Origin of the sequence: Sulfurimonas sp. (genome assembly GCF_026988655.1) — a bacterium.
Taxonomy (GTDB): Bacteria; Campylobacterota; Campylobacteria; order Campylobacterales; family Sulfurimonadaceae; genus Sulfurimonas.
The window spans coordinates 1-57,671 of the sequence record NZ_JALSKT010000083.1 but is presented as its reverse complement, the minus strand read 5'-3'; the positions used below and the strand labels follow the sequence as shown (position 1 = coordinate 57,671).

The 57,671-nt window shown below is 34.3% G+C and carries 63 protein-coding genes and 6 tRNA genes (1 of these 69 running past the window's edge); 18 read left to right on the top strand and 51 right to left on the bottom strand.

Annotated features, from left to right (window positions below):
- From MV052_RS09530 to MV052_RS09520, 3 genes are all read left to right on the top strand, one after another.
- Positions 1 to 126 carry the end of a response regulator gene (locus MV052_RS09530; protein WP_297443751.1) on the top strand. 990 nt of this gene lie to the left of the window's left edge, so only the last 126 of its 1,116 coding nucleotides appear in the window; its start codon lies off the left edge, out of view; the stop codon is at positions 124 to 126.
- An 83-nt stretch (positions 127 to 209) separates the two neighbouring features.
- Positions 210 to 950: a uroporphyrinogen-III C-methyltransferase gene (cobA, locus tag MV052_RS09525; protein WP_297443748.1), complete on the top strand. Its 741-nt coding sequence runs from the start codon at positions 210 to 212 to the stop codon at positions 948 to 950.
- A 3-nt stretch (positions 951 to 953) separates the two neighbouring features.
- A complete protein-coding gene (locus MV052_RS09520; RefSeq protein ID WP_297443745.1) occupies positions 954 to 1,862 on the top strand; it encodes a glycosyl transferase in 909 nt (302 codons plus the stop codon).
- Here MV052_RS09520 and MV052_RS09515 read toward each other — a convergent pair whose 3' ends face one another.
- The 6 genes from MV052_RS09515 to MV052_RS09490 form a co-directional block, all read right to left on the bottom strand.
- Positions 1,863 to 2,432 carry a bifunctional precorrin-2 dehydrogenase/sirohydrochlorin ferrochelatase gene (locus tag MV052_RS09515; protein ID WP_297443742.1) on the bottom strand — a complete coding sequence of 190 codons (570 nt, stop codon included), beginning with the start codon at positions 2,430 to 2,432 and terminating at the stop codon, positions 1,863 to 1,865.
- Positions 2,433 to 2,493: 61 nt separating this feature from the next.
- Complete coding sequence (locus MV052_RS09510) at positions 2,494 to 2,793, bottom strand: metal-sulfur cluster assembly factor (RefSeq protein WP_297443811.1); 300 nt, start codon at positions 2,791 to 2,793, stop codon at positions 2,494 to 2,496.
- 14 nt (positions 2,794 to 2,807) lie between these two features.
- On the bottom strand, positions 2,808 to 4,043 hold the full coding sequence (locus MV052_RS09505) for a hypothetical protein (RefSeq protein WP_297443739.1): 1,236 nt from the start codon (positions 4,041 to 4,043) through the stop codon (positions 2,808 to 2,810).
- A 9-nt stretch (positions 4,044 to 4,052) separates the two neighbouring features.
- Positions 4,053 to 4,400 carry a hypothetical protein gene (locus MV052_RS09500; RefSeq protein ID WP_297443736.1) on the bottom strand — a complete coding sequence of 116 codons (348 nt, stop codon included), beginning with the start codon at positions 4,398 to 4,400 and terminating at the stop codon, positions 4,053 to 4,055.
- Positions 4,401 to 4,482: 82 nt separating this feature from the next.
- On the bottom strand, positions 4,483 to 5,127 hold the full coding sequence (locus tag MV052_RS09495) for a Crp/Fnr family transcriptional regulator (RefSeq protein ID WP_297443734.1): 645 nt from the start codon (positions 5,125 to 5,127) through the stop codon (positions 4,483 to 4,485).
- The gene (locus MV052_RS09490; RefSeq protein ID WP_297443809.1) at positions 5,127 to 6,371 is read right to left on the bottom strand and encodes a glutamate-5-semialdehyde dehydrogenase; all 1,245 of its coding nucleotides are present in this window, start codon (positions 6,369 to 6,371) and stop codon (positions 5,127 to 5,129) included. The genes MV052_RS09495 and MV052_RS09490 overlap by 1 nt, the downstream gene beginning before the upstream one ends.
- Positions 6,372 to 6,483: 112 nt before the next feature.
- Between MV052_RS09490 and MV052_RS09485 the strand changes: the two genes are divergently transcribed.
- Positions 6,484 to 7,242, top strand: coding sequence for a pyrroline-5-carboxylate reductase (locus tag MV052_RS09485; protein ID WP_297443731.1), 759 nt, complete (start codon positions 6,484 to 6,486; stop codon positions 7,240 to 7,242).
- A gap of 22 nt (positions 7,243 to 7,264) precedes the next feature.
- Here the strand turns inward: MV052_RS09485 and MV052_RS09480 are convergent, their stop codons facing one another.
- Positions 7,265 to 7,672, bottom strand: a complete 408-nt coding sequence (locus tag MV052_RS09480; protein WP_297443729.1) for a hypothetical protein — start codon at positions 7,670 to 7,672, stop codon at positions 7,265 to 7,267.
- Positions 7,673 to 7,814: 142 nt separating this feature from the next.
- Here MV052_RS09480 and MV052_RS09475 point away from each other — a divergent pair, with 142 nt between their 5' ends.
- Positions 7,815 to 8,402 carry a toxin-antitoxin system YwqK family antitoxin gene (locus tag MV052_RS09475; protein WP_297443726.1) on the top strand — a complete coding sequence of 196 codons (588 nt, stop codon included), beginning with the start codon at positions 7,815 to 7,817 and terminating at the stop codon, positions 8,400 to 8,402.
- Positions 8,403 to 8,425: 23 nt separating this feature from the next.
- Here MV052_RS09475 and thrC read toward each other — a convergent pair whose 3' ends face one another.
- The 7 genes from thrC to MV052_RS09440 form a co-directional block, all read right to left on the bottom strand.
- Positions 8,426 to 9,898, bottom strand: coding sequence for a threonine synthase (thrC, locus tag MV052_RS09470; RefSeq protein WP_297443724.1), 1,473 nt, complete (start codon positions 9,896 to 9,898; stop codon positions 8,426 to 8,428).
- 91 nt (positions 9,899 to 9,989) lie between these two features.
- Positions 9,990 to 11,219 (bottom strand): peptidoglycan DD-metalloendopeptidase family protein, encoded by a 1,230-nt coding sequence (locus MV052_RS09465; RefSeq protein WP_297443721.1) that lies wholly within the window; start codon positions 11,217 to 11,219, stop codon positions 9,990 to 9,992.
- Complete coding sequence (locus tag MV052_RS09460) at positions 11,216 to 12,028, bottom strand: cell division protein FtsX (RefSeq protein WP_297443718.1); 813 nt, start codon at positions 12,026 to 12,028, stop codon at positions 11,216 to 11,218. The genes MV052_RS09465 and MV052_RS09460 overlap by 4 nt, the downstream gene beginning before the upstream one ends.
- A complete protein-coding gene (locus MV052_RS09455; RefSeq protein WP_297443715.1) occupies positions 12,015 to 12,686 on the bottom strand; it encodes an ABC transporter ATP-binding protein in 672 nt (223 codons plus the stop codon). Before MV052_RS09455 ends, MV052_RS09460 begins: the two co-directional genes overlap by 14 nt.
- Positions 12,679 to 13,854, bottom strand: a complete 1,176-nt coding sequence (gene trmB, locus MV052_RS09450) for a tRNA (guanosine(46)-N7)-methyltransferase TrmB (RefSeq protein ID WP_297443712.1) — start codon at positions 13,852 to 13,854, stop codon at positions 12,679 to 12,681. The genes MV052_RS09455 and trmB overlap by 8 nt, the downstream gene beginning before the upstream one ends.
- Positions 13,854 to 15,242, bottom strand: coding sequence for a hypothetical protein (locus MV052_RS09445; RefSeq protein ID WP_297443709.1), 1,389 nt, complete (start codon positions 15,240 to 15,242; stop codon positions 13,854 to 13,856). The genes trmB and MV052_RS09445 overlap by 1 nt, the downstream gene beginning before the upstream one ends.
- Complete coding sequence (locus MV052_RS09440; protein ID WP_297443706.1) at positions 15,190 to 16,164, bottom strand: RluA family pseudouridine synthase; 975 nt, start codon at positions 16,162 to 16,164, stop codon at positions 15,190 to 15,192. The genes MV052_RS09445 and MV052_RS09440 overlap by 53 nt, the downstream gene beginning before the upstream one ends.
- Before the next feature lie 54 nt (positions 16,165 to 16,218).
- Here MV052_RS09440 and MV052_RS09435 point away from each other — a divergent pair, with 54 nt between their 5' ends.
- Genes MV052_RS09435 through MV052_RS09410 form a run of 6 tightly spaced genes read left to right on the top strand, consistent with a single transcriptional unit; the run spans position 16,219 to position 23,827 of the window.
- On the top strand, positions 16,219 to 17,331 hold the full coding sequence (locus MV052_RS09435; protein ID WP_297443703.1) for an FtsW/RodA/SpoVE family cell cycle protein: 1,113 nt from the start codon (positions 16,219 to 16,221) through the stop codon (positions 17,329 to 17,331).
- A gap of 17 nt (positions 17,332 to 17,348) precedes the next feature.
- A complete protein-coding gene (locus MV052_RS09430) occupies positions 17,349 to 18,017 on the top strand; it encodes a response regulator transcription factor (RefSeq protein ID WP_297443700.1) in 669 nt (222 codons plus the stop codon).
- A 60-nt stretch (positions 18,018 to 18,077) separates the two neighbouring features.
- Positions 18,078 to 20,282 (top strand): hypothetical protein, encoded by a 2,205-nt coding sequence (locus tag MV052_RS09425; protein ID WP_297443697.1) that lies wholly within the window; start codon positions 18,078 to 18,080, stop codon positions 20,280 to 20,282.
- A 37-nt stretch (positions 20,283 to 20,319) separates the two neighbouring features.
- A complete protein-coding gene (locus MV052_RS09420; protein WP_297443694.1) occupies positions 20,320 to 21,384 on the top strand; it encodes a hypothetical protein in 1,065 nt (354 codons plus the stop codon).
- 11 nt (positions 21,385 to 21,395) lie between these two features.
- Entirely contained in the window at positions 21,396 to 21,797 is a 402-nt protein-coding gene (locus MV052_RS09415) for a hypothetical protein (protein WP_297443691.1), read from the top strand.
- 2 nt (positions 21,798 to 21,799) lie between these two features.
- Entirely contained in the window at positions 21,800 to 23,827 is a 2,028-nt protein-coding gene (locus MV052_RS09410) for an ATP-binding protein (protein WP_297443688.1), read from the top strand.
- 361 nt (positions 23,828 to 24,188) lie between these two features.
- Here MV052_RS09410 and MV052_RS09405 read toward each other — a convergent pair whose 3' ends face one another.
- From MV052_RS09405 to MV052_RS09365, 9 genes are all read right to left on the bottom strand, one after another.
- Positions 24,189 to 25,997, bottom strand: a complete 1,809-nt coding sequence (locus MV052_RS09405) for a pentapeptide repeat-containing protein (RefSeq protein ID WP_297443685.1) — start codon at positions 25,995 to 25,997, stop codon at positions 24,189 to 24,191.
- Positions 25,994 to 26,332, bottom strand: coding sequence for a hypothetical protein (locus MV052_RS09400; protein ID WP_297443682.1), 339 nt, complete (start codon positions 26,330 to 26,332; stop codon positions 25,994 to 25,996). Before MV052_RS09400 ends, MV052_RS09405 begins: the two co-directional genes overlap by 4 nt.
- Positions 26,333 to 26,455: 123 nt before the next feature.
- Positions 26,456 to 26,532: transfer RNA gene (locus MV052_RS09395), tRNA-Asp, on the bottom strand.
- Between the two features lie 34 nt (positions 26,533 to 26,566).
- Positions 26,567 to 26,642, bottom strand: a tRNA-Glu gene (locus MV052_RS09390).
- A gap of 36 nt (positions 26,643 to 26,678) precedes the next feature.
- A tRNA-Val gene (locus MV052_RS09385) sits at positions 26,679 to 26,754 on the bottom strand.
- A gap of 5 nt (positions 26,755 to 26,759) precedes the next feature.
- Positions 26,760 to 26,836, bottom strand: a tRNA-Asp gene (locus tag MV052_RS09380).
- A gap of 17 nt (positions 26,837 to 26,853) precedes the next feature.
- Positions 26,854 to 26,929, bottom strand: a tRNA-Val gene (locus MV052_RS09375).
- A 17-nt stretch (positions 26,930 to 26,946) separates the two neighbouring features.
- Positions 26,947 to 27,022: transfer RNA gene (locus MV052_RS09370), tRNA-Lys, on the bottom strand.
- 74 nt (positions 27,023 to 27,096) lie between these two features.
- A complete protein-coding gene (locus tag MV052_RS09365) occupies positions 27,097 to 28,185 on the bottom strand; it encodes a CinA family protein (protein ID WP_297443679.1) in 1,089 nt (362 codons plus the stop codon).
- Positions 28,186 to 28,299: 114 nt separating this feature from the next.
- Here MV052_RS09365 and ileS point away from each other — a divergent pair, with 114 nt between their 5' ends.
- From ileS to MV052_RS09330, 7 genes are all read left to right on the top strand, one after another.
- The gene (gene ileS / locus MV052_RS09360) at positions 28,300 to 31,068 is read left to right on the top strand and encodes an isoleucine--tRNA ligase (RefSeq protein ID WP_297443676.1); all 2,769 of its coding nucleotides are present in this window, start codon (positions 28,300 to 28,302) and stop codon (positions 31,066 to 31,068) included.
- A gap of 227 nt (positions 31,069 to 31,295) precedes the next feature.
- Positions 31,296 to 32,159 (top strand): TolC family protein, encoded by an 864-nt coding sequence (locus tag MV052_RS09355; RefSeq protein ID WP_297443673.1) that lies wholly within the window; start codon positions 31,296 to 31,298, stop codon positions 32,157 to 32,159.
- A gap of 137 nt (positions 32,160 to 32,296) precedes the next feature.
- Complete coding sequence (gene gatA, locus MV052_RS09350) at positions 32,297 to 33,640, top strand: Asp-tRNA(Asn)/Glu-tRNA(Gln) amidotransferase subunit GatA (protein WP_297443670.1); 1,344 nt, start codon at positions 32,297 to 32,299, stop codon at positions 33,638 to 33,640.
- 327 nt (positions 33,641 to 33,967) lie between these two features.
- Positions 33,968 to 34,378 carry a hypothetical protein gene (locus MV052_RS09345; protein ID WP_297443667.1) on the top strand — a complete coding sequence of 137 codons (411 nt, stop codon included), beginning with the start codon at positions 33,968 to 33,970 and terminating at the stop codon, positions 34,376 to 34,378.
- An 89-nt stretch (positions 34,379 to 34,467) separates the two neighbouring features.
- On the top strand, positions 34,468 to 34,809 hold the full coding sequence (locus MV052_RS09340; RefSeq protein ID WP_297443664.1) for a hypothetical protein: 342 nt from the start codon (positions 34,468 to 34,470) through the stop codon (positions 34,807 to 34,809).
- A 41-nt stretch (positions 34,810 to 34,850) separates the two neighbouring features.
- Positions 34,851 to 36,296: an IMP dehydrogenase gene (gene guaB, locus MV052_RS09335; protein ID WP_297443661.1), complete on the top strand. Its 1,446-nt coding sequence runs from the start codon at positions 34,851 to 34,853 to the stop codon at positions 36,294 to 36,296.
- Between the two features lie 7 nt (positions 36,297 to 36,303).
- Complete coding sequence (locus tag MV052_RS09330; RefSeq protein WP_297443658.1) at positions 36,304 to 36,804, top strand: RDD family protein; 501 nt, start codon at positions 36,304 to 36,306, stop codon at positions 36,802 to 36,804.
- Here the strand turns inward: MV052_RS09330 and MV052_RS09325 are convergent.
- The 28 genes from MV052_RS09325 to MV052_RS09190 form a co-directional block, all read right to left on the bottom strand.
- Positions 36,788 to 37,510 (bottom strand): ATP-binding protein, encoded by a 723-nt coding sequence (locus tag MV052_RS09325; protein ID WP_297443807.1) that lies wholly within the window; start codon positions 37,508 to 37,510, stop codon positions 36,788 to 36,790. The two genes, MV052_RS09330 and MV052_RS09325, sit on opposite strands and share 17 nt — an antisense overlap.
- A gap of 16 nt (positions 37,511 to 37,526) precedes the next feature.
- Complete coding sequence (locus MV052_RS09320; RefSeq protein ID WP_297443655.1) at positions 37,527 to 38,219, bottom strand: 5'-methylthioadenosine/adenosylhomocysteine nucleosidase; 693 nt, start codon at positions 38,217 to 38,219, stop codon at positions 37,527 to 37,529.
- Between the two features lie 9 nt (positions 38,220 to 38,228).
- Positions 38,229 to 38,945 (bottom strand): nitrilase-related carbon-nitrogen hydrolase, encoded by a 717-nt coding sequence (locus MV052_RS09315; protein WP_297443652.1) that lies wholly within the window; start codon positions 38,943 to 38,945, stop codon positions 38,229 to 38,231.
- A gap of 1 nt (position 38,946) precedes the next feature.
- Positions 38,947 to 39,885 (bottom strand): ACP S-malonyltransferase, encoded by a 939-nt coding sequence (gene fabD, locus MV052_RS09310; protein WP_297443648.1) that lies wholly within the window; start codon positions 39,883 to 39,885, stop codon positions 38,947 to 38,949.
- On the bottom strand, positions 39,885 to 40,694 hold the full coding sequence (locus tag MV052_RS09305) for a Fis family transcriptional regulator (RefSeq protein ID WP_297443645.1): 810 nt from the start codon (positions 40,692 to 40,694) through the stop codon (positions 39,885 to 39,887). The genes fabD and MV052_RS09305 overlap by 1 nt, the downstream gene beginning before the upstream one ends.
- The gene (locus MV052_RS09300) at positions 40,642 to 41,166 is read right to left on the bottom strand and encodes a peptidylprolyl isomerase (RefSeq protein ID WP_297443642.1); all 525 of its coding nucleotides are present in this window, start codon (positions 41,164 to 41,166) and stop codon (positions 40,642 to 40,644) included. The genes MV052_RS09305 and MV052_RS09300 overlap by 53 nt, the downstream gene beginning before the upstream one ends.
- Before the next feature lie 67 nt (positions 41,167 to 41,233).
- Positions 41,234 to 42,154: a tetratricopeptide repeat protein gene (locus MV052_RS09295; protein ID WP_297443639.1), complete on the bottom strand. Its 921-nt coding sequence runs from the start codon at positions 42,152 to 42,154 to the stop codon at positions 41,234 to 41,236.
- A gap of 12 nt (positions 42,155 to 42,166) precedes the next feature.
- Entirely contained in the window at positions 42,167 to 42,721 is a 555-nt protein-coding gene (pal, locus tag MV052_RS09290) for a peptidoglycan-associated lipoprotein Pal (RefSeq protein ID WP_297443637.1), read from the bottom strand.
- Positions 42,722 to 42,795: 74 nt separating this feature from the next.
- On the bottom strand, positions 42,796 to 44,046 hold the full coding sequence (tolB, locus tag MV052_RS09285) for a Tol-Pal system protein TolB (RefSeq protein WP_297443633.1): 1,251 nt from the start codon (positions 44,044 to 44,046) through the stop codon (positions 42,796 to 42,798).
- Positions 44,047 to 44,049: 3 nt separating this feature from the next.
- On the bottom strand, positions 44,050 to 44,667 hold the full coding sequence (locus MV052_RS09280) for a TonB C-terminal domain-containing protein (RefSeq protein WP_297443630.1): 618 nt from the start codon (positions 44,665 to 44,667) through the stop codon (positions 44,050 to 44,052).
- 94 nt (positions 44,668 to 44,761) lie between these two features.
- A complete protein-coding gene (locus MV052_RS09275; RefSeq protein WP_297443627.1) occupies positions 44,762 to 45,154 on the bottom strand; it encodes a biopolymer transporter ExbD in 393 nt (130 codons plus the stop codon).
- 4 nt (positions 45,155 to 45,158) lie between these two features.
- Positions 45,159 to 45,725: a MotA/TolQ/ExbB proton channel family protein gene (locus MV052_RS09270; RefSeq protein WP_297443624.1), complete on the bottom strand. Its 567-nt coding sequence runs from the start codon at positions 45,723 to 45,725 to the stop codon at positions 45,159 to 45,161.
- Between the two features lie 3 nt (positions 45,726 to 45,728).
- The gene (gene atpC, locus MV052_RS09265) at positions 45,729 to 46,121 is read right to left on the bottom strand and encodes an ATP synthase F1 subunit epsilon (protein ID WP_297443621.1); all 393 of its coding nucleotides are present in this window, start codon (positions 46,119 to 46,121) and stop codon (positions 45,729 to 45,731) included.
- A gap of 28 nt (positions 46,122 to 46,149) precedes the next feature.
- Positions 46,150 to 47,544: a F0F1 ATP synthase subunit beta gene (gene atpD, locus MV052_RS09260; protein WP_297443618.1), complete on the bottom strand. Its 1,395-nt coding sequence runs from the start codon at positions 47,542 to 47,544 to the stop codon at positions 46,150 to 46,152.
- Positions 47,545 to 47,555: 11 nt separating this feature from the next.
- Positions 47,556 to 48,446 carry an ATP synthase F1 subunit gamma gene (gene atpG / locus MV052_RS09255; protein ID WP_297443615.1) on the bottom strand — a complete coding sequence of 297 codons (891 nt, stop codon included), beginning with the start codon at positions 48,444 to 48,446 and terminating at the stop codon, positions 47,556 to 47,558.
- Between the two features lie 9 nt (positions 48,447 to 48,455).
- A complete protein-coding gene (gene atpA, locus MV052_RS09250) occupies positions 48,456 to 49,973 on the bottom strand; it encodes a F0F1 ATP synthase subunit alpha (RefSeq protein WP_297443612.1) in 1,518 nt (505 codons plus the stop codon).
- A gap of 23 nt (positions 49,974 to 49,996) precedes the next feature.
- Positions 49,997 to 50,530, bottom strand: a complete 534-nt coding sequence (locus MV052_RS09245; RefSeq protein WP_297443609.1) for a F0F1 ATP synthase subunit delta — start codon at positions 50,528 to 50,530, stop codon at positions 49,997 to 49,999.
- A gap of 1 nt (position 50,531) precedes the next feature.
- Positions 50,532 to 51,044, bottom strand: a complete 513-nt coding sequence (locus MV052_RS09240) for a F0F1 ATP synthase subunit B (protein WP_297443606.1) — start codon at positions 51,042 to 51,044, stop codon at positions 50,532 to 50,534.
- A 9-nt stretch (positions 51,045 to 51,053) separates the two neighbouring features.
- Positions 51,054 to 51,476, bottom strand: coding sequence for a FoF1 ATP synthase subunit B' (locus MV052_RS09235; protein WP_297443603.1), 423 nt, complete (start codon positions 51,474 to 51,476; stop codon positions 51,054 to 51,056).
- Positions 51,477 to 51,563: 87 nt separating this feature from the next.
- A complete protein-coding gene (locus MV052_RS09230) occupies positions 51,564 to 52,412 on the bottom strand; it encodes a ParB/RepB/Spo0J family partition protein (protein ID WP_297443599.1) in 849 nt (282 codons plus the stop codon).
- Positions 52,412 to 53,194 (bottom strand): AAA family ATPase, encoded by a 783-nt coding sequence (locus tag MV052_RS09225; RefSeq protein ID WP_297443596.1) that lies wholly within the window; start codon positions 53,192 to 53,194, stop codon positions 52,412 to 52,414. Before MV052_RS09225 ends, MV052_RS09230 begins: the two co-directional genes overlap by 1 nt.
- Positions 53,191 to 53,826: a biotin--[acetyl-CoA-carboxylase] ligase gene (locus tag MV052_RS09220; RefSeq protein WP_297443593.1), complete on the bottom strand. Its 636-nt coding sequence runs from the start codon at positions 53,824 to 53,826 to the stop codon at positions 53,191 to 53,193. Before MV052_RS09220 ends, MV052_RS09225 begins: the two co-directional genes overlap by 4 nt.
- Positions 53,807 to 54,718 (bottom strand): methionyl-tRNA formyltransferase, encoded by a 912-nt coding sequence (gene fmt, locus MV052_RS09215; protein WP_297443590.1) that lies wholly within the window; start codon positions 54,716 to 54,718, stop codon positions 53,807 to 53,809. Before fmt ends, MV052_RS09220 begins: the two co-directional genes overlap by 20 nt.
- Positions 54,715 to 55,485 (bottom strand): glutamate 5-kinase, encoded by a 771-nt coding sequence (gene proB, locus MV052_RS09210; RefSeq protein WP_297443587.1) that lies wholly within the window; start codon positions 55,483 to 55,485, stop codon positions 54,715 to 54,717. Before proB ends, fmt begins: the two co-directional genes overlap by 4 nt.
- Positions 55,486 to 55,488: 3 nt before the next feature.
- Positions 55,489 to 56,589, bottom strand: a complete 1,101-nt coding sequence (obgE, locus tag MV052_RS09205; RefSeq protein WP_297443584.1) for a GTPase ObgE — start codon at positions 56,587 to 56,589, stop codon at positions 55,489 to 55,491.
- Positions 56,590 to 56,807: 218 nt separating this feature from the next.
- Positions 56,808 to 57,065 (bottom strand): 50S ribosomal protein L27, encoded by a 258-nt coding sequence (gene rpmA / locus MV052_RS09200; RefSeq protein WP_297443581.1) that lies wholly within the window; start codon positions 57,063 to 57,065, stop codon positions 56,808 to 56,810.
- Positions 57,066 to 57,090: 25 nt separating this feature from the next.
- Positions 57,091 to 57,399 carry a 50S ribosomal protein L21 gene (gene rplU, locus MV052_RS09195; protein WP_297443579.1) on the bottom strand — a complete coding sequence of 103 codons (309 nt, stop codon included), beginning with the start codon at positions 57,397 to 57,399 and terminating at the stop codon, positions 57,091 to 57,093.
- 158 nt (positions 57,400 to 57,557) lie between these two features.
- Positions 57,558 to 57,671: Rid family hydrolase (locus tag MV052_RS09190; RefSeq protein ID WP_297443805.1), on the bottom strand; the 114-nt coding region annotated here is incomplete at its 5' end.

Genomic DNA, 57,671 nt, shown 5'->3' with positions numbered 1-57,671 from the left:
GCACAAGAAGCAAAACAATATATCAAAAACAATGCCTTTGAGAATCTAGAAAATTCATTGGCTAATTATAAAGAAACACTCAGAAAAACTGTTGAAAAGATTAAAGAATATTTAGCTAAACATTAGTAATTCTTTAATTTTTCAATTCTAAACTTTTTTAAATCATATAAATAGTATATTACTCAAGCAAAATCAAAAGAGAGAATAGCATGCAAACTACAAAAGTATACTTAACAGGCGCAGGTCCTGGTGATATTGAGCTTTTGACACTTAAAGCCCATAAAGTGATCACACAAGCAGATGTCATCATCTACGATAGACTTGCCAATCCAGAAATACTTGAAATAGCAAAAGATGGCTGTGAGTTTGTTTATGTTGGTAAAGAAGATGGTCGGCATACACTCCCTCAAGATGAGATAAATGAAGTTATCTATCAAAATGCCCTCAAGCATAGTATAGTCGTCCGTTTAAAAGGAGGAGATCCATTTGTTTTTGGTCGTGGTGGTGAAGAGGGTGCATATCTTCATAAAAGAAATATAGAGTACGATATTATCCCAGGGATAAGCTCTGCTATCAGTGTTCCTGCTTATGCAGGTATCCCTGTTACACATCGTGGTGTAGCGGTGAGTTTTAGAGTAGTTACAGGACATGAATCACCAAACAAAGAGACTTCTCAAATCCCTTGGGAAAACTTTAAAACAGATGAGACGATTGTCTTTTTAATGGGGCTACACAACCTCAAAAAAATATCTTCTAAACTTAGAGAAATAGGTAAACCAAATGATTATCCTTGTGCTGTTATATCAAGAGGTACAACAAAAGAGCAACGCGTTGTCACAGGAACACTCTTGGATATCGTTGAAAAAGCTAAAGGACTTCCCACCCCTGCACTTATTATTGTGGGTAAAGTTGTTACACTTAGAGAGCAACTACAATGGTTTGAGAGGTAAACTATGGATTTTTTTAACTATATACGTGCAGTGGGTACCGGACCAAAAGGGAACAGAGATTTAAGCTTTGATGAAGCAGAAGATATGATGCAACAGATTTTGAACCAGAGTGTTTCAAGTGAACAAATCGCTGCTTTTTTGCTAGGATGGAGACTAAAACCTGAAACAATTGATGAATTTCGTGGCTCATTGGCAGCTTTTGATAAAAACACCACCAAAAGTAAAGTTGAAAACTCCATAGAACTTGGTTATCCGTTTGATGGTAAAGTAAAAAATCCTTATATTTTTTCACTCGCAGCACAAGCACTTCAAAAACAAAACCTCAATCTCATTCTAGTTGGTGATGATAAACAACCTGCAAAAAATGGTATACCTATTAAAGAGATTATAAATGAAACGAACCTTGAACATAATATCCATTATTTCGATAGAGAAAAATTTTTTCACAAGCTCCACAAACTTACTGACATTAGAAATAAACTTGGTTTACGTACTGCGTTTAACACTATAGAAAAGCTTTCTGGTGTTGCACAAAGTGATTATGCCATTACAGGTGTATTTCACAAGCCCTATGTAAAAAAATATGCAGCTGTTTTTTCTAAAAGATATAAAAATTTTGCACTTATTCAGGGAAACGAGGGAACACCAGAGCTATTTAGTAAAGGAAATTTATGGATTGTTGCTAATGATGATATTAGCGAATTTACAATAGATCCGAAATATTTTGGTATCCATTATAAGAAATCATGGGATAAGATCACTCTCGAAGATTCACTTCAAGAACTAAAAAACCCTTCAGATGAGTACATAAAACTTGCTCGCCTCAACGCAGCCATCTATCTCTTTGTCGCAAAAAAAACACAAAGTATAGAAGATGGATATGATTTACTTGGATGTACGACTGATTTATAATTAAAATTTACTCCACTCTTGGATGTAGTTTTTTGCTTTTTCATCTAAGGTTTTCATTCTCTCTTTTCCTTTTGGCAAAGTCAAACGCAGTACCTTCATCTCCTGCAAAAATCTTCCAATATTTTTGGGTATTAACTCTTGCAAATAAGTCCGTAAGTATTTTGCCATTGCAGGTGATGCACCTGATGTTGAAACAGCGATGGTTAAATCACCCTCTTTCATATATGAAGGAAAAATAAAATCACAATAATTTACCGAATCCACAGCATTGCATAAACATTTATACTCTTTTGACTCTTCAAATATTTCAGCTTGTAAGGAGATGTCATCTACTGCTATGATAACAATAGCCACCTCAGCAATATCACCTTTTTTATAAGTTCTTTGCTCATAAGTCAGCCCTTTTTCTTTTATCTTTGCAGTCATCATTTGAGAAAACTCCACTGCGACAATGTGAATATCTGTAGTAAAGTCTAAAAGCTTCTCTAGTTTTTCATACGCAATGTTTCCACCACCGACAATCAAAATTTTTTTGCCCTCAAGCTTTAAAAAAGCTGGAAAATAACTCATACTTTAGCCTTTTCGCTATATTTTCACAATAATAACATAGTTTAAGAAGAATTAAGACCTACTAAGCACCAAGTGCTTTTTTAACATTATCATCTGCCATTGAGATATTCCATGCTGGTTCCCAAACGACTTCAATGTCAACATCTTTAACATTAGGTAGTTTTTCAACTGCTTCTTTAACCCATTGAAGGATCATTTGATGTAGTGGACAGGCTTTTGTTGAGAGCGTCATCGTTACTTTTACATTTCCCTCATCATCGCTTGAGGCATCATATATAAGCCCCATCTCTACAAGGTTAAAACCAACTTCAGGATCAATTACAGTTGAGATAGCTTGAAATATTTCATCTTTTGTGTACATCATTTTTCTATCCTTTATTTAAAATTTATCATATAGAGCATACTTCTTACAAAAGCAAGCGCACCGATAAATAAAAATGATGCACCTCCATGTAAAAGCATATCGCTCTTTGTTACTATAGCAATAGTCACCAAGACTACACCAACACTTGAAAAAACAAACTGTGCCTGTGAACTTTTTTGAGGTATCATATCTGCGAGCATCGGAATCTTTTGTTTTCCAACAAGAGGAGAAAATCGCTCAAACCATACCAAAAATGGGATTATTTTATAGATATGCCCTGTTATCAAAAAGCCAAAAAAGCCAAAGAAAAATACCCAAGCAGACGCTAACATAAATCGCTCTTCATTGAGTATAAAATAAAGCACGGCAAAGACTAAGCCTACGAGCATTGCAGAGTAGGAAAACATCAAAGAAATAGCATAAATATCGTTCTCTTTTCTTGGTCGCGTTTTATAAATAATGTAAATAATATAAAAATAAAAAAGCAAAGAAGAAAATGATAAAAAGTAACCTAGATATGCTAAAGCATTCGCATTAAAGAGGGATGATAGCACGACACTTACGACACCCACACTCATTAGACTTATCGAAATTCTCAATGGTACTAATGAAAAACTATGTGAGAGTGTAAACATAGGTACAAGGACGATGGAGAGTCCCATGATAGTAACACCAATGTAACCACCCACAACTAAATAGATATGCGCACGAAGCATTTGTGAGATATCTAATGAAATTGTCCCTGCATACGCAAGTGCCATTAGCAAGCCAAATATAATCCCAAAAAATAAAAAAGTATTTGATATTAAAACACTACTCATCACAAGTGTAAGCTTCTCTACTTTTTTTATAGTTAAAAATATCTCACCAACAAATATCATCATACTGATAAGGACAATCATCCCTCCATAGGGCAATAAGGCAGCCGAATATAAAAATCCAAATACCATCAAAAGTGTACCTATGAGAAGCAAGGGCCAAATAGCATAAAAAAGCTCTACACCAAAATGCCCTACTTCAAGAACAACTGGAACAAGCTGAGCCATCGCGCCAAAGATGGTCATCATAACAAATCCTAATAAAAAGAGATGCATAAAACTAATGACAGCTGGGGAACTAAAGAGTAAATCATCAACATCAAATAAGAAAACAGCTAAACTAGAGAGGATATAGAAAAACCCCCCAATAATAAAAAAGGGAGCTATAAGTTTAAAGGGAGGGGCAAAATCTTGCGAGATGCTGTTCATCTTGTTTGCTTATCCTGCACAAGATGTTTGCGTCAAATCTGTTTCTGCTGTTGCATTTGGATTGTAAGAAAAAACAACTTTGACAAGTCCATCAGACAACTCTTCTATAACGTACTGTACATCATTTTCAAGTTTTGCAAAAAGTCCACCTGGTGCTTTATGATTTATCATTACTACTGTACCATTTGTGCCTTTAATTGCAGCAATTCCTGCCATTGCATTAACCATTGGATGTGGGGGACCCTCTTTTGAAGTGTCAAAGTAATAGGTACTTTGTCCATCTTTTTCTAATTTATAAAAATCTACAGTAGCACCTTCAATTTCTACTTTTTGTGCTTCGTTTGGAATATGTGACATAATTCAATCCTTCTTTTAATAATTTGTGCAATTGTAAAACACAAAGGGTAAAAAAAAGTTGACTTATATCAATACGGTAAGATTATTCGTAAAGAATTGTCAGTGCTTCTTTATCTATAATCATAAAAGTGTTTTTTGATTTTTTTACAAACCCAAGTTTTACAAACTTTTTAAGGATGCGAGAGAGCGTTTCAGGTGTCATATGCAAGTACTGTGCAAGCTGATTGTTTTTCATCTTCAAAGCATCATCGTTTTCACAAATATACTTCGCAACTCTTGCGGTTGAATCAAGTATGACATTGAGATTGATTACATTATCTAAATATTTTATTTTTTGTGTCAAAGAACGAAAAAGGGCTAAGGCTATATCTTCATTTTTTAAAAAATGCTGCTTAAACTTTTCAAAATCAATCTCTAGTACACTGCCCTCTGTTTCAAACGCAGCAGACGCTGGGTAGCAGATACCCTCAAAAACAGCCATTTCAGCTACAAAGTTTGAAGGGATGAAACGGTGTAAAACTATCTCATTGTTTTTAGGATCAATTTTATATATTTTTATAGTTCCTTGAAGCACCATAGTAAGATGCCTTGGCATCTCTTTTTCATAAAAAACCACTTCACCTTGAGAAAAGTTTCTTTTTCTAGATATAGAAAGTAAAAGTTTTAACTCTTTCTCATCTAAGTTTTCAAAGAAACTAACCTTTTTAAGTTCTTCTATACAGAGCATTATCTTATTTGCCCTTGACCATAGATTTTGTACTTATACGTTGTTAGGCCTTCTATTCCCATCGGTCCACGTGCATGAAGTTTGTTGGTGCTGATACCTACTTCCGCACCAAAACCAAATGCACCACCATCAGTAAAACGTGTCGAAGCATTAACATAAACTGCAGCTGCATCAATGTTGTTCAAAAATGCTTCTGCTGTTGTTATGTTTTCAGTGATGATAGACTCAGAATGTCCCGAACCAAAGCGTACGATATGCTCTATAGCACCTTGTACGCCCTCCACTACTTTAAGATTTAAAATATTTGCCAGATATTCAGTATCATAATCTTCATCTGTTGCATTTGCAACCTCTATAATCTCTTGTGTATTGACACAACCTTTTAACTCTGTATGTGTTTTATCAAAAGCCTCTTTTAAAATTGGTAATGTCTCTTTTGCTATTGCCTTATCGACAAGTAAAGTCTCCATAGCATTACAAACACCCGGTCTTTGCACTTTTGCATTGATAGCAATCTTTACTGCGTTTGAAATGTTCGCATCTTTGTCGATGTAAGTGTGACACTGCCCCTTATCGTGCTTGACAACACTCACAGTTGCATTTTCACTCACATACTTGATAAGCCCTGCTCCACCACGTGGAATAATCAGATCAACATACTTATCCATCTTGATAAGTTTGGCAACACCCTCACGTGAACTGTCTGGAATAAGCGAGATCAATGAACTTGGCAGGTCATTATTCTCCAACACAGCTTTTAGTGCGAGTGCAATAGCTTTGTTTGAGTGTTCAGCTTCTTTTCCACCTTTAAGCACACAAACATTTGAGCTTTTAAAGCAAAGCGCTGCGGTATCACTCGTCACATTTGGACGGGATTCATAAATAATCCCAATCACTCCGATAGGAATACTTACTTTTTCAATCTTTAAACCATCATCAGTTACCCAGCCATCAAGTACCCGACCTACAGGTTCTTTGAGTGCCGCTATCTCTTCTATAGCCACAGCCATAGACTCTATACGCTCTTCATCTAAAAAAAGTCTATCCATCAAAGCCGAAGAGAGTTTGTTCTTTTCCCCTTCCATCATATCTATTGCGTTGGCTTCTATAAGATTCATAGTATTTGCCCGCAAAGAATTTGCCATCTCTTTAAGGATTCTATTTTTTTCATGTCCACTCAAAGTATTTAATACTCTGCTTGAAGATTTTGCTTCTTGTAAAAATTGTTCCATTTTGTTGCTCATTTTAACGTTAAATTTTAAGAATGTCATAGTAACACACTTTAGATTATTTTGACTTTATCCTTCACTCATATTTGCCATATGCTATACTTCTAGAAAAATATTTAGGACTTTTATGAAAACTATCACATTTATTGGAAATGGAAATATGGCTTTAAGCATTGCCAAGGGACTTAAAAACAATTATAAAATCGAAGTAGTAGGAAGAGATTTAGGCAAGCTTACTGCGTTTGAAAATGCACTAGGTGTGGAGATACAAAAGCATCTTCTTGATAACTTTGACATAAACGACAAGACTATCATGCTGTGTGTCAAACCAGCAAATGTAGAGGAGATTTCACACAAACTTCAAGGTACTGCAAAGATAATCTACTCAGTATTAGCAGGAACAAGCATAGAAAAATTACAATCAAATCTCAACACAAACGCAGTAGTTCGCACCATGCCAAATCTTGCTGCAAGTGTAGGGAAATCTATGACTACTTTAACAGGTGATACTGCGTTTAAAGATGAAGCCTTAGAACTTTTAGGTGCTATTGGGGCAACTCGTTGGCTTGGAAGTGAAAAAGAGATAGATATTGCCACAGCACTTGCCGGAAGTGGTCCAGCATATCTTGCACTTGTAGCAGAAGCCCTCGCTGATGGTGCAGTAAAACAAGGACTCAAACGTGATGATGCTATGGCTATTATGAGAGGTTTATTTGATGGTTTTGGGACACTTATTCAAGATATCCATCCTGCTTTGCTCAAAGATGGAGTGATGAGTCCTGGTGGCACGACAGCAGCAGGATATGGAGCACTTGAAGATGGAAATGTAAGAAGTGCGTGTATAAACGCAGTAGAGAGCGCCTATAAAAAAGCAGTTGAACTGTAAAAGTTCACGCTACTGCGTTTAGTTAATAATCATCATCCTCGGGATCATAATTAAGAAAGAGTACGAGTATCCATACCAAGAGACAAACCGCAACTATCTCATAGCCTATTATCCATACAATAGGAAAAGCATTTAAGTTTAGAAGCATAAAATTTTCATAACTTCCACGGGCAACCACCAAGAAAAGAAAGATAGCTCCCGTTATATAAGGAACTAGTACAAAATAAATAGCATACGCCAAACCTTCCCACTCTTCAGGAACGTATATGTAATCTTTAAAATCAACTTTTTGAGAGCCAAAACTTGTGCTTCTCTTTTTTTTCAATTTTTTGTTACGCTTAGCTTCTGCCTTTCTTTCATTTGTTACCAACTGGTTATAATAAAGCATATCCCGTTTTTTTCTTAGTTCTTCTTCCATTGAATCATTCATAATTATCCCTATGACTATATTTTACATTAGTAATAATTAGCTATGCCTTAATATGTTAGATATTATTATATGAATAGTAAAACTTTATTCTAAAACAAGTATGCTATAATTATTTTTAATATTAAAACAAAAAGGTTTGGCTATGAAAACACTTCATATATTATTGAGTTCTAGTTTATTATTTTCTTCTGTTTCACTTTATGCGCAAGAAAAGAGTGCACTTTTATGTAAAAATCCTGGCAAACATATTGTCAAAGACTCTACACAAGAATCAACCTACATAGACTGTAAAAGAGAAGGAATGACAACTTGGTACACTGATGATGGTCATATCAAATCAAAAGTAAACTTTAAAGATGGCAAAGAAAATGGCATCTACACTTCTTACTATGACAATGGCAAAAAAAAGCTTGTTGTAAAGTATCTCAATGGACAAAAAGATGGAATCCAAAAAATGTACTATGATAATGGACAACTAGGTTCACAAGTCAATTATATCAACGGAAAAAGAGAAGGTGTAATGACGGACTGGGATGAAGATGGTTACAAATCATCTGACGTTTATTACAAAAACAACTACAAAGTCGGTCTTAAAAAGTACTATGATCACAGTGGAAAAGTTGTTAAAACTGAAACCTACAAGATGGATAGAAATCCTGTAATTCAAAAAATATTAAAAGATAAAGCTAAAGAGATTAAAGTAGATTTGAAGAAATATGGTTTAGAGTAGACTCAAAGTTGTAGATACGAAAGTTATAAAAACTTCAGTATCTCTTCTTCAATATTTTCTTTTTCGATAACAGTTTTTTGTGCTATCTCTTTTGTAAACAATTCCTTTATCATAGCTGGAATTTCAAGATGTGCCACTTGAGAGATGGACTCTAAAGCTTTAATGTCTTTAGTATCTACTTCCCCTGTTAAGGCATTTGCAATGACTGGTGAAAATTTTGTCCACTCTGCAGTTGAATATGCAATAGTTTTTATCTCAGGCTTAGAACAAGTCTCATAAGACTTCATACAAGTTGCAGTATGTGGATCCATAAGATAGTTGTAGTTCTCAAATGTCTCTTTTATATACTTTTTGCCCTCTGCGCCTATACAAAAATCTGCATCAAAATATTCTCGAAGTTTTTTAAGTTCTACTGCGTTTAGCTCATACATATGCTCCGTCTCAAGACTCTCCATAAGTTCTTTCGTTCTTGCTTCTCCAAAAAGATCATATAAAACTCTCTCAACATTGGAAGATTTTAAAATATCCATAGCAGGAGAAGTTGTCCCAATGACTTTTGAATCTCTTAGGTCATATTTTCCATCACGAATAAGGCGAGTAAGGACATTGTTCTCATTTGATGAGATGATGATTTTTTCAACCGGCAGACCCATCTTCCAAGCATAGTAACCACCAAGAGCATTTCCAAAGTTTCCACTTGGCACGTTTAAGTAAACTTTTTCTCCCATAGAGATTGCATCTTGACGCACAAGCTCCAAATAAGAGTGAATATGATAAATGATTTGAAAAATGATACGCCCAAAATTCACAGAGTTTGCAGCTGAGAGTTTTGTATCTTTTTCATGCAATGCTTTTTTAAAACTCTCAGAAGCCAGAAGTCTTTTCAGTGCATTTTGTGCATCATCAAAAACGCCATTGATTCCAATCACTTTCAGGTTAGCAGCATCTTCTGTAACCATTTGTAAACGTTGTACATCACTTGTTCCACCATCAGGATACAGACAAGCCACTTTAATGTTTTTACGGTTTTTAAATGTTTCTAAAGCAGCAGGACCAGTATCTCCACTTGTAGCAGCTAGGATAAGATAATTTTGATTTAATCTTTGTGCAATGGAAGATAAAACAACACCAAAAGGTTGCAATGCCATATCTTTAAATGCGCGGGTTGGTCCGTGATAAAGTTCACTGATATAAAGATTTTCTTTTACTTTAACAACAGGAACAGGATTTGACGCATCATCAAACTTATCATATAACTGTAAGGCTTCATCAATAACAGCACTATCTATATCTATCTCAAAACGAGAAAGCATATCTTTTGCTAGTTCTTTGTATGAAGAGTTCAGATGTTTGTTTAAAAATTCTTCCCCTAAATCAGGAAGACTCTCCGGTACATAAAGACCGCCAAAAGAGGCTATTGGACTTAAAATCGCTTCTGAAAAAGTTACCTTTTCAGATTTAGCACTATCAACACCACGAGTTTGAATAAAGTTCATATTATTTCTCTATAATTTTATTTTTGAAATTATATCTAAAAATAGACTTCATGCATAACCTAAATATATATATTTAGATTATGCATGAAGTCTAATATTTAAATAAACGTATCGGGTTGATATGATACGATTTTTGTGTTACTTCAAACACAAGTTCATTTTGTATACGCCCTATCACCGCTCCCCGTTTAACCTTCTTCCCTCTTTTGATATTTGGGGCAATCTGAGAAAGATTTGCGTAAATAGTATGAAGTCCATTTTTATGTTCTATGATGACTATGTTATCAAGGACTGCGGTATTATCTGCATAGATTACTTTCCCATTGAGTACATTTTTCACTTTAGCATTTGGTTTTTTCGCTTTAAGTGAGATAGATTCGTTAAAGATTTTAATGTTATATATCGGGTCTGTATATGTTCCATATTTTTTTGTAATCGTATAACGATCAAGTGGGGCTATCGTTTTTCTACCTCTATACCGAATGGTTTTCATACTTTGATAGCTACTGCCATGTTTTTTCACCTTAGGAAGATTTTCATTAAGATTAACATTTTTTTCGGCAAAAGCACGTTTTCGTTCTCTCTCTAATTTTGCTTTTCTTCTTTCATCTTTTTTTACAAGGTTAAGTTTTTCAAGAGTACTTTTAAGTGCCCTTTGTCTTTGTAACAATTTTTTCAACTCTTTTTTATACGATGCCTTTGCTCGTTCAAGTTTTTTCAGTGCTAGTTTATTTGCTTTTGTTGTAGCGAGCAGTTTTTTTCTCTTTTTATCAATAAAGGAGATACTTTTTTCTAAAGAACTTGCATGTGAATTTAAGAGCCCAATAGTTTTTTCATACTCAAAAAATTTATTTCCTAGTTCTTTTGCTTTTTCCTTGGAAACTTTTAGTTTTGATTTTAGAACTTCTATCTGTATTAGAGACTCTTCATTTTCAGGGTACTCTTCTTCCAAGATAACAGAGAGTGAAACACTTTGAGCTATGACAAACACAAGCTCTTCTTCAAGCTTGTTTTTTTGTTCTTGTAGTTTGCTTTGTGCTTTTTTTAACTCTTGGAGTTGTTTTGTATTTTCACCATAAGTCAACTCTTTAGAGGCTAGGTCATTTTTTAATTTTTCCAGATACTTCATCTGTTTTTGAAGTTTTGCTTTTTGTTTTAAAATAGCTCTAGCTGTATTTGACATTTTTTTACTTATATTGGCATAGTTTTTACTATATGAGCTTAACTTTGTATGCGTCTTTTTTATCTTTGTATCGATCTCTGCACGTGCAAAAAGCACAGAAGAAAGAAGTACAAAAGCGAGAAAAATCTTATGCATCATACCTCTTCTTTATGTCCCAAAACTATAAAACCTGCAAGAAAAACTGAGACAATGATAGAAACACCAAGCATCATCAAAAAGTCATACCCTTTGTCAAAAACAATAATTTGAATTCCAATAGTATGCAGTTGTTGGCTTACCCACTCAGTAGAAGATATGTAAGCAAAAATCACAAAACTAATGAATGCTGCAATAAGTGCATCAACAATAGCAAGACGAAACAGTACGGCTGAACGCAACCACGTAGGCGCACCAAAAAGACTCATAATGCTCATGCGTTCATTATGTTTAAACTGCCATATGCGAAGCTCTTTAAAGATAAGTAAAACAGTCACAACAAGAATAGTAAAAGCAAGGACAAAAATAACAGTTTTAAAAAGTAACAAAAGCTTATAAATCGTGTCATGTGTAGCTGAAAACGTCTCCACCTTTGTGATAGAAGCAATACTCATCAATTTTTTTGTAATACCTTCAACCTCATCAGGCGTTGGATACTTTTTCAAACGCAGCTTATAAAACTTCGGCAGAGTAACTTTAAGTAAATCCATATTTTTTTTGCTTATTTTAGTATCTAGTTTTTTTATGACACTATCAGGCGATATTTCTTCCATAGTCGCTATAGTCGGTACTTTTTTTAATAAGGCTTGTTGTTCAAGCTTTTTTTGGCTCACAATCACAAGTGAATAATTTGTTGCAAGTTTATCTTTATATGCATCTATAGAACGCTCAACTATAGTAAAAATCTGAAGTGAAAATAAGATACTAACAAGCGCAACAATAAGAGAGAGATGATTTTTAAAGGACTTCATGAATATCTCCAAACTCTATGTGATAGTGCTTATACTCTACCTTCATTGTCTCAGGAATATGATGAGTCACCACGATTACCGTAGTGTTAAGCTGTTCATTTGCACCTTCAAGTAGGTTCCAAATAAGTTGTGAGGAGTAGTCATCTAAGTTTCCTGTTGGCTCATCTGCTAAAATTAAGATAGGATTATGTGCTAAAGCTCTTGCCATTGCAACGCGTTGCTGTTCTCCACCACTTAATTCTAAAGGATATTTTCCTGCTTGATGTTTAAGACGAACATGTTTTAAGAGTGAGTCTACCTGCGTTTGTGTTACACTTTTTTCATAGCTATTGATGATAAGCGGTAGCATGATATTTTTCTCAACTGTCCACTCTTTGACAAGCTTATAATCTTGAAACACTATGCCGAGATGTTTACGCAAAAAGTTAAGCTTTTTGTTTGAAACACCTTTGAGTTCAACTCCACCAACGACTAAACTCCCCTCTATGGGCTTTAATGCACCATAGAGTGACTTCAAAAGCGTTGACTTTCCACTTCCACTTGCACCAGTAATAAAGACAAAACTACCTGAGTCAATAGAAAAATTTGCCTTATTAATGATAGTATCTTCATCAGAATAAGCAAGCGATAAGTTTTGTGCAATTATTACTTTATCCATTTAAAACCTTATTGAGTTCTTTATGAGCATTGAGATTACTTCTTGATTTGAGTGGCAATTCTGGATAATAGGAAACCTCATCACCTTTTACCAAGATATAGAGGTGTTCTGGTCTGTCAAAACTTCCCATAGATAAACGCAGCATTATTCCATCAACTATTTTATAAGCTCTCTCAAAATGGATAAAACCATTCTCAAATCTAACAGTTTGCTTATGCAATTTCAGCAGTTCATCTTGAGCTAAGATCTTTCCTGCAAAAGAGAAGTCACCTTCGATATTTAAAGCTTCAGACTCCTCTTCATTTATCATTGTCACATCATAAATGTTCTTTTGCATCTTTTTCCATCTATCTTCATACTTTGAACTTACAGCAATCTCTTTGTTTTTATTTATATGCAATATCGTTTTATTAAACGCGATAAAAGTATCATAAGAGTAAGCATAATAGTTTTCACTATCCGTTCTCAGCTCTAGCGTTCCACCAACTTTTAAAACACGACGTGCCTCTTGGATAAAGGAGGTAGATATCACTCTACGGTGTGGCTTTTTATCCCAAGGAACAGGAAAATGCACATAAATAGCGCCTACAAGATTAGAAGGAATAAGTTCCATAAAAAGACGTGCATCATAATCTAATATTAAAAGGTTGTCTAGTTTTTGAATAACACTTTGTTTTAGCACTTGTTCTATAGAAGGACGATGAATCTCAATCCCGATAAACAAAACATCAGGATTACTCGCTGCTTGATGTAAAAGGTGTCTGCCTGAGCCAAAACCTACTTCGATGCGAACCTCTTTATCAGAAGGAAAGTCACTAGCAAAATGCTCTATCTTCTTGAGAGCTGTCTCTTCTTGAAGATGGATGTTTTTTTGCGCTTGAGGCGGAACATTTGAAGCTATGACATCTAAGTTAGCTGCGTTTGCATAAGCAAGTAAGGCACGATGCACATTGTGAATAGAGGCTGGACGTGTCAACTTATCTGTTTTTAGCAGGCTTCTGTTCTCTTCTTCTTTTACAAGTAAAAAGAAATCTTCTCCATCCACAGTTGTTGAGATGAGTCTCTCATCCTCATGGTTTACATTCTGAGCGATGAAGTTAAAAGAGACTCCATCTTTACTACTTGGGGTTTGTATCTGTGTAAATTCTTTTATATGTAAATGTGGCATTAAATCTCGTTTAAATCTAAATCATCAGTAGGAGAGATAATCTCCTGCACTATTTGTTCTTTTTTTACAGGCTTAGGCTCTGTAGCTACTTTTTTTTCTACTGCGTTTACTTTTGGAGCTTCTATGATTTTATCAGACTCAGGCGTCTCAATCTTAATCTCACTACTTGCTTTGGAAATAATATTGTTTTTATCAACACCGTAAACTATGTAAGTATACGTACTCTCTGGCTGAATGTTTTTATCTATAAATACATTTGCTTTAATGTTTTTAAATCTTTTCACATCTTCTTTAAACCAACCATCTTTGTGCTTTCTTACAACAATAAAAGATTTGATTCTTGGATCTGTGTTTTTCCAAGTCAACTTGATTACATTACCGAGTAACTTTGCTTCTGCTATAGCAGGTGCTTCAGGTTTACTAAGTGTCATTCCCATAATTGTATGTTTATCATGTTTGCTCTCAAGTCCATCTTTATCTACTACGCTCACACGATAAAAGTAGGACTGACCATCTTTATCTATTTTGTCTAAAAAAGTATTGTTGTACAGTTTGGCTATGAGTTCATAACGACCATGCATTGCATCTGCTCTATAAAGATAGTATCTTTTAAAATCTTTATTTTTTGAAGCTTCCCAATCAATTTTGATCTTTTTAGGAAGATCTTTTGTAGCGGTGATATGAGAAACACCTTTAGGCAAAGCTTTTGTGACTGATTTTACAATCTCTGAAGGAGTAGAGACTATACCATCAAAGGTTTCAACTCTAATACGATAAAAATAGACATGATTATCTTCTAACTCTGTATCAATATATTCTGCGTTGAGTCTTCCCTCGAGTCTATCTATCTCTTCCCATTTTTGATCTTCTAAAGTTTTTCTCTCGATGATATAAGATTCAACTCGCTCACTCTGATGCGGTCGCCAAATTATTTTCGCCATTCTTGGAAGTCCAACGATAGAATGAATCCATGCAACTGAGCGTAAAACAGGAAGTGTGCTGACTTTATATATCTGACTGAGCTTGCCCTCTGCATTTTTACTTACTGTACGAAAGGCATACTCATATCTTGAGTTTGGTTCATTTGTGATATCTACATAATGTGTTTTATATCTATTTTCTATACTTGTTAAAAACTGTAAACCTTTTACCTCTGTATCTTTTGGATCTCTTTTATAAAGGTATATCGCACTCACTCTTGGGTCTTGAATACTTTTCCACTCAAACGCAACAGTCTTCATATCTGTAATAATTCCATTTTTTGTCAAAGTAACAACTGGAAGTGTAGAGTCTATGACTGCCTTTTTCTCAGGCGTTGGTGTCGTAGTACAACCACTAAGAATTAGCAGTGAAACTGTGCATAATGTACTCAGTGTTAATAACTTCATTTAAAATCTCCGTATCAAATTTTTTATATATTATCTCTTGCATTGTTTCATCAAATTCAGCTTTAAAATAGAGCTTCTCTTTTGTACTGGGATGAATAAAGTAAATTAAGTAAGCATGAAGCAAAATACGTTCCGCCTTCTCTTGTTTTGGGCTTATTCCATAGATATGATCTCCCAAAATATGACGGTTCATACTCTCTAAATGCACTCTAATCTGGTGTGTTCTCCCAGTAAATAGTTTACAAGCAATCAACTGCGAATCTTCATCATGGCTTAGTGCCAAATGTTTAAACATAGTCTTAGCCGTTTTACCATTGGCAATGCCTGAAGCCATCTTCAAACGATTGTGTGGACTTCTAGCTATTTTTGACTCAATAATTGTAACATCTTCTTTTAAAGGAGGAGTAACAACAGCGATATAATACCTTCCCATACTTTTATCTTGCAGCTGTTTGGAGAGAAATTCATGTGCTTCATTGTTTTTTGCAACAACCATTGTGCCGCTCGTTCCTTTATCTAAACGATGCACTATTCCATGACGCTCCTCACCACTAATGGTAGAGAGTCTGATGCCTTTATGTTTGAGCCAGTCAACTAATGTCGCTTCTTTGACACTAGGTGCGGGATGTACTGTCACACCGCTTGGTTTGTTGATAACTAAAACATCATCATCTTCATAAAGAACTTCAACGTCAAAATCAACATCAAGTGCTTTTTGTTTTTTTGCTTCAGGAAATTCAACTTTTACAGTTTGCCCTGCTTTTAACTTTACACCCGGACGGGCAACTTTTTTTCCATCAACAAAAACAGAGTCATTTTTAATAAGTGCTGCTATTTGCGAGCGTGTTTGTCCTATCTGTGTTGTTAAAAATGTGTCTAATCTTTCTGGATTTTCACACAGATACTCTTTTGTATTTATCATTTTTTACGCCCTTTATGTTACAATCATATATAATTTTAATTTGGAGTTACAAACTTGTGGAGATTTGATAAGAGTATTTTATCACAATTTGACTTTCTTTCTATCATTCTTCTCATACCGCTTGTCAGTATGTCACATTGGTTGATTGGTGAAGCGGTTCCAGCACTTGCACAAAAGCAGCTTGCTTATGTCGGCATCGCATTTATCACATTTCTTATCGTCTTTCTTTTGCCTATTCGTCGCATGAGTTGGCTTATTCCTTTTATTTATTGGGGAAATATTGCTCTTTTGCTTGGGGTGGAATTTTTTGGACATTCGCGTTTAGGCGCACAAAGATGGATAGATATTCCTTTTATCAATGCAACCATACAACCCTCAGAGTTTGTAAAACCTGCTCTCATTTTGATGCTAGCTTATCTTATACATAAAAATCCTCCTCCTGTTCACGGCTACAGACTTAAAGAGTTTTTAAAGCTGAGTGCCTATATTTTACTCCCCTTTATTCTCATTGCTAAAGAGCCAGACTTAGGAACAGCACTTGTTCTCTTGCTCATCGGTTATGGCGTTTTGTTCTATGTAGGTGTTTACTGGAAGATTGTAGCGACCATTGCTACAGTAATATTAATCTTTTCGCCCATCGCCTACAAGTTTTTACTCCATGATTATCAAAGAACAAGAATCACGGACTTTTTAAGTGAAAAACCATCGTATCACGTACAGCAGTCTATCATTGCCATTGGCTCAGGTGGCTGGACAGGAAAAAACAAAGAAGATGCCACACAAACGCAGATGAAATTTTTGCCTATTGCTACGAGTGACTTCATCTTTGCTTTTGTGGTTGAGCGGACAGGATTTTTAGGAGCTTTAGCCCTTATCGCTTTGTATGCTATGCTCATTTTACATCTTATGAGTTTAAGTATTTTTAACAAAGATTACTTCATCAAAGTTGTTACCATATCCATATCTTTTATGATATTTATTTATATGGGTGTAAATATCTCAATGACCATAGGCTATGCTCCTGTCGTTGGAGTTCCACTCCCAATGTTTAGTTATGGAGGAAGTAGTTTTTTAAACTTTATCGTTCTTTTTGCTATCATGGAAAATCTTATCACCTTCAGGTATAAAGATATGTATGATAGAAGTGGTAAAAAAAGTTTTGTTTAATAAGGAAAGGTACTTAGATGCATATTTTAATAGTAGAAGATGACACTCAAACCGCAAAACAGCTACAAAAACTTTTAAAAAGTGAAAAATATAGTTGTGACATAGCTTCAGGCTACCGTAATGCAAAAGAATTTATAGACAAAAATAGTTATGCGCTTATCTTACTTGACTGGAACTTAGGAGATGGAGATGGTCTTGAGCTTCTCAAAGAGATTCGTGCGACGCAGATAGATGTTCCTGTTCTGATGCTTTCTGCAAACTCTGAAATAGACGACCGTGTAAAAGTTTTGGACTCTGGAGCGGATGACTATCTGACTAAACCCTACTCAAATATCGAACTACTTGCACGTATGCGAGTTCTTCTTCGTAAAGGAGCAAAGGAGAAGTCTTCTCAGATACGTATTGGTAAAGTTTTTCTCGACCTTACAACGCACGAGCTTTTTGTAGATGAAAAGCCTATCAAGCTCACCACAGCCGAATTTGACCTACTTGAACTTTTTATGCAAAACCAAAATATCGTACTCAGTAGATACCAACTCAGCGAACATATCAACAAGGACAATTATGCCATTAAACAAAGTAATGTCGTTGATGTTCACATCAAAAATTTACGTAAAAAGATTGCTATTAAGGACTTTATCATCAATGTTCGAGGCATTGGTTACAAAATTAATAAATCTTCATAAAATCTTCATTTAACTATTTTATACTGCTCCTTGAATATAAAAACACCAAGAGGAGATCTTATGAAATACTTCGCATTTTTCATACTCACACTACTCATATCTCTAAGTGGATGTGGAACAAATGACTCATCTAAAAGTTCTACTTCCCTACAGAGTACAGGTCTGTTTCTTGATAGTCCTGTAAAAGGCATTGACTATCAGTCAACTTCATATAGCGGCGTTACCGATGATAATGGCTACTTTGATTATAAAGTTGGTGAAGAAACAACTTTCAAAGTTGGAAACATTATCTTAGGCAGTGCAAAAATCCAAACAGCTAATAGTGTCATAACACCACTAGAGTTGGTTGATAACAGCACTATAGATGACCCAAGAGTTGTTAATATTTTACGAGTTATTCAAACTTTAGATGCAGATAAAAATGTTTCTAACGGAATAGATATAGTCGAAAAACCATCCAATGATACTGTAAATCTTTCAGAAGAAAACAGTGACTTAAGTGATACGCAAATTGCCGAACTGACATCAAAAAGTACAACAGATGTTGTCTCAAAAGATGATGCCAAAACTCATTTTCAGGACTCATTAGACAATAAAGACCAGTACGAACAAGATTTGAAAAATGATGACGATGAGCATGATGATGACTATGATGACACGACTACTGATGGTGGTACAACCGGAGGTGGAACAACACCAACAAACAATGGAACATACACTCTTTTAGCATGGAATGATTTAGGAATGCACTGTATGGATGGAAGTGAGTTTTCTGTTTTTACTATCTTGCCACCCTACAACAACCTCAATGCACAACTTATAAACAAAGTAGGCACATCAAATAAACACATAACAAGTGGTGTTATAATCACATATGAATCATATAATTATAATGGTCATATCAACACAACAAGTAGTACAAAAACAAACTTTTGGACTTATGTAACATCTCTTTTTCCAGGTGCTACAAATGTTGTAGATGTAGGTCTTACAGGAAACAAAACACCTTCATTGGCACCTCAGCCTATGACTTTTAACGCGACTGAGAACTGGTTTGAAGCGACTGGTATTCCTATCATCAACCGAGATGATGACAATGTCACAAACTACTACCCTATGGTTAAAGTTGTAGCAAAAGATACAGCAGGAACAACCTTAGCAACAGCAAATATTGTTTTACCTGTAAGTGATGAAATGGATTGTGCAAAATGTCACGCAAGTGTTGGTGGTTCGAGTGATGCAAAACCTATCTCAGGATGGGTAAACGATGCAAACACAATTAAAGATTTTAAATTAAATATCTTGAAATTACATGATCAAAATCATGTCATCAGTACAGCTGACCTTGATACACTTAAAGCAAAAGGTTATGATTATAATTCTAGTCTTTATGATACGGTTGTTGTCAATAAAACTCCAGTACTTTGTGCAGCATGTCATAGCTCAAATGCTTTAGGAACTTCAAGTGTAGGAAATGCACAACCTTTAACTACGGCACTTCATTCAAAACATGCCGGTGTAATCGACCCAAGTAACGGACTACGTTTAAATGACTCAAACAACAGAAACGCTTGTTATAGTTGTCATCCTGGTTCAAGTACACAGTGTTTAAGAGGGGCTATGGGTGATGCAAAAGATGCAAATGGTAATCTTACAATGCAATGTCAAAGTTGTCACGGTACACTCAATGATGTTGGAAATTCAAGTAGAACAGGATGGAAAGACGAACCAAACTGTCAAGCCTGTCATCAAGATGGACAAAGATACACTTCAGCCTTACAAAACGGTGTACTTCGAAACGCAGTAGATAGAAGATTTGCAACAAACCTAGATACGCCTGAAGTTGGTGTAAGTATGTACAGATATTCAACAGGACATGGAGACTTACAATGTTCAGCTTGTCATGGTTCAACACATGCAATCTTTCCAACAAGTCATGCCGTTGATAATCTTCAAAGTATTAACGTCCAAGGACATAGCGGAACAATCGCAGAATGTACATCTTGTCACACAACAATGCCAAATACAAATACAGGCGGACCGCATGGAATGCATACTGTGGGACAAAACTGGGTATCAATGCATCAAGATGTAGCAGAGAACAACTCAGCACAATGTAAAGCATGTCACGGTGCAGATTATCGCGGTTCGGCACTCTCTGAAACATTTAGTGATAGAACACTTCAAGTAGAGCATGGAAGTAAATCATTTGCCAAAGGACATCAGGTAAGTTGTTACGATTGTCATAACGGACCAAATCCATAGGGTATAATATAAATAAAGTTTACTCAGAAGGCTCTCTTTGAAAAAAGTTATCATTTTATTTGGCGTGCTCATCTCTCTGTTGCGCGCCGATAACTCTTACGAACTAGGTGATGGTGTACAAGTGGCATCATTACCCTTTTATCTTGGCGGTTACATTTCCACTGAGTATAGACATACAAAGGTGCAAGATCGCTACAAGATAGGAGATATTGCTCTTTTGGGATATGGTAGTTCAAATAATTTTTCCTATTTAACAGAAATAGAATACAAAAATCTTTACACAGAAAAACAAGAAAATGACACCTCTCTCGTCAACAACGACACTAACCTTTACATTGAACGCCTCTATGTTGATTATACTTTTAATGAAAACTATATGGCAAGAGTTGGAAAATATATCTCACCCATAGGCTTTTGGAACCTTTTACCCATCAATGTTTTAAGAGATACAACCTCAGACCCAATAAGCACAAACATCATCTTCCCAGAGTCCACAACAGGGCTTTATGCCTCTTATACAAAGTTTTCACAAACTGAGTTCAAAGTAGATGTAATGCTACAAAACAATGAAGATATAGACGGCAAATACAACAACTATCGCACAAATCGTCACTATGGTCTTGGCATCAGCTATGCAAAATCGCAGTACACTTTTAAACTCAATGTAGGCTACTTTAATAAACTTCACTCTTATATAGATGATGATGGCACAGAAAATGAATATGAAGAAGAGAGTGATTATGATGATGAGTACATAGAAAAGTCTAACACTGTACAGGATTTGTACTACATCCTTTTAAGTGCAAAATATGAAAACGAAAAGTATCAATTTTTAAGTGAAATTGGACATCAAGAATCAACAAATGGCTTAACAACACCTTATGCAGCTTATGTTCAAGGACTCTACAGAATGACCCCACAACATATGGCTATACTGCGTTTAGAAAGTTATGAAGACAAAGTAAAAAATAAACAAGACAACTTTGCCATCTTTGGATATACCTACCGACCACTTTACCCTATCGCTTTTAAAGCCGAATATCAATTTCATAAACGCCCCATAGACAATAAACTCCAGCTCTCTTTTTCGGTACTTTTTTAATGAAAGCCCTTGTGAAAATAGTCCTAATACTACAAATATTGTCTCTTTTTGCACAGGCTGATGAGTATATCGTAGTAACACATTCAAAGATTAAAAACCTAACAAAAAACCAACTCAAAGCACTCTATCTTAAAAAACTCTCATTTATTGATAACATTAAAATTATTCCTCTCAACCTTGAAGCCAACAATAAGATACGAAAAAGTTTTAACAAACATATACTGCAAATGACTCCATCACATCTCAAACGCTACTGGATGACACAACATTATCTTGGACACAGACCACCACACAGCATGACTTCGCAGGAGAGCATCAAGCTTTTTGTCAAAAAAGTTGATGGTGCCATTGGCTATATAAACGCAGTAAATCTTGATGATACCATCCATGTCATCTACCGTTGGAAGGACTAGAGATGCTAAACTTTTTTAAAAAATCTTTACGCAGAAAACTTTTTTTTACTTTTTTATTTATTGGATTTTTTCCTTTTTTTATCTTACTTATCTACACAATGTATCTCACAGAGTCAAAACTTGTAAAGCAGACCATAGATGAGCAGTTCGCTCAGATGCAAGTTACAACGAAGCTTATAGATAGACAAATCAACACACTGCAAAACGATCTAAAATTTCTCAGCTCACTCGATGTTATGGATGATATTTTAGCAGATGATATAGATAAAAAAATATCTCATTTATTGGAGCAAAAAGCAAAAGATATTAACAAGAAAAATATACTTTTTTTCATTGACAACAACTCTCGTATCTTAGCCTCTTCGCAGACAAATAATCTGCTACAAAACTTTTATCTCAAAGAATATAATCAAAAAAGTGCTTACTATATTCAAGATAAATTTCTTATTTTTTACTCTAAAGTTTTTGCTTCTTTTGATAAAACAAAGGCATTGGGCTACCTTGTGCTAAAGTATAACTTACAAAACCTTGATATCTTTTTATCGCAACAAAAAAGTATACACTCTTACATTCTAAACGCAGCTAATGGCACAACAATAGGAAAACCACTAACTTTAAATCTATCTTTCAATGAAAAGACAAATCACATCATAAATGATGACTATGTCATTGTCTATAACAGACTCAAATTTTTTCCCAATCATTGGTATCTTATCTACGGAGTTGACAAAAGTACCGCACTTGCTACTCTCTATGAATTTACAAGATTTATGAGTGTTGCTGCTGTAGTCATCTTTTTGTTTGTCCTTTTTCTCTCTTTGAAATATGCCAAAGGGATTATAAAACCCATCGAAGAGTTAACCCAAGTCACCCATGAGATCACAAAAACACAGGATTATTCAAGAAAACTTCTATGCAATTCCAATGATGAAATTCAACTCCTTAGCAATGCTTTTAACACAATGCTACAGACAACTTCCTCTGCCTTGAAAAACCTTGAAGAAGAAAATAAGCGTAGACTAAAACAGTATATACAACTCATTAACGTCTTCAATACCATCATTCAAACGCAGGATGAAAAAGAGTGCATAAGGCGTTCTATCAACGAGATAAAGCTCTTAACAGATAGGCATACTTTATCTTTTGAAAAACAAAAACCTGAAAAATCAGAAGAACAATACATAGACCTTTATGTAACAGACTTTCAAAATGCCCAAAAAACATACTACGGCTCTATCTCTTTAGGTTTTAGCCATTATTATGATGCAAATGAGCAAAAACTCTATAATGCCATAGCAAAGATGGTAACACTCCAGCTTGAGCGAATCCGTCTTATCAACAACACCCTCTCAGTGTCAAAAGCAAAGTCCGCTTTCATCTCAAATATGTCGCATGAACTTAGAACACCTCTGAATTCAATCTTGAGTGCGACGCAGTTTATGATGCGATATGAAGCCTTAAGCGATGAGCAGCAAGACACCATTGCCAACATTGAGTCATCTGCACACTATCTTCTTGAAATGATAAACGGCATCTTAGATATAGCGAAGATAGAAGCAGGAAAAATGGATGTCAAACTTGAAGAAGTAAACCTTGTTGATCTTGTAAAAAACAGTACAAACCTTATCTTACCGCTCTTACAAGACAAAGGCTTAGCGTTCGAGCTAAACGCAGCTCCAAACGCAGTAAATCAGATAAAAACTGATCCTAAAATAGTGCAGCAAATCCTTATCAACCTCCTCTCAAACGCAGTAAAGTTTACTCAAAAAGGTTCTATAATCGTGGATATTTACACAGAAGATAAAAAAACTTGCATCAGCATCCGAGATACTGGAATAGGCATAGAAGAAAAGCACCTCAACTCCCTCTTTAACGACTTTGTCCAAGTTGAAAATATTATGCAAAAAAAGCATAAAGGAACAGGTCTTGGACTCTCCCTCAGTAAAAAAATGGCTCACCTTTTGGGTGGAGATATAAAGATACAAAGTGAAGGTCTTGGTAAAGGTGTTTTAGTTGAATTGTCTTTTTAAAATGAATCAAAAAAAATTTCTATTTTAATTTCAAAATATTACAATTGAAATAGAAAATATAGGGATGAAAAATTAGCAAAAGTAGTGCAAAGTTAAAAGCAAAATTAATTCTTAAAGTTTAGAGGGCAAAAGACAATAATGAGGTTACAAGTGCCTATACAGTTCTATAAGCAAGTTTCAAACAATGGAAAAAATAGTTTTAAGAAAATATGAGCCTTATATTTAATAAAAGTAAAATTATCCATTCTTTGAAAGCTCACTATTTGGATGATTTCCTTGGGTATTTGTTATTTTACCCGATTGACACAGATTTTTGAATAGTCCCCTACAAAACTTACATGAATCTTCTTGTTGAGTTAATTTATTGTCTTCTGATTCTATTTCTAATTGATAATACAAAAGCTCCTAAAAAAAACCAAGATAATATCCCTTCAAAAAGTTGCAACTTACTTGCTTTTTCTGTCCTATTTTTAAACCATTGCTTGCTTTCTGGAGTTACAAAAGAGACGACTCCTGCTAAAGAATAATAAATGCCAATATTAGATTTATTTTTATTTTTTAGTGTTAAAGTGTAAAAAGTAGTATTAGAATCTCCTTTTATATATGGAACTTTCAAATTGTTTTGAAGATTTAATTTGTATTTTACGTGAATGTTATTACTATTAATTACATAAGGAAGGTTCATATTATTATCCATAATGGTCTCATTATAGTCTTTGAGTAAAAATAAGGGAGTATTTGATGTCGCAATATAATCTATATTTGGTACTGTGGAAAAAGCTACTGAAAATACAGTAATGACTAACCAAATCAAAGGTCTAATAAATTTCTCACCAAAGCCATTAACAAAATAATGAAAACTTAATAAGCTTGTTTCTATAAGATTTTTCTTCCCAGAAATAAGTTCCATATATCGTTGAGAAAAGAAAAAGTCCCCTGCTTTTTGTACTTCTTTAGAATTTTCAAAATTTTTCCGTAGGTTTTGATAAACTTCAGATAGTGATTGCAAGGAAAGTTGAATATTTTCTTTTAGATCACGAAAATTTTTATTTGATTCATTTAGTAGCGACATTTGCTCATATAATAAGAATTCATCTTGAGTACATATATGGTCACCTGTGGATAAAGTGTTTAATGAGGCGTTAGTTTTAATATTTTTTCTTAATGCTTTATTCAAATAATGGAAAAATATATGAGTAAAAGCACCTATATAATACAAAAGAAACCATAAAAGAGGTACTAACAAAATAGCAAAGAATAAAGACCATAAAGTAAACTGAGAGGGGTATATAAAATAAGGTGATATTATTAATAAAGGTGCAATATAGACCAAATACTTTTCTTTTCCTTGTATGTCATTTAAATACTTTCTTTCGTAGTTTGAAGGAAACTTACAATTTCTGAATTCCGTTTCATCAACTTTTGAATTTAAAAAACGAGTATTTGTTAAGTTACAGTTTTGAAAAACAAGTTGGTCTAACATGCCATTAGTAAAGTTAGCTTGTTGAAAGTTACATCCTACAAAAAAAACTTTTCCATCCCCTTCCACATGGTTTTTAAATATTTTTATATTATGGATATAAGAATCTTTATTGTCAAATATTAGTCCTGTGCTAGAACTTATATAGCCACCTGCTTCAAATACAACAGCTTCTTTTAGCTTCTTTGGTTTAAAAATCATATTATCTATTTGAATATTTTTAAACCTTGCTCCTCTTTCAAATATACAATCTTCTAAAAATAAGTTTTCACAACATAAATTATCAAAATCAGGATAACCAATAAAGTAAGCCTTGTTAAATAGTACATCTTTATATTTTCTATTTTTAGTGGGAAAAACAAAGTTATGTAAGACAACTCCCGAAAAGTCAACCTGTATATTATGAGATATACAAAATGTGACATAATCTTCTATTAATAACTGTAAATTATTTATATCAAATAAACTTAATTTATTTTGTAATTCTCTAGGCGTATGAAAAAGACAATAGGTATCATTATTATTGATGTTATGGATAAAGTTTGGCACATTTTTTTGTAAATTTAAAAAAGCATTAAACTGACAGTCTTTGAAAGAGCAATCATGTGCTTTACTAGTTTTTAAAAGTTTATATTGTTTGACAGAGCGTTTAAGCAATAAATTATTTTTTTTACTTATTTTGTTATTCATTGATGCGTACAATTACAATCTTTAATTTGTTGTTGTAAAGTTTTTATTTGATTATTTTGCTGAGTAATGATATTTTGCTTATAGGGTATAAAATAATATAAAATCAAAACAATAAAAGAAAATACTATAACTAATGTAGAAAGGTAAGAGATATTGTTCCAAAATGTCCACTTACTTTCTTTTGTTTTTTTATCTTCACTTAACTTTTTTTGTAATTGATTGTATTCACATTCAAGTTCTTTAATACGAATAGCAGCTTCAATAAGTGCATTTTTATCCCCTTCATCAAACTTCTCTTTAATTTCATTAATATAATTTGATCTATTTTTTGGCATTATAATTCCCTTTTAAATACTTGAAGTAATATTAAGTTTTTTAGACTATTAAAATTTGTATTTTATCACACAATTTTAGATTTGTATTAGTAAATGTTAATATTTGAAGATTTTAAAAAAGAGTGGCGCGGTGGACGAGACTCGAACTCGCGACCCCCTGCGTGACAGGCAGGTATTCTAACCAACTGAACTACCACCGCGCATATAATAAAAGTAATTTCTAACACCAATATGTGGCGACCCCTAAAGGATTTGAACCTCTGTTACTACCATGAAGTGATAGTGTCCTTGGCCACTAGACGAAAGGGTCACTGTCTTTCATAAACAAAAGGTTTGTAAACAAAAATGGTGGGCATTACTGGACTCGAACCAGTGACATCTACCTTGTAAGGGTAGCGCTCTACCAACTGAGCTAAACGCCCGAAAATGGCGCGGTGGACGAGACTCGAACTCGCGACCCCCTGCGTGACAGGCAGGTATTCTAACCAACTGAACTACCACCGCGCATATAATGTTTTAAATGGTGGGCATTACTGGACTCGAACCAGTGACATCTACCTTGTAAGGGTAGCGCTCTACCAACTGAGCTAAACGCCCATTTAAAACTGTAAAAATGGTGTCCTGTGATGGATTCGAACCATCGGCCACATCATTAAAAGTGACGTGCTCTACCAGCTGAGCTAACAAGACGTTTTCCTCTTATTGTTAAGAGGTCGAAATTATAGGCAAATGATTCTTAATTGTCAAGACATTTAGCGATAAATTTAGAAAAAAGTCTCTTTATCAATCATAAGCAACATTTTTATCGCATATAAAGCACTTTGATGTTGAACATAGTTTCTATCACCTTGAAACTGAAGATGTCGCTCTTTATGTTTTGTTTGACTTCTTGCACCGATATAAACTGTCCCTACCGGCTTTTCTTTTGTTCCACCTGTATCACCTGCTATACCACTGATGGAGAGTGCATAATCTGCTCCACTAACATTTAAAGCGCCCTCACTCATCTCAGCCACTACCTCAGCACTTACTGCACCATTGGCTTCAAGTACTTCATGACTTACAGCAAGCCAATTTTCCTTAAGTGCATTAGAGTATGTCACAAGAGAACCATCAAGAATTTTTGAAGCCCCATTATGTTTAGTAAAATAGTAAGCAAGTAGTCCACCCGTACAGCTCTCAGAAAAGCTTACTTTTTTCCCATGATGAGATAGCTTATCTATGATATATTCTACAATGTTCGCTGAAGTGATAAGTTTTTTAGGCAATAAATTTTTACATGCATGAATAAACTTAGAAATATCCCCATATCTATTGCTTGCGATATCCACACGTAACCAACCATCAACTTCTTGTGTCACAAAAAAGTTTACTTCATACATCTGAGCTATAGGATTCAAGATACTGATAAGCACCTCTTTTTCTTCTTCAAAAACATGTACAGTAGCTTTTGTTTCTTCATTTGTGAACAAAATCTCTGGCATTTTTTGCCCTTCATCTATTTGTAATACATTGACAGAAGTGTTTTGATGTTCAAGTAGATAAGAACGCTCAGCATAAATAGTCGCTTTTTGGGGAATCAACATAGCATCTTGAAGGATTTGATTATCTCCCGTAGCCGTACAGATAACCTTACCAATTGTAGAGAAATTTTGTTTTGATGTTATAAGGATAACTCTATCAGCTGCGTTTAACTCTTCTTCTATATATAAAAACAGAGCATTCTCACTCTCTTTTAGGTAAGTTATCTCATTTATAAAGCCACTATTTTTTTCTATATTTCGCAAAATGTACTCTTTGAGTGGTGCATTATATATAAACTTATTTCCTATAAATATCAGATGTGTTTTCATGCTGTTGTAAGCCTTCTTCAGAGAATTTTATTAGCCTTATTATAGCACTTTTATCAGCTTTTAAACACATTAAAGGTACAATGCAAAACTTTATAATAATATTTTGGGGTATAGATGGACTACAAAGACACACTACTTTTACCAACAACCACGTTCGCCATGAGAGGCAATTTAATAAACAATGAACCAAAGCGTTATGCTGCTTGGGATGAAAAAAAAGTTTATGAAAAAATGAAAGCCAAACGCAAAGATGCAGACAGCTTCACTCTTCATGACGGTCCTCCTTATGCAAATGGTCATATTCACATCGGGCATGCGCTGAACAAAGTGCTCAAAGATATTATCATCAAAAACAATTATTTCAATGGCAAATCTGTTCGTTTTACTCCAGGTTGGGATTGTCATGGTCTTCCGATTGAACAACAAGTTGAAAAAAAACTTGGTGGAAAAAAGAAAAAAGAACTTCTCCAAACGCACGAGATACGAAAGCTTTGTCGTGAACATGCACGTAAATTTGTAGATATTCAAAAAGGTGAATTTAAAGAGCTTGGTATCATCGCAGACTGGGAAAAGCCTTATGTAACTATGGACTATAGATTTGAAGCAAATATCTATAGAACACTTTGTAGTGTTGCAAAAAAAGGTCTTTTGATAGAGCGTAGCAAACCAGTGTTTTGGTCATGGGCAGAGAGAACGGCTCTTGCAGAAGCAGAAGTTGAGTATGAAGACAAAGAAGATTACTCTATCTTTGTTGCGTTTGAGCTGAGCGATGAAGCAAAAGAGAAACTGGGCATAAACAAAGATGAAAAAGCTGCTCCAGTTATCTGGACAACAACACCATGGACTATTCCAGCAAATACTGGTATTTCACTCAATCCTGAGGAAGAATATGTGCTTACTACTGATGGGTATATCGTAGCTAAAGAACTGCTGAACTCTTTAGTAGAGAGCGGTGTGCTAAGTGGCACTATTGCAAAAACATTTCAAGCTACTGCGTTTGAAAATCTAAACGCGGTAAATCCACTTAATGGTAGAGCTTCGCGTATCGTTTTAGGAGATCATGTTCTTATAGAAAATGGTACAGGTTGTGTGCATACAGCACCAGGGCATGGTGAAGATGACTACCGTGTTGGTTTAAAATATGACTTAGAAGTTGTGATGCCTGTTGATGAGACTGGGTGTTATGATGCGACTGTTGTTCGTGATGCTTTAATTCCAAACGCAGAGGACTTCGTAGGTCGTCATATCTTCAAATCAAATGAAGATATCGTAGAGATGATGGGTGAGAGTGTTTTACAAGTAAGTAAATTTATGCACTCGTATCCTCATTGTTGGAGAAGTCATACACCACTTATCTATCGTGCTACAAAACAGTGGTTTATCTCTGTAGATGAAAAACCTGTAGGACAAGATAAAACACTGAGAAACATTGCACTTGATGCAATAGAAAAAACTCTTTTTGTCCCTGAGAGTGGGCGTAATCGTCTTACTTCTATGGTAGCAAATCGTCCTGACTGGTGTATCTCTCGTCAACGTGACTGGGGTGTGCCTATCGCCTTTTTTAGAATAAAAGAAACAGGCGAAGTACTTTTAGATGAAAAAGTTCTCAATTTTACTGCGATGATTTTTGAAATGCAAGGAAGTGATGCTTGGTATTCTATGGATATTGCACAACTTCTTTATCCAGGAAGTGCTTATAAACCAGAAGAACTTGAAAAAGTTACAGATATTTTAGATGTATGGTTTGACTCTGGTTCTACTTGGAACAGTGTTTTAAAATCTCGTAACTATGATGCAGGTCAATACCCTGCTGATTTATATGTAGAAGGCTCTGACCAACATCGTGGTTGGTTCCAGTCTTCACTCTTTTTATCTTCTGCGGTTGAGCATCAAGCACCATACAAAGGTGTCTTAACCCATGGTTTTACAGTAGATGAAAAAGGCGAAAAAATGTCTAAATCTAAAGGCAATGTTATCGCACCGGAAAAAGTTTTAAAAGAGTACGGAAGTGAGATACTGCGTTTATGGGTTGCTTCTTCTGATTACCAAGGTGATTTGAAAATTTCTCAAGGTATTTTAAAACAGACTTCAGAAAGCTATAGAAAATTAAGAAACACTTTTAGAATTATGCTTGCCAATATCAATGACCTAGAGAGCTTAACTTCTTATGAAGATATGGGTAATCTTGACAAATGGATACTCAATGTTGCTCAAGATACATTCAATGAAGTGCATAAGCAGTTTAGTGAATATAACTTTGTGAACGGTATGAGTACACTTAATAACTTCATCGTGAATGAGTTGAGTGGTATGTATATCGATATGACAAAAGACAACCTTTACTGTAACGAGAAAGAGGGTCAAAGAAGAAGAGCAAGCCAAAGCGCAATGGCAATCATAACCAAAGCACTACTTCTTTTGATGGCACCTATCCTCACCTATACAGCAGATGAAATAGTAGAAAATGCACCTGCAATTATTAAAGGTGATGCTGAAGATGTTTTTGATATGACTTATGCAAAAATCGAAGCCGGTGCAATGCCTTTTGATGCAGAGTATATGGTAAAAGCAAGAGAAGGTTTTGGTGCAGCAGTAGATAAGCTTAAAAAAGAAAAAATCATCAAAAGTACACTTGAACTTGTCATCTACACAGAATCAAAAACTGTTTTAGATATGAATAATGCAGATGCTGAAGATTGGTTTGTTGTCTCTGGAATCTTAGAAGATAAACCAGAAGAAGACATCTTAGAGAGTTTCAAAGTCAATGATGACACATTTAGCATTGCAAAAGCAACAGCACACAAATGTCCAAGATGTTGGAAATACCAAGCCCAAAAAGAAGACGCTTTATGTAGCCGTTGTAATGAGGTCATAAATGCCTAACTTCAGTGAACCCGTAAGCCTGACATTTGTAGGAGCTACTGTAGCTCTTATCTTTGTCGTCATAGGCATCGGGGTTTTACTTGTTAAGAAGTTTAAGCCCTAAGAGACTAAACATTCTTACAAGTACCTTTTTCTTTTTATCTTCTCACTAAACTTCTAACACATATAAATAAGCAAAAAATAAAAATAACTGTTATAATATCTTCATTACAAAGAATATAGACATTATGCGACTTTTACAAACTCTATTTTTAAGTTCTTGTTGTGCTCTTATCACTTACGCGGGTACCTTGAGTCAAACCATTGAACTGAGTGAACAAAATCCATCAATTCAAGCTGCCACTAAAAAAGCAAAAGTTTATGAACAACTTAGCGAAGTTGCAAAGTCAGCACAATACCCAAGTCTTGATCTCTCTTATGGGGCTACCTATCTTTATGAAGAGCCGGTTATGTATCTGCAAGGTTCATTTCCAGGCTTTCCACCTTCAACACCTCCAGTACAGATGCAAGCACAAAACCTCTATATCGGAACACTAAAGCTGACCTACCCTCTTTTTAGCGGTTTTGCTATAAGTGCGAGTATCGACAAAGCAAACTTACGTAAATATCGCGCACTCCTTGATGTAGAAAATGCCAAACGCAATCTTTACATGAATGTAGTACAAGCCTATACAACTGCCTTAGCTTTACAACATCTTATCACTTCACAAGAAGAAGCTTATCAAGCCACACAACAAAGCTATAAAAAGGCAAAAGCTTTTTTTGATTTGGGCATGATATCTCAAGCTGAACTCTATCGAATAGATGCAGGTCAAAATGCAATCAAAGCAAAACTTATTCAGACAAAAAATAGTTATGACATTGCTCTTAGTCAACTCTCCCTTATGACACAACAAAAGATAACAGATCTTGCCCCACTACCAAAATATCAGACATTTTCGCTTAATTCACTCACACAAAAAGCACTGGAAAATCGTCCAGACATAAAAGCTTTACGGACAATGTTAAAAGAACAAGAGAGTCAAATAAAACTTGCAAAAAGTTCTTACTATCCAACAGTTGGTGTTTTTGTACAATTGGTATGGATTTAAAAAAATTGGAAAACTCTTTTAAGAAGAGGGAAAAATCAACTCTTGCATTTCAATTGCTTTGCATAAATGCGATAAAAGAAAAAGATAAACACATTTTGTTATAATACTCTTACTAATTTATCTACATAGGAAAAGCAGTGATCACACTCAAAGAAGCATTACAATTATCAAAAGATGAACTCAACAAATTTACAAATAACTTAAAAACAAAGATAGATGAAAATAAAGAACTTAACGCATATATTGACGTAAAGTATGTTGGAGAGGGAATTCCTATTGCTATCAAAGACAACATTCAAGTAAAAGACTGGTCTGTTACCTCAGCCTCTAAAATTCTTCAAGGCTACATCGCACCATACAATGCGACAGTTATAAACAAACTTTTAGACGCAGGACTCTCTCCTTTTGGTCGTACAAATATGGATGAATTTGCAATGGGCTCAACAACAGAAACAAGTTACTATGGTAAAACACTCAACCCCATAAACCCAGAGCATGTTCCTGGTGGAAGTTCTGGAGGATCTGCTGCTGCTGTTGGTGCTGGTCTAGCCATAGCAGCCTTGGGCTCAGATACAGGTGGTTCTATCCGTCAACCTGCTGCATATTGTGGTATAGTTGGAATGAAGCCAACATATGGAAGAGTGAGTCGCTATGGTCTTGGTGCTTATGCTTCAAGTCTTGATCAGATCGGTCCTATGACACAAAATGTTGAGGATGCAGCGATACTCTATGACATCATAAGTGGAAGCGATGAAAAAGATTCTACAAACGCAATGATGGATGATAAAGTTGTCCCAAATCTAAACGCAGCTCGCAAGCTTACTATCGCGGTATTGCCTCAGTATATTGAAAATGCAAGTGATGCTATCAAAGAAGCGTATGCAAAAGCTATCCAAGCACTCAAATCACAGGGACATACTATCGTTGAAAAAGAGATGATGGATGCAAAATACGACATCTCAGCTTACTACATCACAGCAACAGCAGAGGCGACCACAAACCTTGGGCGTTATGATGGAGTTCGCTACGGTAATAAAGTAGAAGGCAAAAACCTTGAAGAGACCTACTTCAAAACAAGAAGTGAAGGTTTTGGTGATGAAGTAAAACGCCGTATCTTACTCGGAAACTTTGTGCTCTCAAGCGGGTACTATGAAGCTTATTATGTAAAAGCACAAAAAACACGTCATATCATCAAAGATGAATATGCAAAAATATTTCAAGATGTTGATTTGATTTTATCTCCTGTTGCACCAACTGTAGCACCAAAATTTGGAGAACTCTCAAGCCCTATGCAAATGTATCTAAGCGATATTTATACTATTAGTGTTAACCTTGCAGGACTCCCTGCCCTTTCACTGCCAATCATGAAAAACAGTGATGGCATACCTGTAGGACTACAATTCATTGCAAAAGCTTACGATGAACAAACTCTTTTTGATGGCTCATTAAGCTTAGAAAATGCTGTAGCGTACAAGGCTTAACTCATTGTAACCACTATGAGATATAATGTAGTGAAGTACCTCTCCATAAATAACCCCAGATTCAGCAAAGAGCAAATAGCTCTAGTGCTAGGCAGATTTCTGCAGGACTAACTGGTTAATCCAAAGGAATCTAACGACGCAATAGGGTTATTTGCTCTTTGCCCGAAGGGAAGTTTAAAAAGAGGGCTACTACTTCGTTGAAAATCCTTTAAGCTACTAGTAGCTCATGCGGAATTTCGCCTTGTATTAGCCCTCTTTTTAAGCTTCTGAAATTGGAGTTATTTATGGAGAGGTACTTACAATTTACAAAGAAATAAAGGAGAAGAAATGGCATATTTTGATGATGTAAAAGTAAAAGATAAACTCTACGGTTTAGTATTTGGTGCGGGGAAAGTTTCCCAAGTCTTTGAAGACTCTCATTATAAAATGATGGTAAAATTTAAAAATGGTCATGAAGTACCGTATACTGAAGATGGTATTCCTGGTTGGGGAAATTTCAAGAAGCAAACTATATTTTATAAAAACGACATAGATTTAACTGATGTAGATTTTTCACCTGTTACAAAAGTCTTATCACCTAAAAAAATCATTAAACTTCGTGAAAAGAAAAAGTTAGAAGTAAGACTTCCCTCTGGTGTTTGGACAGATTGCGCCAAATGTATAGTCAGTTATGTTGAAGAGATGCTTGAGCTTGAAAACTATCACCTTTTTAGAAAAGCACCAAAAAAGGATAAATAATTCTTTATACTATCATCCATACCATTCATATTTTTGCCGTATTTATATATGGAGGTTTTCTAATCACAGATAATCTCTTTATAGCAAAAATGAAGCAGTCTCTCAATGAAGAAGAGCATAAAAAAGCTCGCGAAGCTATTATGATGCATGTAAGAAAGGTTGTTCCTAAAGCATTAATAGTTGCCGTTCTTTCAGGGATGTATCTATTTACACAAGTTTTTGGAGAGATTACAGAAGATGGTTTAAGCACTTTTCAAATAGCGCTTTCAATCAAAGGATTTTTAGGTTTATGGCTAGGATTTCGTGGTGTTAACCAAGTCTTTTTTGGTATTCAACCTTGGGTATTTAAAAGCCACCTCTTCCCTTTCATACTTGTTATAATTATTATCTTACTTTCCCAATTTATGTTTCTTGATTTTACCTCTTTTTAACAACAACAAAGGTATAATGCAAAAATTTTAAAAGGATGACCATGAGAATTCGTAAACGCGCCCTAACATTTGAAGATGTACTTTTAGTACCACAATATTCCGAAGTTCTTCCAAAAGAAGTATCACTAGCAACAAAATTAACAAAAAATATTAGCTTAACTATCCCTATGGTTTCTGCAGCTATGGATACTGTAACAGAGTATCGTGCAGCTATTGCTATGGCAAGACTTGGTGGTATCGGTATCATTCATAAAAATATGGATATCGCGACACAGTGTAAACAAGTTAGAAAAGTTAAAAAATCAGAAAGTGGTATCATTATTGACCCTATTTATGTTCATCCAGATGCAACCTTAGCAGATGCTGAGGCATTAATGAATGAATTTAAAATTTCAGGTGTTCCTGTTGTTGATGGTCATAATAAACTGCTTGGTATTTTGACAAATCGTGATATGAGATTTGAAAAAGATATGCGTAAACGTGCTGATGAAGTAATGACTAAAATGCCTCTTATTACTGCTGAAAAAGGAATTTCACTTGATGATGCAGCAGATATTATGCACCAAAATAAAATAGAAAAACTTCCTATCATTGATAAAGAAGGATTTTTAAAAGGTCTTGTAACTATCAAAGACATCAAAAAACGCATAGAGTATCCTAACTCAAATAAAGATAGTTTTGGTCGTCTTGTCGTCGGTGCTGCTATTGGTGTTGGGCAAATGGACAGAGCTAAGGCTCTTGTGGATGCTGGAGTTGATGTACTTGTACTTGATTCAGCACATGGACATTCTAAAGGTATTTTAGATACAGTAAAAGCTATCAAAGAAACTTTAGAAGTTGATGTTATCGCTGGAAATATAGCAACTAAAGAAGCTGTTCTTTCACTTATAGAAGCTGGAGCAGATGCTGTTAAAGTAGGAATTGGGCCAGGTTCGATTTGTACAACTCGTATCGTAGCTGGTGTTGGTGTTCCACAAATTTCTGCTATAGATGAATGTGCTGAAGCTGCTCGTCCTTTTGGTGTTCCAGTTATCGCAGATGGTGGGATTAAATACTCTGGAGATATAGCAAAAGCACTCGCTGTTGGTGCTAGCTGTGTTATGGCAGGTTCACTTTTAGCAGGTACAGAAGAGTCTCCTGGTGAAACTATAATGTTCCAAGGACGCCAATACAAATCATACCGCGGTATGGGTTCAATCGGTGCAATGCAAAAAGGAAGTACAGATAGATACTTCCAAGAAGGTACAGCATCAGACAAACTTGTTCCAGAAGGAATTGAAGGGCGTGTTCCATTCCGTGGTTCAATCGCAGGAATTATACATCAAATGATGGGTGGACTACGTTCATCTATGGGTTACTGTGGCAGTGAAAGTATAGAAGCGTTCTGGGATAAATCAGAATTTGTTGAGATAACATCTGCTGGGCTCAAAGAATCTCATGTTCATGATGTTATCATCACACAAGAAGCTCCAAACTATCATGTGTAACTAGTCTATGAATGAAGTAAGATATGCTGGATTTTGGATTCGATTTGTTGCTTCATTTTTAGATACTCTCTTTGTCGCTCTTCCAGTTGCCATCCTTATATACTTTTTAAGTGATGGGAACTGGTTTGACTTCTCTCAATATCAACAAAATATACAAATGGCAATGAGTGGTAATCCTCACGCACTCAATCATCAACCACAAACATCTTTTGCTTGGGAACTTGGTTTTGAATTTTCTGTTTTAATTATAACTATATTATTTTGGAAAAAATGGCGTGGCGCTACACCTGGAAAGAAGTTTGTTCATATTAAAATTGTTGATGCAAAAACTCTGCAAGATTTAGATAATACACAAGCCATTACCCGTTCACTAGGATATATCGTTTCAATGGCACTCTTTTTTATAGGTTTTTTAATGGTTGCTTTGAGAAAAGACAAACGTGGGCTTCATGATTTACTAGCAGGAACTCTAGTTATTTATGATAAAGACGCTAATCTTCAAGCATAAAAAAGCTATCTACTGAAATATTTTTAAACGCTGCGTTTAAAGAGGTAAAAAGAGAAGGAAACTCTTTTTCCATCTTAGCCAGCATCTCTTTTGTATTTGCTCTTGCATGTGGCATCTTCACATCAAAACGCATAGCAGGACAAGCTTCATCTCCTATGGCTTCTATCTCATTCTCTTTTACAAACGCAGCTAACTGACGCTCACGCATTTGAATCAGGGGACGAATAACTACAAGTCCATTTCCAGCCGTATACTTAGGTGCAAGACTCCGCATTTGCCCATTATATATAAAGTTCATAAAAAAGCTCTCAGCAGCATCATCCATATGATGTCCAAGCGCTACTTTGTTACATCCAAGCTCTTGTGCTACGCTATAAAGATAGCCTCTTCTCATACGAGAAAAAAAACTACAATATGATGAATTTTTACGGATTTTTTCTTTCGCAAGCTCATATGTTTTTGTATCACGAACTACATGTTCTATGCCATGTTCTTTACAATGCTTAGAGAGTTTTTCAAAGTTTTCACCCATGCCATAACCTACTGTAACAGCTATGAACTCAAATGTAAAAGGTGCACGTCGTTGTTGTTCTTTCATTGCATGAATCATTGTAAGTGAATCTTTTCCACCACTAAGCCCAACAAGTATTTTGTCACCCTCTTCTATAAGTTGAAACTCGGCATTCGTTTTACCAAGTTTTGACATGATTTTTTTAGAGAGTTTAACGGACAAGTTTATCCACCATTTTCATAACAAATTCTGCAGACTCAACTGCACTTGTCTCTAAAAATTCATCAAAAGAGAAACTAGCATCCATATCAGCTGCATCACTAATAGCACGAAGAATAAAAAATGGCACGTCTAAAGCATCACAAACGACTGCAACACTTGCACCTTCCATTTCCAATGCATCAGCGCTAAAAGTTTTACCTATCCAGTTTTTTCTAGCTTCATCTGCAACAAACTGATCACCAGTAGCTATAATGCCTTCTTGTATAGTTTTTCCCATTTCATTGGCAACTATTTTAGAGAGTTCTATCATCTCTTTATCAGCTTCAACAAAGACACTTCCTTCTGGAACGTAGCCATAAGGATGTCCAAACGCAGTAATGTCTAAATCATGTTGCGTAAGCTTCGTTGCAACGATCAGATCTCCAACTTTTAAACTTGCACTAATAGCACCTGCTACACCAGAAAAAAGAAGTCTTTGTGCACCAAAATGTTCTATCATTGTAGTAGCTGTTAGTGTTGAAAATACTTTTCCTATTTTAGAATACGCTATAACAAGATCGACATCTTTATAACTCGCTTCATAGTACTTATTTCCAGCATATTCACTTGTTGTGTATGTTCCTATTCGTTGGAGTATTGGAGCTATTTCTTCAGGCATTGCTCCCATGATTGCTAATTTCATTTTTAATTCCTATATTTCAAATGTTTTTATTTGTGTTTTAAAAAGCGCTAGTTTATCCATAATCTGTCCACTTTGATCAACAACGCAGCTACCACCCCAAAATCCTAATCCATCTTCAAAGCCAACTCTATTTACAAAAAGAAGCTTTGCTTGACACTCCTTAGCAACCTGCTTGATTATGCTATACCATTTTTGTTCTATATCAAGAGAATCAGCGTTAAAACCTCTAGCCGGAGAAGCCACTAAAACAATAATAATATCTGGATTTAATCTTATTAACTCTTCATGTACACTTGTATGCCATAAATCTTCACATACCAGCATAGAAATTTTCTTTGCATTAACTTCAAAAGATTCAAAACTCTCTCCACCTTCAAAATATCGAGCCTCTTCAAACATACCATAATTTGGAAGGTGTACTTTTATATGCTTAGAAATAAACTTACCATCGCTGTAATATAAAGCACTATTTCGAAACATATTGCCATCTTTTAATGCTGCGCCAACAACAATGTCAATATCTTTACTTAAATCTTTCAAGACGTCTAACTCATCAAGAGTATAGGCATCTTCAAAGAGTTTATCTTGCAAGAGATACCCACTTAAAGAGAGCTCTGGAAATACAATTAAATCTGAACTCTCTTTTAGAACTTGAATTATTTCAACAATATCATCAAGATTTGTCCGATTTAATTTCGGAGAAGTTTGTGCCAATGTTACTCTCATATTAAGAGCAAACTTCCTGTGTTACTTTTTCAAGAGAAGCAATATCTGAGATATTTACTGTTTTTAAATCTTTTGCAATTCTTCTATTAAGACCTTTAAGCACAACTCCATTCCCAAACTCAATAGCCATATCAACTTTAGGTGCTATGGCTTGAATAGATTGTTTGTATTTTACAGGATTAACAAGCTGATCTTTTAAAAGAGTAACAGCTTCTGACTTTGTAGCATATGCTAGTGTTGTAACATTAGATATAACAGCTGCTTCAAAATTATCTGTGATATATTTTTCCATTAACTCTGCTAATGGCTCTTGTGCAGGCGCTAAAATATCACAATGAGATGCAACAGACATATTAAGAAGAAGTGCACGTTTTGCACCTGCATCTTTAAAAGTTTGCTCTAAACTCACTAAATCTGATTTCATTCCAGCAACTACAAGTTGTCCGTCTTGATTATAATTTGCAGGCCAAACTTTTTTGCCCTCAGCCTGGGCTTCAGAACAAATTTTTTCTACGCTTACATCGTCAAGACCAACGATTGCCATCATCCCTGCTTCAATCTCGTCACAAGCTTCTTGCATAAATGTACCACGCTTATGTACAAGCTCAACAGCATCAACATAGTCAATAGCTCCACTTGCACACAATGCAGAAAATTCTCCTAAAGAGTGTCCAAGAAAAAGTTCAGCTTTTATATCAGGACAAGCCTCTTTAAAGAGCTTATACGCAACCATTTGTACAAGTAAGATTGCAGGTTGTGTATAAGCCGTTTCATTCAATTTTTCATTTTCTTCAAAAATCAAAGCTTTGAAATCAACTCCAATTCTTTCTCCTGCTTTCTCGAACATTTCACGAGCAAGTTCTGATTGTTCATAAAAGTCTTTTCCCATACCAACAGCCTGAGAACCTTGTCCTGCAAAAATCATTGCTATTTTTTTCATTAAATTTCCTTTGTTAAATATTTTTGGTTATCAGATATTTTTTTTCTTAATGTATTTCTATTTAAACCTAGTTTATCTGATAGCTGTAACTGAGATTTAAATTTTTTAAGTCCTGTTTTTATTAGTGGAACTTCATAAAGATATAAGAAATTTTTGTAATCGTTACTAGTACCAAGCCTATTATAAAGATACTTTTCAGTCAACTCCATTAAATCAGTATCTTTAATATCTTGTAGTAAAAAGTTTATCATAACTTGACGTCGTAATGAATAGGAGTTTTGAGACAAATCAGGTTCCAAATCTTCAAAAGTAAAAACTTCTTTTTGGGAACCAAATAAACTTCGTGCTTCATCGGTAAAAACTTTCAAAAGAGTGTTAATATCTTCAGGACGTTCCCTTAATGGTGGAATATCAATCTTAATACTAAAAATTTCGTCTATATAATCACTAGATAATATTTCGCAAGAAGTAGCTATTACTCTCACGTTATTATTAACTATCGCATTAATTAAACGGAGTAAATTAGGAGATTTATCTATATTTTTTATAATTATTTCATTTGAACTTTCTAGACTAGTTAGTAGTTCATCAAAATTAGACGCATCAATGATAAATGCATCTGGAAGAATAAAAGCAGCAAGAGCCGTTTTTCCGACTCCATGTTCACCATTTATGATGGCATTGACATGAAGAGTCTTTAAAAGACTTGCTGTCTTTTTTGCCTGATTCGAAGCTTCAGACGTAGTTATAAACTTATTAGTTACATCCACAGCCGCTGCCGCCACCTGTACCACAACAACCTGAATCATCAGCAGGTTTATTCTCTTCTGGAACGCCAGTCATAGCTTCTTCAGCAGAAGCATCTCTAACATTGTTAATCGCAACAGTAAACATCAAATCTTTACCTGCTAATGGATGATTAAAATCAATAACTACAGTATCATCTTTTATCTCTTTAACGATTACTTGAACAGTACCACCGTCTTCACCTTGTCCATAAAGAGTCATACCTTCAGTTAAATCAATACCAGCAAATTGATCTTTAGGAACTTCTTGTGTCGCATCAGCTTTATACTCACCATATGCATCTTCAGCTTTTACAAGGATATCAGCTTTATCACCAATTGCCATCTCTTTTATTCCATTTTCTAAACCAGGAATAATTTGACCTTTACCATACATAAATACTAAAGGTGCTCCACCCATATTGCTATCTACTACTTTATCTCCATCACGTACTTCATATTCTATTGATACTACTTGATTGTCTTGAATTGCCATTGTTTTACCTTTGAATTTTTTTACGATTTTATCATAATAATCTATATTACTGCTGAAAAGTATATTACTACTGTAATATTCCCAAATATTTTTCAGCTTCTAAAGCCTCTTTTGAGTTAGGGTATTTGTTGATGATTGCATTAAAAAATGCATCTGCATGTTGCTTATCTTTAGTTTTTTCCATAGCAATAGCCGTATGTAACATCAACTTAGGCATATAAGAAGCCTTAGAATACAGTGATGAACTTTTTTTGAAATAAGATATACTTTTGGCATAATCTTTTCTCTTGAAATACATCTCACCAATCATATAATGTGCATATGCTGGCTTATAATGTCTTCTAATCAACTCTTCATAATCACGAATTGCCTGTGTGTATCGCTTCTTATTAAAATTATTTTTTGCTCTATTATATAAATCTGAGCTTTTAATCGATTGAGATTTTGACTTAGTCTGCCTATTTTTACTTTTTAATTCTGCTGCCATTAAAGCTTTAAAATTATTAAAATCTTTAATCAGTGCATTGTATTCATCTTTCGTTACATAGTTCTTGTTTATCTCATCAAGACTTTTTGAAACCTCTAAAATCATCAGTTTCAGTTTATCTATTTCAAGTTTGTTTTGCCCAATAGACGCAGTCTGTCTTTTTTGGTATTCATTAATACTTTGAAAACTTTGTGATGAAAACTCTTGTAACTTTTGTAGATTGATTTTATTGTTATGTGATTTACGGCTAAGACTTTCAACTATACTTTGTAAACCATCTATTCTTTCTCGTAAAGAATCAAGCTGATTGGCCTGTGTATTACTTTTTAAAGCAACTTTTTTAAGTTTTTTTTTCGTCTCCAATATAACCTTTTCATTAGAAGTTAAGCCATAAGGAGAACTACTTGAGAGGTCTCCCGCACCAAAAGCGGAAGGTTCTTCTCCAAAAAGGAGTACAGGAGAGAATGTTAAAACTAAAATAACATATTTAACATACTTCATCAATAACTAAACTTATGGTAAAAGTTTGAAATCAACACGACGATTTTTAGACCAACACTCTTTTGTATGTTCTGTACATACAGGATTACTTTCGCCATAACTTACTAAAGAAATACGTGAGCTATCAACACCATCATTAACTAAAGCTTGTTTTACTGCGTTTGCACGCTTAAGACCTAATGCAAAGTTATATTCATCACTTCCCCATTCATCACAGTTACCTTCAAGTTTAACTTTATATGTAGAAGAAACTTCTTTACCAAGTTCTGCTGCTGCATCAATTTTTTCTTGCATATCTGGAGTTATGTCATACTTATCAAATGCAAAATAAATTGTTGGTAATTTATTTTCAATAGTTTCCATATCTAGCTCATTTGTAGATGAGTTAACAACACTCTCTTCACTTGTAACTGTTTCAGTCGCAATAGGTGCTACTTCTTCGTCAGGAGTAGCATCAACAACTTCTGTTGTGTCCATCGCTTTAGCATCAACCGCAGGCTCTTTAGAACTACATCCACTAAAAACTAAAAGTGCTATAACAACACTAGAAAGTACTATACTTTTCATATTCAATATCCTCAATAATTAAAATTAAGTTATTATAGCAAAAAAAAGTAATGAATTAACAAAACTACCTTTTACTACCAATCCATTGATTGAATACGACCTCTTAATAAAGGAAACAAATAGTTTTTGTTATGGTTCAATCTAATTATACCAATAGAACTTTGTCCTTTATAATTTTTGATGAAAATAATAGCATCCCCATCTTTTGAAAAGCGTGGAAATTCATTAACTCCTGTAGCAGTTAGTCGTCGAATCATATCTGTTTTTGTAGAAATTAAATGCAAGTTGAAAGTATTTTCACTGAACATATTGGAGCTTTCCCTAGCCTTGTAGACTATATAATGACCATGTGCACTACAAGCAGAGTTACTGTTACCATAAAAAACTGCCTGTTCAATTTCATTAGTATCTAGTTTTTTAATAAAAACATTTGGATAACCTAGTCGAGAAGAGATAAAAACAATTTCTTTTGTATTCATAAATTGAGCATTAACATCAATCCCCTTATAAGAAGTTTCTTTTTTATAACTATTTTTTTTAATATCAAATGTATATATATCAGGTTGTCCATCTTTAGCCATAGTAAGCAACAAAGTATTACCATCATCACTAACATCAGAACAAATCATCATACCATCAGAAGAAATTATACTTTTCACTTCTGCAGTTTTAATATTTATATATTTTAAAGTTGGTTTTTGAGCATCCAAAGAGGTATAATAAAACCCACTTTGTGCACGATTTGCCCATTTAGGAAAAATATTAAATCCACCCTTGACTATTGTATGCTGATAAGCAAGGGTGTAGTCTGCAATAACTATCTCACTCTTTTTGGGAGCAATTATTCTTGTAAAAATTACCTTTCGTTTCATCCATGCTACAGAAGGTTCACCCATAAATTCATTTATATCATAGGCCATAGCATGAGACACAAACATATATATATCTTTTTTACGTACTCTATAGTTTTTACTAAAAACAACGTTATTCTTGTTCAGAAGGATCATGTTAATATTTAATGCAGCATTATCATCTTCATACATTTTATAGCGTAGAACATAATTCTTATCTTTATTCTCTCTTAAAACATCACTTGCATTAAAAGCACTCTGTCTATGATGTCTATCAACATTGAAAATAGAAATAACATTTACATCAGCAACAATAGATTTAAAAAAACGTAATTTAAAAGTATCATCATAACTTATTGAAGCATCTTCAATCGCCAAGGATGGCAATGAATCAACTTTTTTAACCACCTCAATTGTTGCATCACTCGCATATATAAAACTCAATAACATTGAAAATAAAATAAAAAACTTCAAGTCTCACTCCTTAGATATTAATATAACAACTGTTTTAGTATTAATGTGTTGTGGGTTAACAGGGAAAACCACATTTTGCAGTCTATCTTTCATTTTATCAACTTCTTCATTCAGTGCTTGATTTGAGGAGTAGTTTAATACTCTAAAATCAACTAATTTACCAAATGCATCAAGTTCGATTACAGTTTTAACACTATTGCCCTGAGAATTTGGTGGAACATTAAAATATTGATAAACAATTGACTGAATTTTAGCCAAATATTCATTAACTTCATTCGCAGTAGATGTTGATTCTTCTTCAGCTTCTTTACTCTCGTAGTTAATTTTATTAACACTTTGAATAACTGATTTGACTTCATTTTCTTTCGTTGTATGTAATTGTTTTTGAATCTCTTGTATTCTTTTGGAGTTTATAGGTTTTTTAGGAGATTTTTTGTGACTTATTTTTTGTGTCCATACATCACTAAAAAGACTATTTACATCGATATTTTTTGTCTCAGCCTCCTGAGAAGATTGAATTTGTATACTATGCGACAAAGTTTTTTTTCGATGTGATATTTCTTTTGGCAAAGTAATAGAGACAGAGACATAATTGTCTTTTTTTAAAGCATATGTTTTCATTTCCTGAACTTGAAATAACATCAAGATAAACATAGATAGAAAAAGAAAAAACAATGATAAAGCTATTAACCCGCTAAGGTAAAAGTACCGTTGATTATCCATTAGTTGCTAATGACACCTCAGTAAAACCAGCCTGTTTTACAGCTGCAAGAATTGACATAACTACACCATAATCTAGCCTTCTATCAGCACTAATTAGAACTGTAGCCTTTTTATCTAATTTGTTCGCATATAATGCAAAATTATCTATGAAGGAGTTTAAAAGGTAAGTATCTTTATTGATTTTAACATTTTTTTCATTATCAACACTAATATGAACAGGAGGGATTTTAGATAACTGCTGTGTTGTAGAACCTTGAGGTAATTTAATGTTTTCTTCATAAACTATGTTTGGAGCTATAACCATTAAAATAGCTAATAAGACAAGCATCACATCTACTAAAGGAGTGATGTTTAACTCAGGTTTTTCATCCCAATCATATATCATATATTTATACCTTACGTGCTAATATCGCATCACTTTGCATTTGAAGGTAATTGACAAGTTCGTAAGATCTTCTCTTCATAATCTGGTGATAGGTATATGCAAATATTGCCACAAATATACCTGAAGCTGTAGCAACTAATGCATCAGAAACGCCACTAGCTATAACAGACATACTACCACTCGCTTGTCCAATATGAGTAAATGTATCTAAAATAGATACAACAGTTCCAAACAATCCAATAAAAGGAGATGTTGAAGCAAAAATTGACAATATAGATAAACCTTTTGTTGCTTCTTTTGTCGCAGCTAACATACCTAATTGTAAAACTTCTTTTGAAATAATATTACTTGATTTTATAAACTTATTTAAAAATGAGTTTTCATTAACAGTTACTGCACCTAATAAAAGAGATTCAAGTGATGCAGTCTCTTTAGCAAGCCAACTGTTTAGCGAAAAAAAACGATAAAAGAAAACCCAGTTAAGCACAATAAAGTATACTGATAAAAGAATCAATACACCTATTGTAACTGGATGACTTTTTAAATAAAAATCGATTAAATTGTTAATCATATGTTATATTAATCTTTGTGCAGCAGATTCTATTTTTGCTGACACTGTTGCAATTGCACTACTAGAGTCTGCAACTTCATTAATAAGTTTTTTAGCTTCATCAAGTGCTTGTGCAATTTCAGATTCGTTTTCACCACGAATAGCTGCAGCACCTTCAACTAAAATAATGACTTTTTCTTCATCAACTTGGACTACGCCCCAATTAATAACAATTGATTCGACTGACTTATCTTCTTTTTCAATATCTACTACACCAGCTTCTAAGAGTGTAGTTAGAGATGCATGCCCTGCTAACACACCGAATTCTCCCTCTTTACCAGGGAGAACAACACTAAGGGCTTCACCATTGTAGATTTCACCATTAGGAGTTAGGATTTCAAGTTTAAATGTATCCATTACAGTCCTTTAACTTTAAGCAATTTGCTTATTTGTTTTTCTCGTGTTTTGCAAGAGCTTCGTCCATATTTCCAACCATATAGAATGAATTTTCAGACATATGATCATAGTCACCGTTTAAAATACCTTTGAAACCAGCGATTGTATCTTCAAGTTTAACATATTTACCAGGAGCACCTGTAAATACTTCAGCAACAAAAAATGGTTGAGAAAGAAATTTCTCAATTTTACGAGCACGTTCAACAACATTTTTATCGTCTTCACTAAGCTCATCCATTCCAAGAATTGCAATAATATCTTGTAAATCTTTATACTTTTGAAGCGTTTGCTGTACACCACGAGCCACATTATAGTGTTCTTCACCTAAAATTTGTGGATCAAGTAATCTTGAAGTTGAATCCAATGGATCAACGGCAGGATAGATACCTTTTTCTGCAATTTTACGGTTAAGTACTGTTGTTGCATCTAAGTGAGCAAATACAGAAGCCGGAGCCGGATCCGTTAAATCATCTGCAGGAACATAAACAGCTTGAACAGATGTAATTGAACCATCTTTAGTTGATGTAATACGATCTTGTAAGGCACCCATTTCACGCGCTAATGTCGGTTGGTAACCAACAGCTGAAGGGATACGACCAAGAAGTGCAGACATTTCAGATCCTGATTGTGCAAAACGGAAAATATTATCAATAAACATCAATACATCAAGCTTTTGCTCATCACGGAAATACTCAGCCATAGTAAGACCAGTAAGTGCAATACGGTTACGTGCTCCTGGAGGCTCACTCATTTGACCATAGCACAGTGCAACTTTATCCAATACATTCGATTCAAGCATTTCGTGATAAAGGTCATTTCCTTCACGAGTTCTCTCACCAACACCTGCAAATACAGAAAGCCCATCATGACCATGTGCAACATTGTGAATAAGTTCCATGATGATAACTGTTTTACCAACACCTGCACCACCAAAGAGTCCAACTTTACCACCCTTAGCATAAGGAGCAAGTAAATCAACAACTTTAATACCTGTTTCAAACATTTCAGTAGTAGTAGATTGATCTACCAATGGTGGTGGAGTACGGTGAATAGACCATGTCGGCGCATCTGTAACTTGATCTTTTCCATCAATAGTTTCACCAATTACATTAAAAATACGTCCAAGTACTTTTTCTCCAACTGGAACTTTGATAGGTGAACCAGTAGCGGTTGCATTCATACCACGAACTAAACCTTCACTCATATCCATTGCAATTGTTCTAACACGACCGTCACCTAAGTGAGCAGCAACTTCTAAAACTAAACGATGTTCAGTACCTTCTAAATTAACATTAACTTCAATTGCTTCGTTAATTACTGGAAGATAACCATCAAAATCAACATCAACAACAGGACCCATTACCTGGCTAATTTTTCCAATCATATTTTTCTCCATTATTTCATAGACTCCACACCACTGATAATTTCTATCAGTTCTGTAGTAATTGCGGCTTGACGCGCTTTATTAAACTGTACATTTAAACTTTTAACCATCTCTTTAGCATTGTTTGTTGCAGTGTCCATCGCCTGCATACGAGCAGAATGTTCAGCAGCAACTGAATCTATAAGAGAATAGTACATATTAAAACTAACATACTTTTTCAATAAAGCATCAAGCATTTTTTCTTCATCTTCTGCTTCTAATTCGATAGTAGATTTTGATTGTATTTCTTTACAATCAAACCCTTTAGTATCTACAGGTAATATTTTATTAACATGTAACTCTTGCGTTATCATATTCTTATAACCATTATATACTATATGTAGACCATCTATCTTTTCATTTAAAAAGTCTTCAATCGAAGTACTAATAAATTCATCAGATCTTTCTTTATCAGGCTTTGAACTAAGGTTAAGAACTGTATCAAACATCTCAACTTCATTATATTTAAAATATTCTATACCTTTTTTACCGATACCACGTAAACGTACTTTTACATTTTTTTCTTTGTACTCTTTTAAAAGTTTATTAACAGCTTTAATAGTTTGAATATTAAACCCGCCACATAAACCTTTATCAGCAGTAACAAATACGATGTCAACCATTTTAGGATTTTCAATTTGTTTAAAACAACGATTATCTAATCCTCCAACTTTGCTACAATCTATACGTCCAGCTATCTCGGCAATAACCTGATTCATTTTACCAGCATAAAGACGTGAACGTTTTGCAAGTTCCTCTGCACGACGAAGTTTTGCAGTAGATACAAGTTTCATCGCTCGAGTCGTCTTTTGAGTATTTGAAACACTCTTAATCTGTCTTTGAATATCTTTCAAGTTTGCCATGTTTGTTCCTTAGTTAGCTACGAAGCTAGCTTTAAACTCTGCAAGTGCTTTTTTCATTAATTCTTTTGTATCATCATCAATTTTAGAAGTACTTCTTATGTTCTCAAATATTTGAGGATATGAAGCCTCAATAAATGGATAAAGCTCTGCTTCAAAACGTACTACATTAGAAGGATCCATGTCATCTAAGAAGCCCTCATTACCAGCAAAGATAATAGTTGCTTGTTTCTCAGCTGAAAGTGGTGAAAATGGTCCTTGTTTTAAAACTTCAACCATTCTTTGACCACGTTCAAGTTGTTTACGAGAAACTTCATCAAGATCAGATGCAAATTGAGCAAATGCTTGAAGTTCACGGAAAGATGCAAGATCAAGTCTTAAAGTACCAGCAACTTGTTTTGTTGCTTTAATTTGAGCAGCACCACCAACACGAGAAACAGACAGACCAACATTAATCGCTGGACGAACACCTGAATTAAAAAGGTCAGTTTCTAAAAAGATTTGACCATCTGTAATTGAGATAACATTTGTTGGAATATATGCCGCAACATCACCAGCTTGTGTTTCAATAATAGGTAAAGCAGTTAAAGAACCAGCTCCCTCTTCATCAGATAGTTTCGCAGCACGTTCAAGTAAACGAGAGTGAACATAAAAAACATCACCTGGGTATGCTTCACGACCTGGAGGACGACGAAGGATAAGTGACATTTCACGGTATGCTACAGCATGCTTAGATAAATCATCATATACAATTAAGCCATGTCTAGCGTTATCACGGAAATACTCACCCATTGTAACACCAGTATATGGAGCTAAAAATTGTAAAGCAGCAGCTTCAGCAGCAGTTGACGATACAATAATAGTATATTCTAAGGCACCATGCTCTTCTAAACGACGAATAATTTGAGCTACAGTAGACTCTTTTTGACCTATTGCAACATATATACATACAACTCCATTACCCTTTTGGTTAATGATTGCATCAATAGCTACAGTTGTCTTACCAGTTTGTCTATCACCGATAATAAGTTCACGTTGACCACGACCAATTGGAACAAGAGCATCAATAGCTTTAATACCAGTTGCTAATGGTTCATGAACAGATTTTCTTTCCATAATCCCCGGTGCTTTTTCTTCTACGAAACGAGTTTCAGTAGCTTCAATTGGACCTTTTCCATCTATTGGTTCACCTAATGCATTTACTGCACGTCCTAAAAGAGCATCTCCAACAGGAACACGAAGAAGTTTACCAAGTCTTTTAACACTCATACCTTCACGAAGGTCATTTCCAGAACCTAAGATAACAACACCTACGCTGCTCTCTTCAAGGTTCATCACTAAACCTCTCGTTCCATCTTCAAACTCTACCATTTCTCCAGCCATAACATTACTCAGTCCGTAAACTTGAGCAACACCATCAGCATAAGAAACTATTTTACCAGTTTCATTAATATCAACACTTAATTCAAAATTGTCGATACGCTCTTTAATTATTGAGCTGATTTCATCAGCTTGTATTTTTGCTACCACTATTGTTCTCCTCTCGTTGAAAGTTAAATTGCTTTTATTATATGTTCTATTAGCTGTGTATTGATTCTATCTTTAGAAAAATTAATTTCTATTCCTAAATCACTTACTTCAACTTTAATCCCATTAAAGTTGTTTTTTATAAATGACAATGAAATTGTAGAATCATATTTTTTACTTAAGCCCGCACTTAATTCGTCAATAACTTTTGTATCGATATCAGTATCGCTAAAAATTATTCCACTATAAGTCTTAGTTGAATGTGCTAAATCTTTTTTCAATTCATCAGCAATTGCAGGAATAATATTTATTCTCTTGTTTTCAACTAATAATTTAACTAAGTTATTAATTTTATCAGATTGCGCAGCTTTAACTGCGTCTAATAAAATCGATGATTTTTCTTCAGTTTTGACATCCGAACTTGCAATAATATTTAAAAATTTTTCATTTTCAAATGATTCAGACAATACACTAAAAACAGATGCCGCATTTCTCAATGACTCGGTATCAGAACCAAATGCTAAAGCTTTTATATATCTTTTTGCTATCAATTCTTCCATATTAAGCCACCTTTTTCAAAATAACATTTGCCATAGCTTCTTTATCAAAACTATCTGCACTTTGATTTAATGTCTCAAGTACAATCTCTTCGACAACATCACGAACCATCTTTCTTTCTTCAAATTCCATTTTAGAAATATTTTGTTTCGCTATATTTTCAAGTTCAGCATCACACTGACTCATGATAGTGTCATTGATAATCTTATTCTCTTTTTTAGAAGATTCCGCTAATTCTTTTGCAAACTTTTCAGCTTCAGTAATCTTAGACAATGCTTCTTTTTTAAGAGCAACAGACTCATCAAGTTTATCTTGAACCTTTTTCAATTCATCAGCTATAGACTGACTTCTTGATGCAAAATAATTTTTTACAGGCTCCCCTATCAGATACCATACAAGCCCTGCAAACAAGAAAAAGTTTACAGTTCTTTGAACTATATCTGTTCCTGCATGTTCAGCTTCTGATGCTAATGCATAAGTTGATATCATTAGTAATAATACTAGAATTCTGCTCACATTACACCCTTATATCTGACTAAATTTAGCTTTTACAGCTTCTTTAAACACTGGAACTTGTGACATCAAGTCAGTAGTCAACTCTTTTCTAGATTCTGAAAGTGATTTTTCAAACTCTAAATACTCTTGTGCAAGTTCTGCACGTTTTGCTTCTAACTTACTATCAACTAATTCCTTAGCATCCGCAATAACTTTTTCTCTTAGGGCCGTAGCTTCAAGTTTAGCATTCATAATTATAGACTCAGCTTTTGCATTTAGCTCGTTGATTTCTTTATCATTGTTTCCTACTTTTTCAAGGTCACTTTTGATATCATCATTACGCTTTTTCATAAAGTTTGTCAATGGATTATACAGCCAACTATTTAAAACGGCTATAAGGGAAACAAATACAACAAATGTAGCCAAGAGTAGTATTGGATTTATATCTAACATAGCACCTCCTAAAAGTTGCGAGATTGTACTATAATTAAATTGAAAGGATAGTTAAATTAGTTAAAAAAATTGTAATTTTTATAATTATTATTTAATATGTGAAAAAAAATCCATTATTTCATCATTAGAGCTAAATTCGAATGTAATTTTATTATTTTTAACTTTAAAATCAAAACCTAAATCGTTAAATTTACGTTTTAAATCACTAAAATCTAATTGGAGCATATCGATTTTTTCACTTACTTCCGGCTTATCTAAGAATGAGCTTTTTGCTTCTTTTATCATTTTTTCTACGTCACGAACACTTAGTTTTTGTCCTACAATAGAATCAACAAGTAGTTGCTGTTTTTTTTCATCCAAACCTATTAGTACTTTAGCATGACCAGCAGTTATTTTTTTATCAACAAGTGCTTTTTGTGTTTTAACGGATAATTGCAATAAACGCAGTGTGTTGGTTATATGAGAACGACTTTTATGTATAATAGAGGATAGTTCTTCATGTGTAACGTCATGTAGTTTTAAAAGTTCACTATATGCTTGCGCTAATTCTATAGAGTTTAACTCTTCTCTTTGTATATTTTCTATCAGCGCAAACTGACGCATTTTATGTTCATCAGAGTTTAACACAATGGCTCTAATCTCTTTAAGTTTTGCAAGCTTAGAAGCACGAAATCTTCTTTCTCCTGCTATGAGTACATATCCATCTATATCTTCAGTCACAACTATAGGTTGCAATAAACCATCATTTTTAATTGACTCCGAAAGCTCGTATAAAGACTCCTCGTCAAATGATTTTCTTGGCTGAAATGGATTGGGACGGATATCTTTTAAAGGTATTTCCAAAATTGAATCTCGTTGCGAACCTTCATTGTCATATGCTTCATCAATTTCACCCAGAAGAGCATCTAAACCTCTACCTAACTTTTGTGATTTCATTATCTTATTATCGCTTGTGCTAAATTTTGATATGCAACAGAACCTGTAGACTTAACATCATACAAAATTGCTGGTTTTCCGAACGACGGAGACTCTGCAAGTTTAACATTTCTTGGCACTACAATAAACTTTTCATTTTCATCTTTAAAAAGTTTTCCTTTGAAATGTTGTCTTAAATCCGCAAAAACTTGCTTTGAAAGATTATTCTGAGAAGAGAACATTGTTGGTAAAAAACCTTTAACCGCCAATTTTGGATTAATTGATTTTCTTACTAACTTTACTGTATTTAAAAGTTGCGCTAAACCTTCAAGCGCAAAAAATTCACACTGTATTGGAATGATTACTGAGTTAGCAGCAGAAAGTGCATTAATAGTCATCGGACCGAGTGCAGGAGGAGAATCTATAATTATATAATCATAATCTTTTTTTATATTTGCAATTGCATTTTTAAGAACAAGTTCTCTTCCTTTTGCCTTATCAGCGTCATAATACTCTTTTTCAATTCCTACGAGACCAATATTTGATGGTGCAAGGTGCAATGTTGGTAAATCAGATTTTAATATTATATCTTTTAATTTTTTGGTACCTATCAACACATGATAAATATTAAACTCATAGTCATTTCTATGAAAACCTAGTGAGGTAGTGGCATTTGCCTGTGGATCTGAGTCTATCAAAAGCACTTTTTTTTCTGCAACTGCAAGTGAGGCAGCTAAGTTAACAGCAGTAGTAGTTTTACCCACACCACCCTTTTGATTTGCAATTACTATTACTTCACTCATCTTCTGCTATATATCCTCTCACCATTTATATGTAAACTTCCATCATATTCCAAAACTGCGGAACTTAAAGAAATTTTCATTCCATTATTATGTGTAAAAAATTTGTTGTTTGTCCGAAATTCTAACTTATATTTGCTAAAAACTTGCTTCCAAAGTGTTTTTTTTTCAAGATTTTCAAAATAGTTTTCTAGTAGTGTGCTAATCTTTAGGTTAATATCAAGTTTTGTAAATCTTTCATCTGCAGATTCAAGATTAAGTCCTACACCGCATACGAGAACATCACTTACTATATTCGTAATCATACCGCCTACTTTTTTATCATTTACATAAAAATCATTTGGCCATTTTAAAAATACTTTCGAACCAAACGCAGCTAATGATTCTTTTAATATATAAGCAAAATATATTGATGCAGACTCTAGTTTTAAATCCTTTGGTAATACATCCAAAGGCAAGGCAAAAGACAAAAATAAATTACCTTTTTGGGAACTCCAACTGTTATTTCTACTACCTATTCCATTTGTTTGCTCATTAGCAATAACTGCTATAGGAGCTTGTAAAGTTTTGTTACTTATTGCATTTTTAAGATATACTTGAGTTGAATCTATAGATTTAAGAGATAATATCTTCAATCTCTAATCTTTTACCATTTATGTAAGAGAGAATATCCATCTCCTTTTTTGATTGTGGCTGAACTTTATATATTCGCAATGAACCGACTTTGCAAGCTATAACTATACTTTCTTTATCTTTTTCAAGTATTTCACCACACTTTTCATGAGGAGTATCACTATTGTCAATTTTTATATCTTTGAGTTTTAAACCACTAGGAAGATATATACCAGGCCATGGAGTAAAAGCCCTATATTTATTATAAATTTCTACCGCGTGATCTAGTTTAATTTCACCATCAGCTTTTGTAATTTTTTTACAGTAACTAGCTTGTGTATCATCTTGCTTTATAGGTGTTAAAGCATCAAAATTTTCTAAAACGTCTATGGTAAGCGCAGCAGCAATATTTGTAAGCTTTTCAAACAATGATACAAGCATCTCATCAGGTTCAACGCTGATTTTTTCTATTTTTAATATATCACCAGTATCAAGTCCCTCTTCCATTAGCATAGCAGTTACACCGGTCTCTTTGTCACCATGTAATAATGTTTGCTGAATTGGACTTGCTCCACGATACTGAGGAAGAATAGAGGCATGTAAATTAATACACGGTGCATGGTCAAGTATTTCTCGTGGCAATATTTGACCATATGCAGCGACTATAATATAATCACACGCTATTTTCAAAATATCTTTAATAACTTCTTCATCCCGTAAACGAGATGGTTGTGCTACAGGGATGTTATAATCAAGTGCGGTAATTTTTACTGCAGGAGGAGTCATGACTTTTTTTCTCCCCACTGGCTTATCCGGTTGTGTATATACTGCAACTACATCAATATCTTTCATTTGTATCAGTGTTTGCAATATCTTTTGCGCATACACAGGTGTTCCCATAAATATTACATTCATTTCTTCCAACCTTTTGTAGTAAAAAGAGTACCGCCTTTATGGATACCATCTAACATAAAACTCTTTACATCACTCAAATCAAAACCACTTGCTAAAAACACATCTTTATCTGCTTTAAGAAGATAAGCAGCAGCTTTTAATTTTGTCACTATACCACCTGTGGCAAAAAGATTGTTTGGAGTCACAGCTTTTTGTAGTTCTGAGGATTTGATATGATTTACTATTTTTAAAGCTTTTGCATCCAAATGTTCTCTAGGATCTTTATCATAATAAGCATCAATATCAGAAAGTATTATTAATATATCTGAATCTGTATTTTTAGTTATATAAGCGGAGAGTTGATCATTATCACCAACTTCAAGCTCATCTGTTGCAGTTGCATCATTTTCATTAACAATAGGGATTACATTATTTTTTAAAAGTGTCTCTACTGTCGCTTTTACACGTTTAACATCATCACTTTTATTTAAATTAGCAGCTGTAACTAACACTTGTGCTGTTACTATATTATGTTGAGCAAATTTTTTTATATATTTGTTCATCAAAACAGGTTGTCCTATTGCTGCTAAAGCCTGCTTGTTCGCCAATATACTACGATCTAGTTGAATTTTTGTATAACCACCAGCTACAGCACCTGATGAAACTAAGATAACTTCATGCTTATCTCTTAATTGCGAGATAAAATCCACCAAAGATTGCATTCTCTTAAGTGCTATTTCATTGTCTTGAGTTAAAACTGCACTTCCAACTTTAACAACAACACGCATATTTTACTTTCTTGATTCGTGAACTAAATTAAATAAAGCATATTTTATTGGTTCAATATTTTTATTGATCGCTGATGAAATTGGAGCTATAAAGTAAGGTTTTTCAATATCATAGCCTAAACTCATATCTGCACTTTCTTGTATAAAATAAGGAAGTTCTTTATCAAAGTCAAATTCACTTCCCTTGCTTGGTTCAAGATCAAGTAGAGTAATAAACTCATTTATTTTTTCATTTATCTCTTCATGGGGAACAATATCTGTTCTTGTAAGAGCAATAGCATATCTCGATGTTGCAAGCTTGTCTGAAAAAGAAGCGACTTCATTTTTAAGTGTTTCTATCTGCTCTTTCATATCTCTGTATGAAGCAAGATCAATCATAAACAGAAGTGTTTTTGTTCTTTCAATATGACGAAGAAACTGAATTCCAAGTCCTTTACCTTCATGTGCTCCACCGATAATTCCAGGAATATCTGCCATAACAAAAGACTCATAATCACCAATATTCACTTGTCCTAACTTTGGTGTTAGCGTAGTAAATTCATAATTAGCAATTTCTGGTCTTGCATTGGAGACCGTAGAGATAAGTGTAGATTTTCCAACATTAGGAAAACCAACCAAACCAACATCAGCAATAAGCTTTAAATCAAGTTTTATACGACGTGTTTCACCTTTTTCACCAGGTTGAGCATATGTCGGTCTTTGATTTGTAGGTGATTTAAAATGTGTATTTCCAAGTCCACCTTTACCGCCTTGTAAAAATTTTTCTTCTTGACCATCTTTAAGCATATCAAAAAGTACTTCACCCGTTTCTTGGTCTATTATCTGTGTTCCAGGGGGAACAATAATAATTTTTTTAGCGCCAGACTTTCCAGTACAATTTGATCCTTCACCCTGACGGCCACCGTCTGCTTTTATATGCATTTTTCTTTGAAAATGAGATAGTGTGTGTGTATTATTATCACACTTAAACCAGATGTCTCCACCTTTTCCACCATCACCACCATTTGGACCACCATTGAGTACAAATTTTTCACGACGAAACGCAACACATCCTTGTCCACCTTTTCCAGATGAAACTGTTAATTCGACACTGTCTGTAAACAAGTGAGCTCCTTATAGTAGATTTTTGAGTACATCTCAATAATCAAGGTTAATCAGACTTTGTAACTTTTCAAAAGTAACAAAACTAAAAATAATTTTTAAACATAAAATATTGAAAAATTTACTATTGACAATAATAAGTAAATTGTTAAATATTTTTAAAAGTTTAGGTTTGACCTAAATGAAGAAAACATTTGGGACAAGCCCAAATATTTGTAAAATTACGCAGCTGCTATAATTGAAACTTGTTGACGTTTTTTATCTTTTCTTTCAAACGCTACAACACCATCAATTAAAGCGAAAAGTGTATGGTCTTTTCCCATACCTACATTTTTACCTGGATGAACTTTTGTTCCTCTTTGACGAATAATAATATTACCAGCTACAACAGCTTCTCCGCCAAATTTTTTAACACCAAGTCTTCTACCAGCTGAGTCACGATTATTCTGTGTACTACCTTGACCTTTCTTATGTGCCATACTATTCTCCTTAAATTATTTTAGCTTATGCAGCTATTTTCGTGATACGAACACGAGTATGATCTCTTCTGAAACCACGTTTTACTTTACTATCTTTACGACGACGTTTTTTGAAAGTAATAACTTTTTTATCACGACCTTCACTAATAACTTCAGCAGTCACGATTGCACCTTCTACGAATGGAGTGCCCATTTTAAGCTCACCAGCATTCACAGCTAGAACTTCTTTGATTTCGATAGTAGATTCAGGTTCTAAAGATAATTTATCTAATGAAAGAACATCACCCTCTTGAACTTTATACTGCTTACCACCATTTTTAATAATTGCGTACATCTATGGTCCTTGAATATTTTTAGGTTGTATTTCTACAAAAAGTCCGGAATTATACCCTTTTAAGCTTTAAGTTTTGTTTAATTCTTAATTAACTCTCATTTTTTTCTTAATATATCACTTTTGAATGATATTATGAGTAAATAAAAAAGAAAGAAAGTTTAAAAAGAGTAGTTTGCCACCAAAGCGACAGCATCAATTTCTACAAGTGCATTTTTTGGTAATGTTTTTACTGCAACGGTTGAACGTGCCGGTTTGTGTCCACCAAACTCTAA

What these genes read in the sequence shown, in the direction of transcription:
- MV052_RS09230 (WP_297443599.1), bottom strand. Translation starts at nt 52,412, where the DNA reads ATGAAATCACAAAAGTTAGGTAGAGGTTTAGATGCTCTTCTGGGTGAA.
- MV052_RS09400 (WP_297443682.1), bottom strand. Translation starts at nt 26,332, where the DNA reads ATGCCAAAAAATAGATCAAATTATATTAATGAAATTAAAGAGAAGTTT.
- MV052_RS09510 (WP_297443811.1), bottom strand. Translation starts at nt 2,793, where the DNA reads ATGTACACAAAAGATGAAATATTTCAAGCTATCTCAACTGTAATTGAT.
- MV052_RS09485 (WP_297443731.1), top strand. Translation starts at nt 6,484, where the DNA reads ATGAAAACTATCACATTTATTGGAAATGGAAATATGGCTTTAAGCATT.
- MV052_RS09235 (WP_297443603.1), bottom strand. Translation starts at nt 51,476, where the DNA reads ATGTTAGATATAAATCCAATACTACTCTTGGCTACATTTGTTGTATTT.
- MV052_RS09280 (WP_297443630.1), bottom strand. Translation starts at nt 44,667, where the DNA reads ATGAAAACATATGCTTTAAAAAAAGACAATTATGTCTCTGTCTCTATT.
- atpD (WP_297443618.1), bottom strand. Translation starts at nt 47,544, where the DNA reads ATGATTGGAAAAATTAGCCAGGTAATGGGTCCTGTTGTTGATGTTGAT.
- MV052_RS09245 (WP_297443609.1), bottom strand. Translation starts at nt 50,530, where the DNA reads ATGGAAGAATTGATAGCAAAAAGATATATAAAAGCTTTAGCATTTGGT.
- MV052_RS09270 (WP_297443624.1), bottom strand. Translation starts at nt 45,725, where the DNA reads ATGATTAACAATTTAATCGATTTTTATTTAAAAAGTCATCCAGTTACA.
- guaB (WP_297443661.1), top strand. Translation starts at nt 34,851, where the DNA reads ATGAGAATTCGTAAACGCGCCCTAACATTTGAAGATGTACTTTTAGTA.
- rplU (WP_297443579.1), bottom strand. Translation starts at nt 57,399, where the DNA reads ATGTACGCAATTATTAAAAATGGTGGTAAGCAGTATAAAGTTCAAGAG.
- cobA (WP_297443748.1), top strand. Translation starts at nt 210, where the DNA reads ATGCAAACTACAAAAGTATACTTAACAGGCGCAGGTCCTGGTGATATT.
- rpmA (WP_297443581.1), bottom strand. Translation starts at nt 57,065, where the DNA reads ATGGCACATAAGAAAGGTCAAGGTAGTACACAGAATAATCGTGACTCA.
- MV052_RS09405 (WP_297443685.1), bottom strand. Translation starts at nt 25,997, where the DNA reads ATGAATAACAAAATAAGTAAAAAAAATAATTTATTGCTTAAACGCTCT.
- MV052_RS09445 (WP_297443709.1), bottom strand. Translation starts at nt 15,242, where the DNA reads ATGAAGTTATTAACACTGAGTACATTATGCACAGTTTCACTGCTAATT.
- MV052_RS09440 (WP_297443706.1), bottom strand. Translation starts at nt 16,164, where the DNA reads ATGATAAATACAAAAGAGTATCTGTGTGAAAATCCAGAAAGATTAGAC.
- trmB (WP_297443712.1), bottom strand. Translation starts at nt 13,854, where the DNA reads ATGCCACATTTACATATAAAAGAATTTACACAGATACAAACCCCAAGT.
- MV052_RS09410 (WP_297443688.1), top strand. Translation starts at nt 21,800, where the DNA reads ATGCTAAACTTTTTTAAAAAATCTTTACGCAGAAAACTTTTTTTTACT.
- MV052_RS09495 (WP_297443734.1), bottom strand. Translation starts at nt 5,127, where the DNA reads ATGCTCTGTATAGAAGAACTTAAAAAGGTTAGTTTCTTTGAAAACTTA.
- atpC (WP_297443621.1), bottom strand. Translation starts at nt 46,121, where the DNA reads ATGGATACATTTAAACTTGAAATCCTAACTCCTAATGGTGAAATCTAC.
- atpG (WP_297443615.1), bottom strand. Translation starts at nt 48,446, where the DNA reads ATGGCAAACTTGAAAGATATTCAAAGACAGATTAAGAGTGTTTCAAAT.
- MV052_RS09300 (WP_297443642.1), bottom strand. Translation starts at nt 41,166, where the DNA reads ATGGCAATTCAAGACAATCAAGTAGTATCAATAGAATATGAAGTACGT.
- MV052_RS09275 (WP_297443627.1), bottom strand. Translation starts at nt 45,154, where the DNA reads ATGATATATGATTGGGATGAAAAACCTGAGTTAAACATCACTCCTTTA.
- proB (WP_297443587.1), bottom strand. Translation starts at nt 55,485, where the DNA reads ATGCGTGTTGTTGTTAAAGTTGGAAGTGCAGTTTTAACTCAAGACAAT.
- MV052_RS09430 (WP_297443700.1), top strand. Translation starts at nt 17,349, where the DNA reads ATGCATATTTTAATAGTAGAAGATGACACTCAAACCGCAAAACAGCTA.
- MV052_RS09355 (WP_297443673.1), top strand. Translation starts at nt 31,296, where the DNA reads ATGCGACTTTTACAAACTCTATTTTTAAGTTCTTGTTGTGCTCTTATC.
- fabD (WP_297443648.1), bottom strand. Translation starts at nt 39,885, where the DNA reads ATGAAAAAAATAGCAATGATTTTTGCAGGACAAGGTTCTCAGGCTGTT.
- MV052_RS09365 (WP_297443679.1), bottom strand. Translation starts at nt 28,185, where the DNA reads ATGAAAACACATCTGATATTTATAGGAAATAAGTTTATATATAATGCA.
- MV052_RS09520 (WP_297443745.1), top strand. Translation starts at nt 954, where the DNA reads ATGGATTTTTTTAACTATATACGTGCAGTGGGTACCGGACCAAAAGGG.
- MV052_RS09480 (WP_297443729.1), bottom strand. Translation starts at nt 7,672, where the DNA reads ATGAATGATTCAATGGAAGAAGAACTAAGAAAAAAACGGGATATGCTT.
- MV052_RS09320 (WP_297443655.1), bottom strand. Translation starts at nt 38,219, where the DNA reads ATGAAATTAGCAATCATGGGAGCAATGCCTGAAGAAATAGCTCCAATA.
- MV052_RS09295 (WP_297443639.1), bottom strand. Translation starts at nt 42,154, where the DNA reads ATGAAGTATGTTAAATATGTTATTTTAGTTTTAACATTCTCTCCTGTA.
- MV052_RS09345 (WP_297443667.1), top strand. Translation starts at nt 33,968, where the DNA reads ATGGCATATTTTGATGATGTAAAAGTAAAAGATAAACTCTACGGTTTA.
- MV052_RS09465 (WP_297443721.1), bottom strand. Translation starts at nt 11,219, where the DNA reads ATGATGCATAAGATTTTTCTCGCTTTTGTACTTCTTTCTTCTGTGCTT.
- MV052_RS09325 (WP_297443807.1), bottom strand. Translation starts at nt 37,510, where the DNA reads ATGTCAAAACTTGGTAAAACGAATGCCGAGTTTCAACTTATAGAAGAG.
- thrC (WP_297443724.1), bottom strand. Translation starts at nt 9,898, where the DNA reads ATGAACTTTATTCAAACTCGTGGTGTTGATAGTGCTAAATCTGAAAAG.
- MV052_RS09490 (WP_297443809.1), bottom strand. Translation starts at nt 6,371, where the DNA reads ATGAGCAACAAAATGGAACAATTTTTACAAGAAGCAAAATCTTCAAGC.
- MV052_RS09460 (WP_297443718.1), bottom strand. Translation starts at nt 12,028, where the DNA reads ATGAAGTCCTTTAAAAATCATCTCTCTCTTATTGTTGCGCTTGTTAGT.
- MV052_RS09425 (WP_297443697.1), top strand. Translation starts at nt 18,078, where the DNA reads ATGAAATACTTCGCATTTTTCATACTCACACTACTCATATCTCTAAGT.
- MV052_RS09305 (WP_297443645.1), bottom strand. Translation starts at nt 40,694, where the DNA reads ATGATTCAGGTTGTTGTGGTACAGGTGGCGGCAGCGGCTGTGGATGTA.
- MV052_RS09330 (WP_297443658.1), top strand. Translation starts at nt 36,304, where the DNA reads ATGAATGAAGTAAGATATGCTGGATTTTGGATTCGATTTGTTGCTTCA.
- MV052_RS09315 (WP_297443652.1), bottom strand. Translation starts at nt 38,945, where the DNA reads ATGAGAGTAACATTGGCACAAACTTCTCCGAAATTAAATCGGACAAAT.
- MV052_RS09340 (WP_297443664.1), top strand. Translation starts at nt 34,468, where the DNA reads ATGAAGCAGTCTCTCAATGAAGAAGAGCATAAAAAAGCTCGCGAAGCT.
- MV052_RS09225 (WP_297443596.1), bottom strand. Translation starts at nt 53,194, where the DNA reads ATGAGTGAAGTAATAGTAATTGCAAATCAAAAGGGTGGTGTGGGTAAA.
- MV052_RS09455 (WP_297443715.1), bottom strand. Translation starts at nt 12,686, where the DNA reads ATGGATAAAGTAATAATTGCACAAAACTTATCGCTTGCTTATTCTGAT.
- ileS (WP_297443676.1), top strand. Translation starts at nt 28,300, where the DNA reads ATGGACTACAAAGACACACTACTTTTACCAACAACCACGTTCGCCATG.
- MV052_RS09505 (WP_297443739.1), bottom strand. Translation starts at nt 4,043, where the DNA reads ATGAACAGCATCTCGCAAGATTTTGCCCCTCCCTTTAAACTTATAGCT.
- MV052_RS09515 (WP_297443742.1), bottom strand. Translation starts at nt 2,432, where the DNA reads ATGAGTTATTTTCCAGCTTTTTTAAAGCTTGAGGGCAAAAAAATTTTG.
- pal (WP_297443637.1), bottom strand. Translation starts at nt 42,721, where the DNA reads ATGAAAAGTATAGTACTTTCTAGTGTTGTTATAGCACTTTTAGTTTTT.
- fmt (WP_297443590.1), bottom strand. Translation starts at nt 54,718, where the DNA reads ATGAATGTAATATTTATGGGAACACCTGTGTATGCGCAAAAGATATTG.
- MV052_RS09500 (WP_297443736.1), bottom strand. Translation starts at nt 4,400, where the DNA reads ATGTCACATATTCCAAACGAAGCACAAAAAGTAGAAATTGAAGGTGCT.
- MV052_RS09475 (WP_297443726.1), top strand. Translation starts at nt 7,815, where the DNA reads ATGAAAACACTTCATATATTATTGAGTTCTAGTTTATTATTTTCTTCT.